Source organism: Pseudomonas sp. PAMC25584 (assembly GCF_058135675.1).
In genome coordinates, this window is the sequence record NZ_CM176870.1 from 5,437,557 (window position 1) to 5,493,371 (window position 55,815).

Below are 55,815 nucleotides of genomic sequence, written 5' to 3' on the forward strand. Positions count from 1 at the left end.
CTTGACCGGGATGCGTGCAACCTTGTCGGCGCCGCGCAGCTTGACGCCGGCTTCCACCTTGGCACGCGGGGCCGGGGCCGGACGCTCGGTGACGTCCAGCGTCGGGATCATGGTTTGCACTGCATCAGTAGTCATAGTCAGTCGATTCCGCCCGTAAGGGTCGTCTGCTCAGCATAGTCGAGGTGTTTGACGAGCTGCGCACGCAGCCGGGCACTTACCTCGGCAAATTTAATCGGTGTGGCGTGGTCGCTCAACTGGGTCATCGCCAACCCGGCATAACCGCACGGGTTGATACGCCGGAACGGCGCCAGGTCCATGTCCACATTCAGCGCCAGGCCATGAAACGAACAACCGTGGCGAATGCGCAGCCCCAGGGAGGCGATTTTCGCGCCATCCACATACACACCGGGCGCATCGGGCTTGGCCGTGGCGCTCACGCCGTAACTGGCCAACAGCTCGATCAGGCAAGCCTCCATGCGGTTCACCAGGTCGCGCACGCCAAACCCCAGCTTGCGCACGTCCAGCAGCAGATACGCCACCAGTTGACCGGGCCCATGGTAAGTCACTTGCCCCCCTCGGTCGACCTGCACCACCGGAATATCACCCGGAAGTAGTAGATGCTCGGCCTTGCCGGCCTGGCCCTGGGTGAACACCGGCGGGTGCTCCACCAGCCAGATTTCATCGGGAGCCGAGCTGCCGCGCTCGTTGGTGAAGCGCTGCATGGCGTGCCAGACGGGCTCGTAGTCCATCCGACCGAGCTCGCGAAAGCCCAGGACCTGTGGCATCACAGCACCATGTGTACGAAGCCGGTGGCCCGCAGTTCGCTGTTGATGTCGTAGAGCTGGTCTTGACCGATCGCAACGATGTGCAATTGGATCGTGGTGTACTTACCGTTGGTGCTCGAACGCTCATCCACACGGTTGTCGTTGATCGTCGCGTGTTTACGCACGATGTCGATAATCTTGTCCTTGTTGCCCACACCGGTATCGCTGATCACCTTGACGGGATAATCCGTCACCGGGAATTCGATCTTTGGCGCCTTTACTTCTTTATCGGTCATGGCGTAACAGCCTCGTAAGCGTAAGCCGTGGCGACGGGCAAAGCCCCGTGTCGGATCAACACGGGGCTTTGCAGGTGCACACTTATCAGTTGAACAAGCTGTAGAAGAATAGACGGATGCTATCCCACACGCGGCGGAAGATACCACCTTCGTCGACGGCGTCCAGGGCGATCAGGTCGGCACTGTGTACCACTTTATCGTCCAGTTTCACTTCGACCTTGCCGATCACGTCGCCCTTGGCGATTGGCGCAACCAGGTGCGGGTTCATGGTCATGCTGGCAGCGAGCTTTTTCAACTGGCCTTTAGGCATGGTCAGGGTCAGGTCTTCAGCCAGGCCGGCCTTGACTTGCGAGGTCGCGCCTTTCCATACCGGCGCGGTCGCCAGTTCAGCACCCTTCTGATAGAAGGTCTGGGTTTCGAAGAAGCGGAAACCGTAGGTCAGCAGTTTTTGCGTCTCGGCCGCACGGGCCTGCTCGCTGTTGGTGCCGAAGACCACGGCGATCAGGCGCTGGCCATCACGCACGGCGGACGACACCATGCAGTAGCCGGCTTCTTCGGTGTGACCGGTTTTCAGACCGTCAACGGTCTTGTCGCGCCACAGCAGCAGGTTGCGGTTAGGCTGCTTGATGTTGTTCCAGAAGAATTCCTTCTGGGAGTAGATCGCGTAGTGGACCGGGTCGACACGAATGATCGCGCGCGCCAGGATCGCCATGTCGTGAGCCGACGAGTAGTGCTCTGGGTTCGGCAGACCGGTCGGGTTCATGAAGTGGCTGTTGGTCATGCCCAGGTCGGCCACGGTTTTGTTCATCATGTCGGCGAACGCGTCTTCGCTGCCGGCGATGTGCTCGGACAGGGCGACGCTGGCGTCGTTACCGGACTGGATGATGATGCCGTGCAGCAGATCGCTGACCGTCACCTGCGAACCGACCTTGATGAACATCCGTGAACCGCCGGTGCGCCAGGCGTTTTCGCTGACAGTCACCGGGTCGTTTTCGCCGATCTGGCCGCGACGGATTTCCAGGGTCGCAATGTAGGCCGTCATCAGCTTGGTCAAGCTGGCGGGTGGCAGGCGCTGGTCACCGTTGTTTTCCACCAGCACGTTGCCACTGGCGGCATCCATGAGGACCCAGGCCTTGGCGGCCAGTTGCGGTGAAGCCGGCACCATTTCAACCGCCCAGGCGGCCGGGGTGATGATCAGCGAGATAAGCAGGCACGTGCGTTTGGCTAAGGTGATGATGTTCATCCGTCTCTCGAAATTACTTATGGAAACTTGCCCTCGCGGGCAAAACTTATTCAGACAGCCCGTTACCAGTCTGTCGCGTGTTCGGTTGCCTGCCCACCCCTTGCCCCTGGGTTTTATTGTTCAACGAGCCAACAACCAGGGCTCAGGCGCGCGCACGAACCTGAACCTTCAATCCTTTACGGTTTATTCGGCGCTGACCACGCTGGGTTGCCCCAGGTTGGCCAAACGCACGCTGTTCTGCACTTGCGCGACCTCGCTCGGCGAACCGATCGGGCCCATGCGCACGCGGTGCAAGGTCTGTTGATTGCGCACGATGGAGCTGATGAAGACCGGCGCATTGACCATGCCGCTCAGCTTGGACCTTAACAGCTCTGCCGCATCCGGGTTGGCGAAAGCGCCCACTTGCAGGTATTGCCCGCCAGCGGCCGAGGCCCCCGGCGCAGCGCGGGGCACGACGACCGTGTCAGGGGCGTGCTGTTGCGCAGGTGGCGTCCACTGCTCGATCTTGCCGGTCGACGCCGTCACTTGGGGTTGCGCGACCTGCGGCTCGTTGAGCATCAAGGGTGCCGGCTTACCACGCTGGGCCCAGTATTGCGCGGGGTCGATCCCTTCGACCTTGACCCGCGCGGTGCCGGTTTCGGCATAACCGAGTTTCTTCGCGGCAGCGTAGGACAAGTCGATGATCCGGTCCGAATAGAACGGCCCGCGATCGTTGACCCGCAGGATCACCGTGCGATTGTTGTCCAGGTTGGTCACGCGCACATAGCTGGGCAGCGGCAGGGTCTTGTGGGCCGCGCTCATGCCGTACAGGTCATAGACCTCGCCATTGGCCGTGTTCTGGCCGTGGAACTTGGTGCCGTACCACGACGCTGTACCCGACTGTACGTAGGTCTTGGAGTCCTGCAGCGGGAAGTAATTCTTGCCCAGCACGGTATAGGGGTTGGCCTTGTACGGGCCGGTGTGCAGGGTTGGCGTGGCATCCGGGATTTTCGACACGTCGACGTCCCACCACGGCGCACCGTCTTTATGCGCGCGGTTGATGTCCAGGCCCGGCTGGGAACGAACGGCGGCCCCCCCGGACTTTTGCGTCGGCGCGCGACTGGTGGAGCAACTGGCAACCAGCAAGGACAACGCGGCAAACGCCACCAGCTTGAGCGGTTTTTTCAACGGCGATGCCCGCATTACTTGTTGCCCCGTGCTTGGACCAGCATGTCAGACAGTTGATGCACGGCCATGGCGTACATCACACTGCGGTTATAACGCGTGATTGCGTAGAAATTCTTCAGGCCCATCCAGTATTCAGGGCCGTTTTCGCCTTCCAGGCGGAAAGCCGTAACCGGCATATCATCGCGCAGCGCATCATGACTTGACCAGCCCAGCGCCCGCAACTCCCCGACCGTCTTGGCCGGCTCGATACCCTGGGTCAGGCCTTCATCGGCGCGCTCACCGCTCACGTCGGCACGGCTGACCACCGGTTCGCCGCCCACCCAGCCATGGCGCTTGAAGTAGCTGGCCACGCTGCCGATGGCATCGTCCGGGTTGCTCCAGATATTGATATGGCCGTCGCCGTCAAAGTCCACCGCGTAGGCGCGAAAGCTGCTCGGCATAAACTGCGGCAAGCCCATCGCACCGGCGTAGGAGCCTTTGAGGGTCAGCGGGTCGACCTGTTCTTCGCGGGCCAGCAGCAGGAATTCGCGCAGTTCCTTACGGAAAAAATCGGCGCGGGGCGGGTAATCGAAGCCCAGGGTCGACAAGGCGTCGATTACCCGATAACTGCCGGTATTGCGCCCGTAGAAGGTTTCAATGCCAATGATCGAGACAATCACCTGGGCGGGCACGCCATATTCCTGCTCGGCGCGGGCCAGCACGGCTTCGTGCTCGCGCCAGAAGTCCACACCCCGTGCCACGCGGGCATCGGTCAGGAACATCGGGCGATAGTCCTTCCACTGCTTCACGCGTTCGGCCGGGCGGGAGATGGCGTCAAGGATCGCCTGCTTGCGCTGCGCCTCGCGGAACACGCCCATCAGCTGTTCACCGGCGAAGCCGTAGTCGCGGGTCATCTCACCGACGAACTCGGCGACTTGGGGCGAACCATCGTAGTCACCGGCCCGCGCCTCGTGCATGGCGCCCAGCAGCCCAATCAGGCTCATCCAGGACGCATGCCGAGTCGCCCAGCAGCGCATTACTTGCATTGACATCTTCACCTTATTCAAACCTGTGCGATCCATTTGCGATGCGTATGAATCGACATCAAAACCCCAAACGCTGACATCAATGTCACCAGCGAAGTTCCGCCGTAGCTAATGAACGGCAACGGCACCCCAACCACCGGCAACAGGCCACTGACCATACCGATGTTGACGAAAACGTAAACAAAAAAAGTCATGGTCAACGAACCCGCCAGCAATTTGCCGAACAACGTCTGCGCCTGCGCGGTGATCACCAGGCCACGACCAATCAACAGTAAATAGATCAACAGCAACGCGCAAATGCCCACCAGGCCGAACTCTTCGCCCATCACCGCAATAATGAAATCGGTGTGGCTCTCAGGCAAAAAGTCCAGGTGCGACTGGGTGCCCATCAGCCAGCCTTTGCCAAAGACACCGCCAGAACCGATGGCCGCCTTCGACTGGATGATGTTCCAGCCAGTACCCAGCGGATCGCTCTCCGGGTCGAGAAACGTGAGAATCCGCTGCTTCTGGTAGTCATGCATAAAGAAGAACCACATGGCCACGGCCACCGGCACGGCGGCGGCGAGCACGCTGAGAATCCAGCGCCAGCGCAAGCCGCCCATGAACAGCACGAACGCGCCGCCCGCCAGGATCAGCAGCGAGGTACCGAGGTCCGGCTGGCGCACGATGAGGATAAACGGCACGCCGATCAGGATCAGGCTGATCCCCACATGCTTGAGTTGCGGCGGCAAGGTGCGCTTGGACAAGTACCAGGCGATGGTCGCCGGCATCAAGATCTTCATGAATTCCGACGGTTGGAAGCGAATCACCCCCGGAATATTGATCCAGCGGGTCGCGCCCATGGCGTTGTGGCCCATCACGTCCACCACCACCAGCAGCAACACGCCGGCGACATACCCCAACGGCACCCAGCGCGCCATGAAACGCGGCTCCAACTGGGCAATCACCACCATCGACAACAGGCCCAGGCCGAACGACGACGCTTGCTTGATCAGCAGGTCCCAGTTCTTGCCGCTGGCCGAATACAGTACGAACAGGCTGCCGGCCGCCAGGGTCAGCAGCAGGATCAGCAACGGGCCATCAATGTGCATGCGCTGCAGCAATGTCGCGCGGCGACGCATCACATCCTCGCTGGAAAGGATGCGGTCAAAATTACTCTTCACTGGCCGTAACCTCGGTGCTTGAAGGGGGGCCGCCATATTCGGGCTTGAGCTTGCCGTCGTCGGTCAACAGCCAGGCATCCATCACTTGACGGACCACTGGCGCCGCGACGCCCGAACCGGACTCGCCGTTCTCGACCATCACGGCGACCACGATCTTAGGGTCGTCCGCCGGGGCGAAGCCGACAAACAAGGCGTGGTCGCGGTGGCGTTCCTGAACTTTGGAACGGTCATATTTTTCGCCTTGCTTGATCGCGACCACCTGGGCCGTACCGCTCTTGCCAGCAATGCGATATTGCGCCCCGATCGCCGCCTTGCGCGCCGTGCCCCGGGCGCCGTGCATCACCTGCTGCATGCCGTGGTTGACCTTGGTCCAGTCCGACGGGTCACGCAGCACAATGTCCGGAATCGGGTTTGCATCCACCGGCTTTTCGCCCTCGATGGTGCGGGCCAGGTGTGGCCGGTTCCAGATGCCTTTGTTGGCGACCAGTGCCGTGGCCTGGGCCAGTTGCAGCGGCGTGGCCTGCATGTAGCCCTGGCCGATGCCGAGGATCAGCGTCTCGCCGGGGAACCACGCCTGACGGCGGGTGGCACGTTTCCATTCGCGCGACGGCATCAGGCCGGGCGACTCTTCGAACATGTCCAGGGAGACTTTCTGACCGAGCCCGAACTTGCCCATGTAGGCCGACAGGCGATCGATCCCCAGCTTGTGGGCCAGGTCATAAAAATAGGTGTCGTTGGAACGCATGATTGCGGTGTCCAGGTCGACATAGCCGTCACCGGTGCGGTTCCAGTTACGGTATTTGTGATCGTAATTAGGCAGCATGTAATAGCCGGGGTCGAACACACGACTCGACGCCGTGACCACGCCCGCGTCCAGGCCGGCAATCGCCACCGCCGGCTTGATCGTCGAACCCGGCGGATACAGGCCGCGCAACACCCGGTTGAACAGCGGCCGGTCGATGGAATCGCGCAGCTCGGCGTAGGCCTTGAAGCTGATCCCCGTCACGAACAGGTTGGGGTCGAAACTGGGCTGGCTGACCATGGCCAGGACTTCGCCCGTATTCGGGTCCAGCGCCACCACAGCACCACGTCGCCCACCCAGGGCCATCTCGGCGGCTTCCTGCAGCTTGATGTCCAGGCTCAGCACAATGTCCTTGCCCGGCACCGGGTCGGTACGCTTGAGCACCCGCAGCACGCGGCCGCGAGCGTTGGTCTCGACCTCTTCGTAACCCACCTGGCCGTGCAGCTCGGGCTCGTAGAAGCGCTCGATGCCGGTCTTGCCGATATGGTGGGTGCCGCTGTAATTGACCGGGTCGAGGCTTTTCAGCTCTTTCTCGTTGATCCGCCCCATATAACCGACGGAGTGCGCGAAGTGCGGCCCTTGCGGGTAATGCCGCACCAGTTGCGCCACCACTTCCACGCCCGGCAGGCGGAACTGGTTCACCGCAATCCGGGCGATCTGCTCTTCGGTCAGCTCAAACAGGATCGGCACCGGCTCGAACGGCCGACGCCCCTGTTTCATGCGCTTTTCGAAGATCGCCCGGTCTTCCGGGGTCAGTTGCAGCACGTCGACGATCACATCGAGGACCTGCTGCCAGTCGCCGGAGCGTTCGCGGGTCATGCTCAGGCTGAAGCTGGGCCGGTTATCCGCGACCACCACGCCGTTGCGGTCGAAAATCAGGCCACGGGTCGGCGGAATCGGCTGCACATGCACCCGGTTGTTTTCCGACAGTGTGGAGTGATACTCGTACTGGATCACCTGCAGGAAATACAGGCGCGCAATCAACACCCCGATCAACGTCACCACCATGATCGCGCCAAAAACCACGCGCGCGCGTACCAGACGTGCGTCTTTCTCGTGGTCCTTGATGCGGATCGGCTGAGTCATCGGGAGGGGCGCAGACTATTTGTGGTAAGGGTGCCCGGACAGAACTGTCCAGGCGCGATACAGCTGTTCACCGATCAGAATCCTTACCAACGGGTGCGGCAACGTCAGCGCCGACAGCGACCAGCGTTGGTCCGCCCGCGCACAGACCTCCGGCGCCAGCCCCTCGGGGCCGCCGACCATGAAGTTGACAGTGCGCGAGTCCAGGCGCCAGCGATCCAGTTCAACCGCCAATTGCTCGGTGCTCCAGGGCTTGCCGTGGACTTCGAGGGTGACGATGCGCTCGTTGGGGCCGACCTTGGCCAGCATGGCTTCGCCTTCCTGACGGATAAAGCGAGCCACATCGGCGTTCTTGCCCCGGGTGTTGAGCGGTATTTCCACCAGCTCAAGCGACAGCTCGGCGGGCAGACGCTTGGCATATTCGTGCCAGCCTTCTTCCACCCACTTGGGCATGCGTGAACCGACAGCGATCAGACGCAGGCGCACAGCCGTTCCTTATTCCTGGTCTTTGTTGAGCTTGTCGAAGTGCGCATGGCCCACTTCAGGGTTGTGGTGCTTGCCATCCGCCGCGCGGCTCTGCTCGGCACCTTTCCACAAACGCTCCAGGTCGTAGAACTGACGGGCGTTGGAGGTCATCATGTGAACGATCACGTCGTCCATGTCCAGCAGCACCCAGTCGCTGTCGCCCTTGCCTTCTTCACCCAGCGGCTTCACGCCTTGGGCTTTGACGGCTTCGCGCACTTTGTCCAGCATCGCGCCGATCTGGCGGTTGGAGGTACCGGTGGCGATGATCATGAAGTCGGTGATGCTCTGCTTGTCGCGCACGTCCAGCACCTGGATGTCCTGGGCCTTGACGTCTTCCAGGGCAGCCACGGCGACTTTCACCAGCTCTTCGCCAGCCAGTTCCGGGCCAACATGGGCTTCAACCGGCAGTGGCGCGCTTTTGAAGGTGCCTTTGCGCTTAACTTTGCTTACGTCTTTGTTCGTCATATAAAACTCGTTTTGCTCGTATGTTCGGGCGCTCGCTGCACGATTGTTCGTGCGTTCAAGCGCGCCTTTTCAGTTCGACGCACGGTAAAGTCCGTGCGCATCGATGTAGGCCAGGACCGCGTCAGGCACCAGGAAACGTACCGACTTCCCGCTGGCCAGCAGTTGACGGATCTGGGTGGCGGACACCGCAAGCGGGGTCTGCCAGACGAATGCAATATTCCCGTTCGGCCCGGTCAGGGCCAAGGGGTCACTTACCGACCGCGCGGCCAGCAGGTTGCGCAAGGCATCCGGCGGTTCGCTGTCGGCATCCGGGCGTTGCAAAACCAGGATGTGGCAATGCTGGAGGAGTTCCTCCCAGCGATGCCAAGAGGGCAGGCCGCAAAATGCGTCCCAGCCCAAAAGCAGAAACAACTGGTCGTCCGCGGCCAACTCGGCACGCATCAGCTCCAGGGTGTCGACAGTGTAGGACGGTTTATCGCGCTTGAGCTCGCGGTCGTCCACCACCAACGGCGGTATGCCAGCGACGGCAAGGCGCACCATTTCCAGGCGCTGCTGCGCTGACACCTGCGGCGTATCGCGGTGCGGCGGCCGGGCATTGGGGATCACACGCAATTCGTCCAGCGCAAGGGCATCCGCGACTTCCAGGGCGCTGCGCAAATGGCCGATATGCACGGGGTCAAAAGTGCCGCCGAGCAACCCGATGCGTTTACCCATCAAGTGCGCACATGACCGTCGCCGAACACTACATACTTCTCGCTGGTCAGGCCTTCCAGGCCAACCGGGCCGCGTGCGTGGAGCTTGTCGGTGGAGATACCGATCTCCGCCCCCAGGCCATACTCGAAGCCGTCGGCAAAGCGCGTCGAGGCGTTGACCATCACCGAAGCGGAGTCCACTTCGGTGAGGAAACGCCGGGCATCGCTGAAATGCTCGGTAACAATGGCGTCGGTGTGCTTGGAGCCGTATTTGTTGATGTGTTCGATGGCCTGGTCAAGGTCGTCGACGATGCGGATCGACAGGATCGGCGCCGTGTACTCGGTGTACCAGTCTTGCTCGGTGGCTTCGATCACGTCCGCGCCGAGCAGCGCACGGGTACGCTCGCAACCACGCAGTTCAACACCCTTGTCGCGGTAGATGGCAGCCAGCGGCGGCAGCACGCGATCGGCAATGCCGGCGTGCACCAGCAGGGTTTCCATGGTGTTGCACGGGGCGTAACGGTGCGTCTTGGCGTTGTCGGCGATGCGGATCGCCTTGTCGATGTCGGCCGCGATGTCGATGTAAACGTGGCAGACGCCGTCCAGATGCTTGATCACCGGCACCTTGGCATCACGGCTGACGCGTTCGATCAGGCTCTTGCCACCGCGCGGCACGATCACGTCGACGAATTCCGGCATGGTGATCAGCGCGCCGACGGCGGCGCGGTCGGTGGTTTCCACCACTTGCACCACTTCGGCCGGCAACTCGGCCACGGCCAGGCCTTGCTGGATGCAGGCGGCAATCGCGCGATTGGAATGAATCGCCTCGGAACCGCCACGCAGGATGGTCGCGTTGCCGGACTTGAGGCACAGGCTCGCCGCATCGATGGTCACGTTCGGGCGCGACTCATAGATGATACCGATCACGCCCAGGGGCACGCGCATCTTGCCGACCTGAATGCCGGACGGCAGGTAACGCATATCGCGGATTTCACCGATGGGGTCAGGCAGCTTGGCGACCTGACGCAGGCCTTCGATCATGTCGTCGATACGCGCAGGGGTCAGCGCCAGGCGGTCGAGCAGCGCCGGCTCCAGGCCATTGGCGCGGCCGTGGGCCAGGTCCAGTTCGTTGGCGGCAGCCAACTCGGAGCGCGAAGCATCCAGAGCATCGGCGGCGGCCAACAAGGCGCGGTTCTTCTGTGCGGTGCTCGCACGGGCGATCAACCGCGAGGCCTGACGGGCAGCGCGACCCAGGCGGGTCATGTAGTCAAGAACGGACTCAGTCATGGTCAGGGAGTCTTGGCAAAGAGGAAAGCGGCAGATTATAGCTGTGACGCCGCCCGACTGACAGCGGTGAGGGGCGGATGGTCGAAATGAACTGTAAAAACCTGGGGTTCAGCCGTAATTAAGGTGGGAGTTGTTATTATTCCGTCACATTTAGCCGTATTTACCCTGAACGCCATGTCGAGTGTTACCTCCCAACTCCCCGCCAGCGCCCTGCCCGACCGCTTCTTCGACCGCGATGCGCAACTCCTTGCGCGGGAATTGCTCGGCAAAGTCATCCGCCATCGTGTCGGAGATATCTGGCTTTCGGCACGGATTATTGAAACCGAAGCGTATTACATGGCCGAAAAAGGCAGCCATGCCTCACTGGGCTACACAGAAAAGCGTAAGGCTTTGTTTCTGGATGGTGGGCATATCTATATGTACTACGCCCGTGGCGGCGATTCGCTGAACTTCAGCGCCCAAGGCCCGGGCAATGCGGTATTGATCAAATCCGCCTATCCCTGGGTCGATGACATCTGCGGCCCGGCGAGTTTGGCGCAGATGCTGCTGAACAACCCGGACGCCAATGGCGGCCCGCGCCCCTCGCAGAAGCTCTGCGCCGGCCAGACCTTGCTGTGCAAGGCGCTGGGCCTGAAAGTACCAATGTGGGATGCCAAGCGCTTCGAACAGGAGCGGCTCTATGTGGAAGACGTCGGCCAGGTGCCGATGCACATTATCCAGACCACTCGCCTGGGCATTCCCAGCGGCAGGGATGAACACTTGATGTACCGCTTCGTCGATGCTGGCTATGCGGCCTATTGCACGCGGAACCCGCTGCGCCGGGGCCAGGTAGAAGGCCGCGACTATTTTTTGCTTTGAAGGCTTGAACCGGTTGTTCCTGCTGGAAATGGCTACCTGCAACGCAACCGATCCTCTGTGGGCGCTGATCGTCGGTGGATTGCCAATTGAAAAAACTGCATAAGTGGAGTGGATTGTATGGGCCAATGGCTCGATAGCATCACCGTCTGGCTGACGCTGAACCCCCAATGGCTGGCGGCGGCGGTATTTATCGTCGCATGCATAGAATGCCTGGCCATTGCCGGGTTGATCGTGCCCGGCACGGTGCTGCTGTTCGCCATTGCCACGCTGGCCGGCAGCGGTGCACTGCCCCTGAGTGAAACCCTGCTGCTGGGTTTTCTCGGCGGCCTGTTAGGCGATGGGGTGTCCTACTTCCTGGGGCGACATTTCCACCAGAACATCCGGCGCCTGCCCGGCCTGCGGCATCACCCTGAATGGATGAACGGCGCAGAGACCTACTTCCACAAGTACGGCATCGCCAGCCTGCTGGTAGGGCGCTTCATCGGCCCATTGCGCCCCATGCTGCCGATGGTGGCCGGCATGTGCGACATGCCGTTCCCGCGCTTTGCTCTCGTCAGCATTGTCGCGGCGGCCAGTTGGACGGTCGCCTACCTGCTGCCGGGCTGGGCGACCGGCGCGGCCTTCCGCCTGCCATTGCCGGCGGGGTTCTGGCCCGAAGCGGGGATTGTCGCGGCATGCCTGGCGGTGTTGCTGGGGTTGAGTTTGAACAGCAGCCTGCGCGGCCATCGCCAGGCCACGTTGTGGACCGGTTGCGCCAGCCTGATCCTGTTGATCGCGCTGTTTATCGGCTACCCGCACCTCAACGACTTCGACCAGGGGCTGAGCACCCTGGTGCAGGAGCATCGTAGCGCCTGGCTGGACGAGACCATGGTGAGGCTCACTCAACTGGGCGAGTTCAAGAAGATGTTTGTCGCCAGCGCCCTGCTCACTGGCCTGTTGTTACTGGCACGACAATGGCGCCACGCATTGTTTGTCGGCGTCACGCTGGGCGGGGCCGCGCTGATCAATACCACCACCAAGCAATTTTTTGCCCGTGGTCGCCCGGAAATCCTCACTGACCCGCTGACCAGCTTCAGCATGCCCAGTGGCCACGCCTCCGGCGCATTCGCGTTTTTCCTGGCCTTGGCGGTACTGGCCGGGCGCGGGCAACCCACGCGCCTGCGCCTGACCTGGCTGCTGCTGGGCTGCATTCCCGCCGCATTCATCGCGCTGTCGCGGGTCTACCTCGGCGCCCACTGGCCCACCGACATCCTGGCCGGAACACTGCTGGCGATGACCGTCTGCGCATTGAGCCTGAGCGCGGTCCAATACCGCAGCCCGCTGCCACCCATGCCGCAGAAAGCCTGGTGGCTGGTATTGCCCGTCGTAGTGGCGGTGCTCGGTTTCATCGCCTTTACCGGCACCCCGCACGCGCTGCTCAGGTACGCCTACTGACCCTTGGCCGGACCGATCCAGTCAATTGGGGCGGTTCGACGCTCGATGCACCTTTCGCGCCGCTCCAGCAGCATTTCGTCGGCAATTTCTGCGCCGCGCTCGGCGATGTATTCCGGACTACGCATTGCATCCTGCGCAAGCAACTGCGAAGTAATGGTGACAAAAAAAACGTCCCAGGCCGCCTGCTCCGATTGCACTAGCCGAATCATGTTCATCCCCTGATCAGTGGTTGTGTGATCGGAAACTATTTCAGCCAGTGCGACGGGAGCAACGCAGGAAAGTCTGAAAGCAGCGCCAGACAATTCCGAAGATCAGGTGAACAGCTCACCTTGCAACTCATCCAGCAGCATCTGGATCGCATCCAGCCGCTGCTGCGGATCATCGAGCTGCAGCAGGTCGATTTTGTCGGCCTCAGTGAACGGCAGCAAATACGCCAATTGATTGCCCAGGGCCTGCTGGCCATCGGCATGGGTGCCCATGTCCAGCGAGGCCACCATCGGGTGTTCGGCCAGGGCCTGGAGCAGGGCCAGCAGGTCGGCGTCCTCCTCTTCCAGCGCGTGGTCCGGCAGTTCCTCCAACCATTGCACCTCGGCCACCAGCAACTGGTCCTTCTGCACCTCGGCGTCGCGGACACGAAAGCGGCGCCCGCCCTCGACGCGAATGCCCAGCAGGCCGTTATCCTGCTGCTTGAAGTCACGTATCAGCGCTTCACAGCCGATCAGCGCGTAGCCATCCGCGGCCGTGCCTACCTCCTTGCCATCGAGGATGCACACCACGCCGAAACTTTCGCCCTTTTTCATGCAGCGGCTGATCATGTCCAGGTAGCGCACCTCGAACAATTGCAGGTCGAGGGTGCAGCCGGGAAATAGCACAGTGTTGAGCGGGAACAGCGCCAGACTCATAAAGGTTTCCTTAACCCCGATTCAAACAATCACCGACACGGCCAGCGGCAGGAACACCGCCGTCGCCACGCCCATGAGGCTCATGGCCAGCGCCGCAAAGGCGCCACATTCTTCGCTTTCCTGCAGGGCCACCGACGTGCCGACGGCGTGGGCGGTCATGCCCAGGGCCATGCCGCGCGCCTCGGGGCTGTGCACGCCCAGGCGCGACAAGTATGCCGGGCCGATCATCGCCCCGATCACCCCGGTGATCAGCACAAACACCGCAGCCAATGCAGCCACGCCGCCGATCTGCTCGGCCACCAGCATGGCAATCGGCGAGGTCACCGACTTGGGCGCCATCGTCATCAACATCCTGTGTTCGGCACCGAACCACCAGCCCAGCAATACACAGAGACCAGTGGCCAACACGCCACCTATCACCAGCGTAGTAAAAATCGGCCAGAACAATTGACGAATCCGTCGCAAGTTCAGATAGAGCGGCACCGCCAGGGCCACGGTCGCCGGGCCCAGCAGAATGCTCATGATCTCGGTGCTCTTGCGGTACTCGGCGTAACTCAGGCCACAGGTGAGCAACACGCCAATCACCAGCAGCATCGACACCAGCACCGGCTGCAGGAAGATCCAGCGGGTTTTCTCGAAGCCCGCGAGTACCAGTTGATAGGCGCCAAGGGTGATGCCGATGCCGAATAGCGGATGATGAATCACCGCTGTCCATGCGCCTTGCCAGTCGAAGGTCATGATTGCTCCTCCCTCTGCGCCTGGCGCTTGACCAGTTTTTGCATCAGCACGCCGACGAACCCCATGGCGATCACCAGCGACAACACCAACGCGCCGACGATGGCCCAGAAGTCGGCGGCAATATCCTTGGCGTACACCATCACTCCCACCGCCGGCGGCACCAGCAGCAACGGCAAGTAACGCAGCAGGCTGCTGGCCGCCAGGCTCAGGGGCTCAGCGACTTCGCCGCGCCACACCAGGTAACCCAGCATCAACAGCAAACCGATGATCGGCCCCGGCAACACCGGCATCAGCAAATGGTTGATCGCCGTGCCGATCAATTGAAACAGCACCAGCCATGTCAGACCGCGTAACAGCATCCGTTCTTCCCCCTCAAGACTCGCCCGCATTATAAACATGCCCACGCTATGCTCAGGCATTCGCAATAAGCATGGTGGATTGACCGGGCTGGTTGCCCATGATGATCTAACCTCGTTCTCGCACATCAATAAAAACCGATGAACCAAGGAGAGACGCAATGCCCTATGTACCTGTAGCGCAGCTCAAAGATTATGTCGGCAAGGAACTGGGACGTTCCGAATGGCTCACCATCGACCAGGCCCGTATCAACCTGTTCGCGGAGGCCACTGGCGATTATCAGTTCATCCACGTCGACCCGGTCAAGGCCGCGCAAACCCCGTTCGGCAGCACGATCGCCCACGGTTTCCTGTCACTGTCGCTGATGCCCAAGTTGATGGAAGACATCCTGATCATGCCCGAAGGCTTGAAGATGGCGATCAACTATGGCTTGGACAGTGTGCGTTTTATCCAGCCGGTGAAGGTCAATTCCAAGGTGCGCCTGAACGTGACGCTCACCGACGTCACCGAGAAAAAACCCGGCCAATGGCTGTTCAAGGCCACCGCCACCCTGGAAATCGAAGGCCAGGAAAAACCCGCTTACGTTGCCGAGTCGCTGTCACTCTGCTTCGTGTAAGCGCCGCCCTGTGGTGAGGCGCTGAAACTCACCACAGGGCACGTAAATTTATGTATGTAAGTCGTAGCTGCGGCATACTCGGCGCTCAATTATCCGGATCCCGCTATGCGCCCACTCGCTCCCCTTGTCCTTGCCCTGTTGCTCACCGCTTGCGGAGACGGCGAATCGCTGTTGCCGCCCGATGCGCGCCTGCCCGATGGCGGCCGTTACCGGGGTGACGTGGTCAATGGCTTGCTGCAGGGCCAGGGGCGCGTGGACTACCCCAACGGCAGCTGGTACACCGGCCAGTTCGACAAAGGCCAGTGGCACGGCCAGGGCGAATGGCACGGCAGCAACGGCGAAGTCTATAAAGGTCAATTCCAGCAAGGCCTGTTCGACGGCCAGGGTAGCCTGACCACTGCGGGCAGCCAGTATGGCGGCGGTTTCAAGCAAGGCCGACGCAACGGCGAAGGCACCCTCAAAGAGGGGCAGATGACCTATCGCGGCGAATTCAAGGACGATCAGTATTCCGGCCTCGGGCGCCTGGAGCTGGCCGACGGCAGCCAATACCAGGGCCAGTTCGCCCACGGCAAGCCCAATGGCGAAGGTCAGCGCAACGATGACAGCGGCAACCAGTTCAGCGGCCACTTCGTCGACGGCCAACTCGAAGGCAACGGCACCTTCAACAGCGCTGACGGCGACATCTACGTCGGCCAGTTCAAACAGAACCAACTGAACGGCAAGGGTCGCTACGAAAACGCCGACGGCGACGTGTGGATCGGCCAGTTCAAGGAAGGCGCCCTCAGCGGCAAGGGCGAGTTGATCGGCGTCGATAGCAGCCACTACGTCGGCCAGTTCAGCGATTGGCGCTTCAGCGGCGAAGGCCGCCTGAACCTCACCGACGGCAGCTTCTATATCGGCGGTTTCGACAGCGACAACTACCAGGGTCGTGGCACCTTGGTGCTCACCGATGGCACCGTGCAAGCGGGCACATGGGTCAACGGCATGCGCGTGCGCGACGCCGACGGCAAGCTGTTGCCCGACCCGTTGGAAATTGGCGTACTGGCCCAGGGCCACTTGCTCGATGCCGCCCTCGCCGCTGTGCCCGCCTCGACCCCCGCCGTGGAGCTGTACACCCTGGTATTGGCTGGCGACGGCAAACAAAGCGTGTTCCTGCGCGAAGCCGATTACGTCAGCAATATGCTCGCCAGCCGCTTCGGGGCGCGCGGACAGATTCGCCTGGTCAACCATCGCGACCATATCACCGACCGCCCCCTGGCCACCCGCGAAAGCCTGCGGCGTGCGGTGCAGACCCTGGCCGAACGTAGCGGGCCGGAGGACTTGGTATTTATCTACCTGACCAGCCACGGCACCCACGAACACGAACTGGTGCTCGACCAACCGCGCATGGAACTGGCCGATCTGCCGGCCGATGAGCTGGCCGCAGTACTCACGCCGCTGAAGAACCGCGACAAGATCGTGGTGATTTCCGCGTGCTACTCCGGCGGCTTCATTCCGGCACTGAAAGACGAGCACACCTTGATCATGACGGCTTCCCGCGCCGACCGCGTGTCATTCGGTTGCTCCGAAGAAGCCGACTTTACCTACTTCGGCGATGCCCTTTTCGCCCAGGCTTTCAACCAGACCGACGACTTGCAGCAAGCCTTCAAGCTGGCGCAACTGCACGTGACCGAACGCGAGCAGGCAGACAACTTCGAAGCCTCCGAACCGCAGATCTGGGCCCCCAAAGGCGTGATCGCCCATTGGCAACTATTACGCAAGCAGCAGGCACGAAAGGCGCTCGAAAGCGTCTCACTAAATAGCAGGGAAGCTAAAGGCAACTAAGCTGTAACGTGTAATAAGGGGGAAACACCATGTACCTGACACCTCAGCATATCTTGCTCGCCGGAGCTTCTGGCCTGACCGGTGAACACCTGCTCGATCGCCTGCTCAATGAACCCACCGTGACCCGCGTGCTGGCGCCCAGCCGCAAGCCGCTGGCCAAACACCCACGCCTGGAAAACCCGGTGGGCGACCCGGCGGTGTTCTTGCCGCAACTGCAGGGCCAGGTGGATATCGCCTTCTGCTGCCTGGGCACCACGATCAAGCAAGCCGGCTCCGAAGAAGCCTTTCGCGCCGTCGACCTGGACATGGTCGTGGGGTTTGCCAAGCGCGCGCGGGACATGGGCGCGCGGCACCTGATCGTCATCAGCGCGATTGGCGCCGACCCTAAATCCTCGATCTTCTACAACCGGGTCAAAGGGCAAATGGAAGAGGCCTTGAAGGCCCAGGGTTGGCCGCAACTGACCATCGTGCGGCCTTCGCTGTTACTGGGGGAACGCCTCGAACCGCGCCTGGCCGAGCAATTGGCCGGGCCGCTGTCACGGCTGATTCCCGGCAAGTACCACGGCATCGAAGTGTGCGAACTGGCCCGCGCCATGTGGCGGCTGGCGCTGGAAGAGCAGGACGGGGTGCGCGTGGTTGAGTCGGATGAGTTGCGCAAGCTTGGTAAGTAATTTTGCGGTGACCGGGCAGCCCTCATCGCGGGCAAGCCCGGCTCCCACATTTGGAACTGCGTGAACCACAATCAAATGTGGGAGCTGGCTTGCCCGCGATGAGGCCAGCACAGGTAATACACTTCTATAGGCCGCCTGTGGCGTTGAATCCTACGCCCACCACCGTCAACACCGACAGCGGCAACAGCAAGGTGTCGAGCAACGCGCTGGCCGGCAGGTCGACGCCGGGATAGCTCGGCGCCTCGGCACCAAAACGGTCCATGGCACAACAGCCGCCATTCATGGCGTACAGATCCAGCCGCGTGCCAGCGTACACCACCGGCGCACCGGGCTTGGCGGCATCCAGCGTGCGCGCGGTGGCGCAGCCCGTCAGTTGCAAGGCCAACAAGACCAGCAGTAGCTTATTCATCGCTGCTCAAATGATGCTCACCCCAACGCGGCAGCATGTCCTGCGGAATGTTCAGCAGATTGAGAATCCGCGCCACCACAAAGTCCACCAGGTCATCGATCGTCTGCGGTTGGTGATAGAACCCGGGCGACGCGGGCAAGATGGTCACACCCATGTTTGACAACTTGAGCATGTGCTCCAGGTGAATGCTCGAATAAGGCGCTTCACGCGGCACCAGAATCAACTGACGACGTTCTTTCAACGTCACATCGGCGGCCCGCTCGATCAAATTGTTGCAGGCGCCGGTGGCAATCGCCGACAACGTACCCGTGGAACACGGCACCACCACCATCGCCGCCGGCGCGCCGGAGCCCGAGGCCACCGGCGACATCCAATCCTCTTTACCGTAGACCCTGATCTGCCCCGCCGCCGCACCGGTGTACTCGGTGAGGAACGCCTGCATCATCTGCACCTTGGGTGGCAGCGCGACATCGGTCTCGGTGGCCATCACCAGTTGCGCGGCCTTGGAGATCAGGAAGTGCACCTCACGCTCCTCGCGCACCAGGCAGTCGAGCAGGCGCAGGCCATAAGGCGCGCCGGATGCGCCGGTCATGGCCAGGGTAACGCGCTCCGGCCCGCTCATTTCAGGGCCTCGGCCAGTTTACCGTGCAGGCCGCCGAAGCCGCCGTTGCTCATCACCACCACGTGGGTGCCGGGCTTGGCCTGTTGCTTGACGAATTCGATGATTCCTTCGATGGAATCGCAGACCTTCGACGGCACGCGACACAGCGCCGCAATGGCGGGCAAGTCCCACCCCAGGTTGGCCGGCGCGTACCAGACCACTTGGTCCGCGTCGTTGACGCTCTCCGGCAAACCATCGCGGTGTGCGCCGAGCTTCATGGAGTTGGAACGCGGTTCGATAATGGCAATGATCGGCGCATCACCGACACGCTTGCGCAGGCCATCAAGGGTGGTGGCAATCGCCGTCGGGTGGTGGGCAAAGTCGTCGTAGATGGTAATCCCATTCACATCGGCGACCTTTTCCATGCGCCGTTTCACGCTTTTGAACGCACTCAATGCCGCGATGCCCATCGAAGGCACCACGCCAACATGCCGTGCGGCCGCCAGAGTGACCAAGGCGTTGGCGACGTTATGCTGGCCGGTCATATCCCAATCGACAATGCCTTGGGCTTCGCCTTCCAACAGCACTTCAAATTTGGAGCCGTCGTCACTGAGCAACCTGACCTGCCACTGCCCGCCCGCGCCGGTGGTTTGCACCGGGGTCCAGCAGCCCATGTCGATGACGCGCTGCAAGGCCGGTTCGGTGGTCGGATGGATCACCAGGCCTTCACTTGGGATGGTGCGCACCAAATGGTGGAACTGCCGCTCGATGGCCGCCAGATCGGGGAAGATATCCGCGTGATCGAACTCCAGATTGTTCAGGATCGCGGTGCGTGGGCGGTAGTGGACAAACTTGGAGCGTTTGTCGAAGAAAGCGCTGTCGTATTCATCGGCTTCGATCACGAAGAACGGCGTATCGCCCAAGCGCGCCGACACCGAGAAGTTCTGCGGCACACCGCCGATCAGGAAACCCGGGCTCATGCCCGCGTGCTCCAACACCCAAGCCAGCATGCTGCTGGTGGTGGTCTTGCCGTGAGTGCCCGCGACCGCCAGCACCCAACGCCCTTGCAGCACATGGTCCGCCAGCCATTGCGGGCCGGACACATAAGGCAAACCTTTGTTCAGTACGTACTCGACCGCCGGGTTGCCACGGGACATGGCGTTACCGATCACCACCAGATCGGGGGCCGGATCGAATTGGGATGGGTCATAGCCCTGGGTCAACTCGATGCCCTGGGCTTGCAGTTGCGTACTCATGGGCGGGTAGACGTTGGCGTCGGAACCCGTCACATGGTGGCCCAACTCTTTGGCCAGAACCGCCATCGAGCCCATGAAAGTACCGCAAATACCGAGAATATGAATGTGCATGGTCGACCTCGTAAAACATCGAGGCAGGTTAGCGCAGGGAGTGGGAAATCGCACTCTTTTAGCGGTACGCGCCGGATCAATCTGCTCGATTCGACCGGCAGCGCCGTCGTTGAGTCCGGTGCCGGCGCACGCCTTTACTGCACCGGACTCATGCGCAGACGAGTGTCACTATGGAGTGCCAGCAATCAACTGCCTACCGGCGCCGACATAACCTGCATCAGACAACCTGCGTTGAGGATGGCAGCCCCTTCGGCTCCAACACCGTATTGATACGGGAGATCTGATTTAAAACAGCCTGATTTCGTCGATCCAATGTTTCAAGACGGCGCACAGGATCTTTCTCGGTGGTGACGGCATCACGCTTAAAAGGCCTGAATATAAAATCGTTTTCCTCAGAAATTAATTTCAAGTTCGACTCGACGGTGGCGTATTGTTTTTCCACCATATCAAGTCGAGCAGTTGTCTCGGTTGGCCAATCAGGGCTTTTATCCAAGGCTTTACCCTCGCTCCCTTCGGTGTATGCCTGGATCGTATTACTGACCAGTACAAGTTTTAACTCCGCATTTTCCAAGCGCAACTCCAGATCTTGCGGCGATGCAAGACTCGACGCCGATCCCGCCACACCGTTCTGTTGACTCGGGGCGGGTTGGTGCGCAGGAGGAAGTAACGGGGTGTTGGCGCTAAACGTCCCCTTGATATGCTCACCACTCCACACGGAGCCTGCGTAAGTAGCAATACTCAATGGCGTACTGACCAAGCCGTTGACCGCGGCATTCACGAAAGCGTCGCGTGTCACGGTTTTCAAATCAGGCCCGGTCTTAAAAACGCCGGCCTTGACCAAGCGATCGGCAGTGACCAGGTTTTGCGCCACCTCTCCAAACGTCCTGGGAACGGGATGGGACCTGGAAGGAAGAGTACCGGCGCCGCTGAACGAATTGGTATTCACTAAAAGATTTCGAATGGGATTGGTTGTTGCAGAAGTGGGAGAGGGTTTGGGGAGAGACGATACCGGAACAGGATTATAGTGACCGGGCGTCCCCGAAGCCGGCAGGCTGGACCCTCTCAATGCTGGCCTGCGGAAAAGGCCTCCGATATTAATCCCTCTTTTACTACGAGCGTGTACGTTCGAGTTTAAACGTTCAGAGTCGTCAGTTTTGTCGCAATGGTCACTTTTCCAAGTAGTTGAACCGCCCTCGCGCGGACTACCCGTCGATCTACCATTATTGGCATCCGGGGTAAAATCAGCTGAAACATCAGCCGAGGGTGCTGCGGCACAAATGGAAATACCTGCAATATCCATATTCATCACCTGAGTTAATCAATAACAAACTTGCATTCACTGGGTGACAAAAAGATCCAACTCAGTTCCACCAACACAACATTACAGGTACTCGCCTACTTGCACCCCCGCTGCCATTGACACACACCACCCCAATAAACCCCCTATAAAAAACAGAAGTAAATCACCCTACAACCAAAAATCAAAAACCGCACTTATGCACTTGATAACAACTTACGCATTACAGCGCCGAACGCAGTTCAATCCCATGTTTTCGTAACTTTCTATATAACGTATTGCGGCTCACCCCCAACCGTTCAGCCACAAGTGTCATATGCCAGCGCTGCTGCGTCAGGACTTTCAACAATGCCAGGCGCTCGGCATCATCGAGCAGCGACAGGGATGGCACATCCGCAGCAGCCGTAGCCAAGGACGCCGGACGAATCGTCGGCGGTAGATCATCGACACGGATTAACGCCCCCTCACACAGCGCAACCATGGTGCGCAACACCGTGCGTAACTGCCGCACATTGCCCGGCCAGGTGAACGCCAGCAATGCCTGTCGCGCGCCAGCATCGAGCGTTATCGTCTGCCCACCGACTTCCTGGGCCAGCAAAAAATCCAGCACTTGCGACTTATCACTACGTTCGCGCAACGGTGGCAAGCCAATTTCGAAACCGTTAAGCCGGTAGTACAAATCTTCACGAAAGCTGCCGTCCTGCACACGTTGCAACAAATCCCGGTGGGTGGCACTGATGACCCTCACGTTGACCGCCTGGGGCTCGCCGCCGATGGGCACCACCAGGCGATCCTCCAGCACCCTTAATAGCCGGGTTTGCAAGGCCAGCGGCATGTCGCCGATTTCGTCCAGGAACAACGTGCCCCCGTCCGCCTGTTGCAGCTTGCCGCGCATGCCTTCCTTGCGGGCGCCAGTGAAGCTGCCGCCGCGATAGCCGAACAGTTCGCTTTCGATCAGGCTTTCCGGGATGGCGGCGCAATTGAGCGCGACAAAAGCCTTGTCCGCACGCTGGCTGGCCTGGTGTACGGCCTTGGCGAAGGCCTCTTTGCCGGAACCGGTTTCACCGTTTACCAGCAGCGGCACGTCACGCTCGAATACGCGTAGCGCCTTGCGAAAATCGCTTTGCAACGCGGGATCGCCCAGGCAGATACCGGGCCGCCGCTCGGGCTTGGCGGCAGCCACCGACGCTGGCGCCGGCACACTGCGCGGCTGGCCGCGCAACGCCGCAAACAGATGCCGACCGTCCCGCGTAAGCAACGGCCAACTTGCCGTGGCATTGGCGCTGGCGCGGCCCAGCAGTTGATCCAGGGAGCATTCGAAAAGCGCCTCCACCGGCTGCCCCAGCAGGCCACCGCGCACCTGCCCCAGCAGGTTCAGGGCACTTTGGTTGACCGCACAAATGCGCCCTTCCCCGTCGAACGCCAGCAGCCCTTCACTGAACAAGCCCACGGACTCCGCCTGCAGGTGAAAACGCAGTAGCCAGTGGTGCTCAAAGTGACGCAGGAAGTAACAACTCTCGATCATCTTCGCCGACAGGTTAACCAGCGCCATGGTGTGGAACTGACTCTGGCGCGACACCGCTTCCCGCGCCGATGACACGTCCAGCACCGCCAGCAATTCACCCTGGTGATCGAACACCGGGCTCGCCGAACAGGTCAGCCCGGTGTGGCGACCGCGAAAATGTTCATCGCGGTGAATGGTCAACGACTGACGCTCCACCAGGCAGGTGCCGATGCCATTGGTGCCCTCGCAGGCCTCGCTCCAGTCGGCGCCGAGCCACAGCCCGGCGCCTTCGAAAATCTTGCGTTCGGACGGCGCGGTGACACAGTTGAGGATCACCCCGTGCGCATCGGTGAGCAACACGGCGTGGCCGGCGCCCGACAGTTGCTGATGCAGGCTGTTCATCTCGCTGCCGGCAATGTGCAACACCTGCTGCAGGCGCTCGCGGCTTTCCAGCAGACGGCCATGTTCGAGCACCGTAGGAGCGATGGTCAGTGCTGGGTCAAGGTGATAATCCTCCAGGCAACGCAGCCAGGAGCGGGCGATGGACGGGTCGCTGCCGGGGCCCTGGGAAAGGTCTTGCCCACGAGTGACGGTCAAGACTTGCTGGGCATGGCGACTGAAATGATCGTGACGCATGTTCTTATTATTCTCCCTGCGTGAGAACACCCAGCATCCCCCAGCCACCCGGGCATTGCAATCCCGCGCCGGCCCACCGGTCACAGGCTGTACCGTTGATGGGACAAACTGTCACACCGACTGTACCAAGGCTGGCACAGCAGCGCTTTTCAGCACTCGCCAACCCCCTGATTTAACTGGCTTGCAAGGCAGTGGCCCGACCTTTGCTCTACGCTTTATCAAGCGCTTGCCGCGCTGCACTCCAATAAACATAAAAAGCCAGGAGATACCCACCATGCGTTACGCACACCCCGGTACTGAAGGCGCGATCGTTTCGTTCAAGGCCAAGTACGGCAACTACATCGGCGGCGAGTTCGTGGCGCCGGTCGATGGCAACTATTTCACCAATACCTCGCCGGTCAACGGCAAGCCAATCGCCGAATTCCCACGCTCCACCGCCAAAGACATCGACAAAGCGCTGGACGCCGCCCATGCCGCCGCTGACGCCTGGGGCAAAACCTCTGCCCAGGACCGTTCGCTGGTGCTGCTGAAGATCGCCGACCGTATCGAACAGAACCTCGAACTGCTGGCCATCACCGAAACCTGGGACAACGGCAAGGCCGTGCGTGAAACCCTCAACGCCGACATCCCGCTGGCTGCCGACCACTTCCGCTACTTCGCCGGTTGCATCCGCGCCCAGGAAGGCAGCAGCGCCGAAATCAACGAACACACCGCCGCCTATCACTTCCATGAGCCCCTGGGCGTGGTCGGCCAGATCATCCCGTGGAACTTCCCGCTGCTGATGGCCGCCTGGAAACTCGCCCCGGCCCTGGCCGCCGGCAACTGCGTGGTGCTCAAGCCAGCCGAGCAAACTCCGCTGGGCATCAGCGTGCTGATGGAAGTCATCGGCGACCTGCTGCCGCCGGGCGTGCTGAACGTGGTACACGGTTTCGGCAAAGAAGCTGGCGAAGCCCTGGCCACCAGCAAGCGCATCGCCAAGATTGCCTTCACCGGCTCCACTCCGGTGGGCGCGCACATCATGCATTGCGCGGCCGAGAACATTATTCCGTCCACCGTTGAACTGGGCGGCAAGTCGCCGAACATCTTCTTCGCCGACATCATGAACGCCGAACCGCAATTCATCGAGAAAGCCGCCGAAGGCCTGGTGCTGGCGTTCTTCAACCAGGGCGAAGTGTGCACCTGCCCATCCCGTGCGCTGGTGGAAGAATCGATCTACGACGACTTCATGAAAGTGGTGATGAAGAAGGTCGAGGCGATCAAGCGTGGCGATCCGCTGGACACCGACACCATGGTCGGCGCCCAGGCGTCCGAGCAGCAGTTCGACAAGATCCTGTCGTACCTGGAAATCGCCAAGGGCGAAGGCGCCGAGTTGCTGGCTGGCGGCAAGGTCGAGAAGCTGACCGGCGATCTGGCCACCGGTTATTACATCCAGCCGACCCTGCTCAAGGGCACCAACAAGATGCGGGTGTTCCAGGAAGAAATCTTCGGCCCAGTGGTGAGCATCACCACCTTCAAGGATGAAGCCGAAGCCCTGGCGATCGCCAACGACACCGAGTTCGGCCTCGGCGCCGGCCTGTGGACCCGCGACATCAACCGTGCCTACCGCATGGGCCGGGCGATCAAGGCCGGCCGCGTGTGGACCAACTGCTACCACCTATACCCGGCACATGCCGCGTTTGGCGGTTACAAAAAGTCCGGCGTGGGCCGCGAGACGCACAAGATGATGTTGGATCACTACCAGCAGACCAAGAACTTGCTGGTGAGCTACGACATTAATCCACTGGGCTTCTTCTAACTGACAACTCCCTCCCACATTTTAAATGCACTAAAAAATGTGGGAGGGGCGGTGCGACGATTCGACTTGCCCCCGATGGCGGTGCGTCAGTCACTTAATTGTTGGTTGATCCACTGCTATCGGGGACAAGTCGAATCGTCGCACCGCCCCTCCCACATTTAGATATTCATAAGTACTTGCCAATTGCATCCGGCACACAGAGTCCGAATTAAAAACAATAACAATCAAAGGTACTTCCCCATGCCTAGCGAACCCACTAGTTCTACCGTCGACTTCGAAAAAGTCGGCACCGACTACTTCCAACAACGCGAACTGAAAAAAGGCGCCGCCGGCTGGGTGCTGTTAGTCGGCCTTGGCGTTGCCTACGTAATCTCCGGCGACTACGCCGGCTGGAACTTCGGCCTGGCCCAAGGCGGCTGGGGCGGCATGTTCCTCGCCACATTGCTGATGGCCACCATGTACCTGTGCATGTGCTTTTCCCTGGCCGAACTGTCTTCCATGATCCCCACCGCCGGCGGTGGCTACGGTTTTGCCCGCAGCGCCTTTGGCCCTTGGGGCGGGTTCCTGACCGGCACCGCGATCCTGATCGAATACGCCATCGCCCCCGCCGCCATTGCGGTGTTCATCGGCGCCTATTGCGAGTCGCTGTTCGGCATTGGCGGCTGGATGATCTACCTGGCGTTCTACATCATCTTCATCGGCATCCATATCTTTGGCGTGGGCGAAGCCTTGAAGCTGATGTTTGTGATTACCGCCGTCGCCGCCATTGCGCTGGGTGTGTTTCTGGTGGCGATGGTGCCGCACTTCAACGTCGCCAACCTACTCGACATTCCAGTGACCGAAGCCAAGGGCGCCAGCACCTTCCTGCCATTTGGCTACGTCGGCGTGTGGGCGGCGATTCCGTATGCGATCTGGTTCTTCCTGGCGGTAGAAGGCGTTCCGTTGGCTGCCGAAGAAACCAAGAACCCGAAGCGCGATCTGCCCCGCGGCCTGATCGGCGCCATTGTGGTGCTGACCAGTTTTGCCCTGTTGATCCTGGTGATTGCACCGGGCGGCGCCGGCACCTATGCGCTGATCAAGTCCGGCAACCCACTGGTTGAAGCGTTGGCGCTGTCGTATGGCGGCTCGACCTGGATGGGCAGCTTCGTCAACCTGGTCGGCCTGGCGGGCTTGATTGCCAGTTTTTTCTCGATCATCTACGCCTATTCGCGGCAGATCTTCGCGCTGTCCCGCGCCGGCTACCTGCCGCGCAAACTGTCCCAGACCAATAAAAGCAAGGCGCCGGTCCTGGCGTTGGTGATCCCCGGCATTATCGGTTTCGGCCTGTCGCTGACCGGCCAGGGTGACCTGCTGATCCTGGTGGCGGTGTTTGGCGCGACCATTTCCTACGTGCTGATGATGGCCGCGCACATCACGCTGCGCATCCGTCGCCCCAAAATGGATCGTCCGTACCGCACGCCGGGCGGCATCTTCACCTCCGGCGTGGCGCTGGTATTGGCCTGCGTGGCCGTGGTAGCGGGCTTTCTGGTCGACCCACGGGTGGTGATTGGCGCTGCGATCATCTATGGAGTATTAATTGCTTACTTTGCTTTCTACAGCCGGCATCACTTAGTAGCAGGCACGCCGGAAGAAGAATTCGCGGCGATCCAGGCCGCAGAGGCCGCCTTGCACTAAATGCCGTAAACCTCGACGCGGGCGCCTTACCCACATTTGCCCGCGTCATCCAGGAGACACTGTATGGCAAGTTTTTCCCACGCGGTGGGTGCATCGACCTACCGCTTCGACAGCCTCAAGGACGTGATGGCCAAGGCCAGCCCCGCCCGTTCAGGGGATTTCCTCGCCGGCGTCGCCGCACAGAACGACGGCGAGCGGGTGGCGGCGCAAATGGCGCTGGCCAATATTCCGCTGAAGCACTTTCTGCAAGAGGCGCTGATCCCTTATGAAAGCGACGAAGTCACCCGTCTGATCATCGACACCCACGATAAACAGGCGTTTACCGCCGTCAGCCACCTGACCGTCGGCGGCCTGCGCGACTGGCTGCTCAGTGATGCGGCCGATGAACAATCCCTACGTGCACTAGCGCCAGGGCTGACACCGGAAATGGCCGCCGCCGTGTCGAAGATCATGCGCGTGCAAGACCTGGTGCTGGTCGCGCAGAAGATCCGCGTGGTCACCCGGTTTCGCGGCACCATGGGCCTGCGTGGCCGCTTGTCGACCCGCCTGCAACCCAACCACCCCACTGACGAACCGGCGGGCATCGCCGCGAGCATTCTCGACGGACTGCTCTACGGCAACGGCGACGCCATGATCGGCATCAACCCGGCCACCGACAGCATCGCCTCGATCTGCGCCATGCTGGAGATGCTCGACGCGATCATCCAGCGCTACGAAATCCCCACCCAGGCCTGCGTGCTGACCCACGTCACCACCTCCATCGAAGCCATCAACCGTGGCGTGCCGCTGGATCTGGTGTTCCAGTCGATCGCCGGCACCGAAGCGGCCAACGCCAGTTTCGGCATCAGCCTGAGCCTGCTGCAGGAAGGCTACGAAGCGGGCCTGAGCCTGAACCGTGGCACCCTGGGGCAGAACCTGATGTATTTCGAAACCGGCCAGGGCAGCGCCTTGTCGGCCAACGCGCACTTCGGCGTCGACCAGCAAACCTGCGAAACCCGCGCCTACGCCGTGGCCCGGCATTTCAAGCCGTTTTTGGTGAACACCGTGGTCGGTTTTATCGGCCCCGAGTATCTGTACAACGGCAAACAGATCATCCGCGCCGGCCTCGAGGACCACTTCTGCGGCAAGCTGCTGGGAGTGCCTATGGGGTGCGACATCTGCTACACCAACCATGCCGAGGCCGACCAGGACGACATGGACACCCTGCTGACCCTGCTGGGTGTGGCCGGGATCAACTTCATCATGGGCATTCCCGGTTCCGACGACATCATGCTCAACTACCAGACCACCTCGTTCCACGACGCCCTGTACGCCCGGCAAACATTGGGTTTAAAGCCGGCGCCGGAGTTTGAACAGTGGCTGGCGAAAATGGGCATCTTCACGCAAGCCGACGGCAAAGTGCGCTTCGGCAACAGCCTGCCACCGGCGTTTCGCCACGCCTTGGCGCAATTGGGATGAAGGAGCCGCCCGTGCAACCAGACTTACCCGAAAACCCGTGGTTGGAACTGCGTCGCCTGACCCCGGCGCGCATTGCCCTGGGCCGGACCGGCACCAGCATCCCGACCAACGCACAGCTAGACTTCCAATTCGCCCACGCCCAGGCGCGCGACGCGGTCCACCTGCCCTTCGACCACGCTGGCCTCAGCACTCAGCTTGCCGAGCGCGGGCGTGACAGCCTGTTACTGCACAGCGCCGCCCTCGACCGCCACAGCTACCTGCAACGCCCGGACCTGGGGCGGCGCCTGAGCGACGCATCGGCCCAGGCCCTGCGCGACCATGCGGCGGCCAACCCCGGCGGCGTCGACCTGGCCGTAGTGGTGGCCGATGGTCTGTCGGCGTTGGCGGTGCATAAACATACGTTGCCGTTTCTCACGCGCATGGAAGAACAGACCCACGCCGAAGGCTGGTCCCTGTCGCCGGTGATCCTGGTGGAACAGGGCCGCGTCGCAGTGGCCGATGAGATTGGCCAGTTACTCGGCGCCAAGATGGTGGTGATCCTCATCGGTGAACGGCCGGGGCTGAGTTCGCCGGACAGCCTGGGCCTGTATTTCACCTACAACCCCAAGGTCGGCCTCACCGATGCGTACCGCAACTGCATCTCCAACGTGCGCCTGGAAGGCTTGAGTTATGGCATGGCAGCCCACCGCCTGCTGTATTTGATGCGCGAGGCCTGCCGTCGACAGTTGTCGGGGGTCAATCTCAAGGATGAGGCGCAGCTTCAGACCATCGAGTCAGATGACCCGGACTTGGTGAAAGGCAATTTCCTGCTCAGTCCACCCACGGACTGATCCCCACACGATTGCGCTTTTTCGCGTCTTTAGGCAGCATCAAGTCACGGCCCCTCGCGGGGTCGTACCCCATTTGGAAGTTGAGGCCTGGCATGCGGATCACTCAAGCGACCCCGGAACACCTGGACCTGTTGACCCCGTTGTTCGTCAAATACCGCGAGTTCTACGGGGCCCTGCCGTTCCCGGACTCCTCGCGGGCCTTCCTGGAAAAGCGCCTGCGCCGCAAGGAGTCGGTGATCTACCTGGCCCTGGCCGATGACGACGACAAACGCTTGCTCGGGTTCTGTCAGCTGTATCCGAGCTTTTCTTCGTTGTCGCTCAAACGTGTGTGGATTCTCAACGACATCTACGTCGCCGAAGACGCGCGCCGGCAACTGGTGGCGGATAACCTGATGCGCACGGCGAAGAAGATGGCCAAGGAGACCCATGCCGTGAGGCTGCGGGTGTCGACCAGCAGCAACAATGACGTGGCGCAGAAGACATATGAGTCGATGGGGTTTCGCGAAGACACCGAGTTCAAAAACTACGTGCTGCCGATCAGCGAAGACTAAACTCAACGCCTCCAGACACCAAAAACCCCCTGTGGGAGGGGGCTTGCTCCCGAAAGCGGTGGATCATTCAGACTCTTTATAACTGACACGACTCCATCGAGGGCAAGCCCCCTCCCACATTTGGTTCTGTGGTGCTCGGGAGCCGAGTGCCATGACATCCCCCGCTACAAAACCCACACGCTTTTCACTTCTCAATCCGTATAATGCCGACCTTTCAGGGTTGTAAGAAGCGCGACAAATACTTGTAGCCTTATTACCCGAGCCTCCGCACAGGCCTGCCGAGCCGGGCCATTCACACAGGTGCCATCCATGGATTTCAACCCGCTTGACCTTATCCTGCATCTCGACGTTTACCTCGACCTGCTGGTAAAAAATTACGGTCTGTGGATCTACGCCATTCTGTTCCTTGTAATCTTTTGCGAAACCGGCCTGGTGGTCATGCCTTTCCTGCCGGGTGATTCATTACTGTTCATTGCCGGCGCGGTGGCGGCGGGCGGTGGCATGGACCCGGTCTTGCTCGCGGGCCTCTTGATGTTGGCGGCGATCCTCGGCGACAGCACCAACTACGTAATCGGGCGAACGGCCGGCGAACGCTTGTTCAGCAACCCGAATTCGAAAATCTTCCGCCGCGACTACCTGCAAAAAACCCACGACTTCTACGACAAGCACGGCGGCAAAACCGTGACCCTGGCGCGCTTCCTGCCGATCCTGCGGACCTTTGCACCGTTCGTCGCCGGCATCGCGAAAATGCCCTACCCGCGCTTTTTCGGTTTCAGCGTGCTGGGCACCGTCTTCTGGGTCGGCGGCCTGGTGACCCTCGGCTACTTCTTCGGCAACGTACCGTTTATCAAGAAAAACCTCTCGCTGCTGGTGGTGTTCATCATCCTGCTGTCGCTGGTGCCGATGATCATTAGCGTGTTCCGCAGCCGCTTTGGCCGCGCGTCTTCCGAAGCCAAGCCGCAGTAACCTGCGATGTGGTCCCTCAGCGCCTGGCGTCGCCGGCGCCTGCTGGCCAAGCACCCGATTGCCGATGACACCTGGCAGCGGGTGCGCGAGCACCTGACCTTCCTCGACGGCATCAGCGCCGAGCAAGACCAGTGGCTGCGCGAAGCCTGCGTGGTGTTTCTCGCCGAAAAACACCTCACCGCCCTGCCCGGCGTCGAGCTGCACCAGGAACAACGCCTGCTGCTCGCCGCCCAGGCACAACTGCCCCTGATGAACCTCGGCGACCTCGATTGGTATCAGGGCTTCCACGAGATCGTGCTGTACCCCGACGACTTCCTCAGCCCGCAACGCCATCGCGATGCCAGCGGCGTCGAGCACGAGTGGGACGGCGAGCACAGCGGCGAAGCCTGGCAACAAGGCCCGGTGATCCTCGCCTGGCCCGGCGTGCTGGCCAGCGGCAATTGGGAAGGCTACAACCTGGTGATCCACGAGCTGGCGCACAAGCTCGACATGCTCAACGGCGACGCCAACGGCCTGCCGCCCCTGCACCACGACATGCGTGTGCAAGAGTGGGCCAGCGTGATGCAAGGCGCCTACGACGAGCTTAATCGCCAGTTGGACGCCAACCCCGACGCCGAAACCGCCATCGACCCCTACGCCGCCGAAAACCCGGCGGAATTTTTCGCCGTCACCAGCGAATATTTTTTCAGCGCGCCCGATTTACTGATCAACAGTTATCCACAGGTGTACGCGCAACTGAGCCGCTTTTACCGCCAGGACCCTCTAGCCCGCCTCACCCAGCTGCAAGCGCACGACCCACGTTATCAGCCACAAGGCGAATGACTGTACGACGTCTGGTGAATGGCATCGGCGTCAGAATATGCCTATAATCGCCGCCACTTTTAGGCCAATCCGGCCATGTCCATGGCCAACTACGGGGGCAACGCCCAATGAGCTACAGCAAGATTCCGGCTGGCAAAGACCTGCCGAACGACATCTACGTCGCCATCGAGATTCCGGCCAACCACGCGCCGATCAAATACGAAATCGACAAAGACAGCGACTGCCTGTTCGTTGACCGGTTCATGGCCACCCCGATGTTCTACCCGGCCAACTACGGTTTCATCCCCAACACCCTGGCTGACGACGGCGACCCCCTCGACGTGCTGGTCGTAACCCCTTACCCGGTTACCCCAGGCTCGGTTATCCGCGCGCGTCCAGTCGGCATCCTGAACATGACCGACGACGGCGGCGGCGATGCCAAAGTCATCGCAGTCCCCCACGACAAGCTGTCCCAGCTGTACGTGGACGTGAAGGAATACACCGACCTGCCGCCACTGCTGCTGGAACAGATCAAGCACTTCTTCGAGAACTACAAAGACCTCGAAAAAGGCAAATGGGTGAAGATCGAAGGTTGGGGCAACGCAGACGCCGCCCGCGCCGAGATCATGAAGTCGGTCGCAGCCTACAAAGGCTGATACCTGCTCCTCATTGCTGCGACAATCAAAAAAGCCCCGATCATTCGGGGCTTTTTTTGTCGGAAAAACTAAACATCAAGTTCAACACTTAACACTCTATGTTGAACTAACAAGCAACAAAGAAAGATCAGGCTACAACTAAGCAAAAACCTACACCGGCAATTGAACGCATGGTTTATTTGATCTATTTTCCCGGCCAGTAAACTCTGCGTTTATGAATACATCAGGTGATCGCTTAAAAGCGTTATTACGGGAAGTTCATCTTTCCGCTTCCGACTTCGCCAAGAACCGCGGTGTCACGCCTCAACACGTGAACAACTGGTTCAAACGCGGCGTCCCCATGGGCCGACTCAACGAAATCGCAGAACTGCTGTGCGTCTCCAGCCGCTGGCTGCACGCCGGCGTAGGCCCTAAACACCCACCGGCCAACTTCCTGTTGGAAGGTCACGATGCAAGGAAAGCATTGCCCACCCGCGAAGAAAGCGGCAAATACCTCACAGGCCCCGTCCGTCACCCGGAAACCATCGACGTGGAGATCACCCTCCATCCGTCCTTCACCTCAACCGAACACATCCGCCTCTCGCGTCACACCCTCGACACCTTAAACGTAAACCCCGACCGCGCCCTCGGCGCCTACATGGTCGACAACAGCATGATCGACATCATCCAACAAGGCGCCACCCTCGCCATCGACCGCGGCCGCACCCAAATCGTCGACGGCGAAATCTACGCCGTCGAACACGACGACATGCTGCGCATCAAATACCTCTACAACCGCCCCGGCGGCGGCCTGCGCATGCGCAGCCACAACGCCGGCGAACACCCCGACGAATACCTGACCTTCGATCAACGCTTCGAACAGAACTTCCAGATCGTCGGCTGGGTATTCTGGTGGTCCACCCTCAACAACCGCCGCCCACCCGTGCCACTGGATGAACACCTACTGGGCTGGGAAGGCTCTAAATCCGATCCGGAGGTGGGCAACTGAGGGGAATGTGGGTATCATGCGCCGCACATTTGGCAGGGGTTGGTTTTAGGCCATTCACCCTGCCAGGCGATGCGGAAAACTCCCGCGGATGCCCCGACTATTCAGCCAGACGCGATGTTGGCTGAGCGATTTGAAGGCTGCTGAGGTTTGTCAAAAACAAGCTGAGGCAGTCCCCGAGAAGCCGGCCACAAGCCGGCTTTTTAATGCCTGCAGTCATCGAAATCCAAATACCCAACGCCAACCAAACATTCAGCCAATAGCGGGCCGCATATCGCCCTGCCCGCCTCTCAAGTCGCGTCACCTAGGCTGCAAACACTCCACCGCCCGATCCGCCACCAGCTTCGCCATCTCCACCAAATGCATCACCGCCCTCTGCGGCGCGGCCAGCGGCTCCCCGAGCACCTGCGATGTCGCCACCGCACATTGCAGCAACTCAGCCACACGCACCCAGGCATCCTCGAAGCTCAGTTCTTCATTGACAGTAAAGGGGTTGGCCGCAGGCGATGACGGTGAATCCGAAACAACGTTATCCATAGCAAAACTCCAATCGATAGTTTGGAGCTGCCACTCCCCGCGACTAAACGAAAGGCGGCAGCTGTACGCAGGTTAGTCGACCGGTCGATTGGAACCCGGCGCACCCGAAGGTGCCCTGCGTACAGCCACCATAAGAGGCAGGCGAAGGGGGGCCTGACTCATGAGTTGCTCATACGCCAATCGAATTCGGGCGACTAAACCCGATCACTGAATTTGCAGTGACGGACCGCAGCCTAGTCACGGAATTTCGCTGGCGCAAGCGGCTGGGATTCTCTAGGAAACGTCCTGCAAATGAAAGGGATCGATACTGCTGGCCGTTCAACCAATTGTCTCTTTTAAGTTGACAGTAAGACGCCTACCAGCCGATTTATCCCCCACGTCCCACCCATTAATCTGTGCCCATGTTGAACGCAACGCCCAACCCACTTAAACAAAAAAGGATTCAACCATGAGCACGCCAACCTACAACCGCTTGAACAAAGACGACGCCGTAGTCCTGCTGGTCGACCACCAGACTGGCCTGATCTCCCTGGTGCAGGACTTTTCGCCCAACGAGTTCAAGAACAACGTGCTGGCCCTGGCGGATCTGGCCAAGTTCTTCAACCTGCCGACGATCCTCACCACCAGCTTCGAGCAAGGCCCGAACGGCCCGCTGGTGCCGGAGTTGAAGGAGATGTTCCCGGACGCGCCGTACATCGCCCGTCCTGGTCAGATCAACGCGTGGGACAACGAAGACCTCGTCAAGGCGATCAAGGCCACCGGGCGTAAGCAGATCATCATTGCCGGTGTGGTGACGGATGTGTGCGTGGCGTTCCCGACGTTGTCGGCGCTGGCGGAGGGGTTTGAGGTGTTTGTGGTGACGGATGCGTCGGGCACGTTCAATACCACGGTGCAGCAGGCGGCGTGGAGCCGGATGACGCAGGCCGGTGCGCAGTTGATGAACTGGTTTTCGGTGGCGTGTGAGTTGCATCGCGACTGGCGCAACGATATCGAAGGCCTGGGCAATCTGTTGTCCCAGCGTATTCCGAACTATCGCAACTTGATGAATGATTATGCGGCGCTGACGGCGCAGCAGAAGTAAGAGAACCGCCGTCAACGATAGGCCTGCTTGAAAAAGCAGGCTTGCTTCGTTAAATACCGCTATGGACGTTGCGGCGCCCGCGCTTTACTCAGTAGAAATAGTTGGACTCCGCTTTTTTATCGAGCCCCACCAAAACACTCTGAGCAATTCGGCAGGCCGTCGGCGCGGCGTTGGGCCCCCAGTGCTGGCAGTAGTAACGACCTTCGTTGACTGATTTACCTTCCTCGGTGAAGACTTCGATCACCGCATTCCAGAGTGACACCCGTGGGGCGTCGCTGGTGGGGTCGAGGCACAGCAGGTGGGTGATTTGTAATTCATCATCATCGTTTGCCTGGTAGCCCTGATAGCCGATAACCAGCAGCCAATGCCCCGCCAGGCCACCGTCCCAATCGACACCAACGATCGGGATTTTGCGGTTGTCGACGGCATCGGCAATATTGCGGATGGTCGTTTGTCGTCGCGGAGCCGCATCCAGCACTTCGGTCACAACCCCGGCGCGCTTGAACACGTCGACCAGCCAGCTCACATCGAAATCGTCGGTGCCTTCCGACACCAGAGCGCCGAAGGCCAGCAGGCTTTCGCGAAAGCGACCCAGTCGAGTTCGGCCATCATAGGTGTCGAGTGATTGAGCCTGCTCGCGAGACATGACGCCCAGCGCGATCAAGGTCATCGCCACGCAATAGGGTCCACAGGCGCCATCCATTTCGCCTTGGCGCAAATGCACATAATCATGTGCCTGGGGGTGGGCACAGGTCACCGGGCCGTTGGGGGATACCGACAACCACGGGCTTACAAACATTCGATTCATACAGTGTCATTCCTTTGCAAAAAAAGCAGCCGCCCTGTATGGGCGGCGTCACGATGAAAAGGCTGATTCAACTCAGGCGTTCAAGCTGGGAACTCCAGCGCCTGCAATGTGCGCGTCAGTTCACGCCAGTCGCTGCAGTCTTTTTCACGTTGGCTGGCGGCGCCTTGCAAGGCGGTACGGCTCTCTTCGTAAGGTGTTCTCTGCTCGCGGAAGAGTTGGTCAATCAACTCACAGACGCTTTGGACCAAGGCGCTCTCCACCTCGGCGCTTGTTTCTTCAATCCACTGTATCCGTTGAAGGGCACGGCTGTGGTTGCGCTCGTTCTCCTTGTCTTCGCTGCGAGCGGCCATAAAAATTTCTGCAATGGCGAATACCAGTTGAACCACCGGCGCTGCACGCCCCGCCCATTTCTGCAAGGTCGAGAGCCAACGGCCTTTCAACATCGGTATCTTCAGTTTGCGGCCCAGTACCAGCAACGAGGTCAGGTGATCCTGGTTGATGCCCTTGAGCTGAGCGAAGATCGGTCCGGACAACTTGTCCAGCAGTTCGCTTTCTTCGATGTTCGAATACAGCTTGGGGTCGATCCCGGCGCCCGATAGCAACTCGTTGATTTGCGCCTTGCGCATGCTCTGCAACTCGCCTTCCAGCCATTGCTGCAGTTTCTCGGCAATGCCCTGCGCCTGAACCTCCAATGCACGGGTCAACGACGCGGGATCGGTACACTGATCGAGCGCGGCCTCGATGGCCGGCCGTGCCGCGAGAATCTCACGGCGCACCAAATGCCTGGCGCTGTTTTTCAGCTGTTGCTGCTGACGAGCCATATGCTCCAACTGAGCATCGATCGCGCCTAACTGCTGGGCGTGTGGTGTTTCGCCGTCGATGCAGTTGGCCACTGGCGCCAGCAATGCCCTTTCGATAATTCCGAAGGTTTGCTTGAGCAGTTGTTGCTCACTGTCGAAATGCTGCAGCCATTGTTTGAATCGAACGATGAAGGCTTCAAAACCCGAGTGCTCAAGCAGTTTCGCCTTGCCCTCGAGGCGTCCACGACTTGCCGTTCTGATATTCATCAATATCACGGGCAACTGTTGAACCAGGCGCTCATCGATAGCATTTTTGCGCGCATGGTTGAGCAGTGTCAGAGAGAAGCTGGACTGGATGCGATCGATAGCGGCAGGGTCGCTGTCTTCATAGTTCAGCACGACGAACAGCGGGCGACGCTGGGCAATCAAGGCAAAAATACGCTCGATTATGTTTTGCGCGTCCTGATCTTCCTGGCGCAACACGAACAGAATCAGGTTGGCCCGTTTCAACTGCTCTGTGCTGACTTCTTCGTGTGCAATGGGTGCATTGATGCCCGGAGTATCGAGCAAGACATGCCCATCCCAATCGTAGCGATGTACCGCATCGGTGGTTGGAATATCGCCAACCACAGCGCGCTCTTCACCCAGCAAAGTATTGATCAACGTACTTTTGCCGGCGTTGTAGGCACCGAACAACATCACGTGTACTTTGCGTTCATCAATCTGTTCGACTAATTGTTCGATACGCTGGGACGCATCTGGCAGGTAGCGCGAAGCAATGCCACAGGCGCTGGCGAGTAGGGTTTTGTAGTGTTCAAAAGGGTTCATCGCGCAATACGCTCCTTCAACTGCTTCAGGTCCTGTTCGCTGGTCGCGATGATGTCGAACAGGCGCATGGCCTCGACTTCCACCAGGTTGATCGACTCGATGCAGGTGTCTACCGCCACGTTAACGGCCTTGGGCAAGCGAGCACGCAGGTCGCTCTCAAGCTTGGCATGCAGGCGTGCATAACTGACGCCGACGACTTGCCGGACCATCTCCGTTTCAACCATGTACTTGCCAACGGCGCCGCCGATCATCCCACCCAGCAGGCCACCGGCAAGGGCACCGAGCGGGCCGCCAAATGCGGTGCCGATTGCGGTTCCGATAGCACTTGCGCTCGCCGCCGCCGCCGCTTGTTTGCCTCGGCCGGTCACCCGTTCAATGTCAACGCCAAGGTCCTCGAAGCTGCCGATGTCATCACTGGACATATCGACCAGCGCACCCTTGAGCTCATTGACATAGTCTTTCAACTCCCGCGTCAGGTGATGTTCGATCGTGGCCTGGCACAGCGCGTTAACATCCTGGGTCAGCGCCTTAACATCCTGCGTAGCCTTGTGGGCCTCCAGCAGGTCGCCCAGTTTGAGCAGCACATCGGCGAGCACCGCTGAGGCGATCTGATCGTTACGCACCTTGAGGCCATGAACCGCAGCGCGCGTCGCATTGCGCAGTTCATCCAACTGGGGGAGCACCGTGCTGCGCAAACTGTGCAGTACGTTGTTCTCCAGATGGCTGATCATCAACTGCGTCGCCTTGCCTTCTTTGTAGGTTCGAGCCTCTTGCGCAGTCAGCTGCAATTGCTGGAACAGGCGCTCGAAACCTGCGGCGTCCAAGGCATCCGCCTGCGATGCGTGCACGCGGGCAAAACGCACGGAAACAGCGACAACCGGCTTAAGCAGTGCCGCGTCGAGGTGGGATTTGGTGAGCTGCTCGCCAGCCCTTTTATGCACATCCTCTTCTTGCATCTTGCGGTTTGCCGCAGTCTTGTTGCGCAGCACCTTGACCAGTTCGTCCTGACCCGGCACCTCGTCCTCGTCGAAGAAGTCGCTTTTGGTGATGATGGGCAGCAGTGGCTTGTTACGCTTGAGTTCACCTTCGAGTTCAGCCAACTCCTGCACCTGCCCGGGCGCCGTGGAGCTGCTCAACCACAGCACCGCATCGGCGCTGTCGGTGTAGCGTTTGGTCAGTTCGCCATTGACCCCCGTCACCGACAACAGGCCGGGCGTATCGATGAGAATCAACTTCTGACCCAGGCGAATGCCCTGGATCTGCGACGTGGTTTCCGTCTCGCCTTCGGCGAACGGCTCATCACGGTCGACAATCGAATCGTTCGCCAGATGAAAGTACTGAACGGCTTCGCCCTGAGCGGCAAAGCGCTCGGCGATGAAGTTACAGAACGAACTCTTGCCGGCATTGACCTTGCCGAACACCAGAATCACAGCTTTGTCGCCAAAGGTTTCGGCAAGCTGGGCAGACGGCTGATTGCGCGCCCATGACTTACCCCAATCGTTAATGCACACCTGCACCACTTCGCGCACACCTTGCGCTTGGCGTGCGAGGTGGCCATCGCGGTTCAGCTTGCCCAGCGATGGCTGAACGCTCAGCGCGCGCGTCAATGCAGCCTGCCAATCGCGTAATTCACTTTCTTCGGCTTCCACGCGCTGGGTCAGGTATTCAAACCCTTTGAGCGCGTCGATAAATGCTTTTTCCTGCATACACAATCCTGTGCCTGTTAACGCCACTCGAAGTCGCGAACAGAGAGTCCAAAAAGGGGCGGTGCGAGCGCAAATACGCGTCACACCGGTATCAAGAGGCAGTCAGCCAATCGGCAAACTGTCAAGGAAGGTCTTGGCTTGGCTGCGCTGTGCAATCTGCTGCTCCAATGCGCTGACTTGCGCATCGATGGCGCGCATGGAGGCGGTGCGCTGGAAGGCTTTTTTCAGCGTCTCGCTGGGGTATCTATCCGGCTGACTGATCATCGACTTAATCAATGCCGCAAACTGCACGGCCGTCACTTCAATGCCTTTGCTCTGAAGGAAAGCCTTGAGCTGACGCTCCGCCGCGTCGGTGTTGGCTTGAAGTTTTACTTTGTGCGCTTTTTCAGCCGCTTCACGTTCATAGTCGCGGGAAGGCCCCGAAGAAGAGGAAGAGGACGAAGACGAAGACGAACTGCTGGACACCGCAGCAGCGACGGCAGCGATTGCAGCACCGGCCAACAAAAATAGTGGAAGCATTGCTCAGGTCCCTTTGAGTTGTTGATGGAGTTTGCTGTGCAGTTGCCTGTAGTCATCCATAAACCCAGTCAATTGCGCTTGCTGAGTGGATTGCCGATGTTCAAGCTGCGCCTGCAGGTTGCTCAGGCCCTGGTCGATGAGGCCACCGAGGGTTTCTCCCAGCGCCGACACTTCATCGAGACGGGTTTGCGACACATCGTCCAATGCCGTTTGCAAAGCCTGGCGCAACGCTTTGACGCCACTCTTCTTCACCTTCAACGCACTACCGCTTTGTAAGCCCTGAAGGTAACGATGGGCAGAGACGGGGATGATCGACAGCGTTGGCGCCTGTTTTCTGATGCTCGCCTGAACATTGGCCAGGGCCTGTTCTTCGACTTGCTCGATCTGGGTCAGTACGATCAAGGTTTGACGCCCACTGTCTGACGCGTCCCGTTGCAACGCATCAATCATCTCGCTTTCGCTTTGGTCGAACTCGCCCTCTCGAACGCAATGCACGAACAGCCGAATATCCGATTGCTGCCATGCGCCATTCATCGCCTCGCGGTCGTCTTCGCGCGCCACGTCAGCATCCAACCCCGGTGTGTCCAACCACCTCACGCCTTCATGCTCGAAGTAGCTCAATACAGTTGTTTCACGAGCATCGGACACGGCGAACTGCTCGCGCTCCACGAGGGCGTTGAGCAAGGAGCTCTTGCCATGGTTGTATTTGCCGATCACCGACACAACCGGCAACCGTGCTTCAGCCAACAGGTACTGCAAGCGGCTTATTTCGGCCACCTGATCCGGCAGCACCGCATAAATCGTATCGAACCCCATGGTTACTGCTCTCCCTTAAATAGCGCTGATGCAGTCCGTGCTTAGAAAATGCCGAACAGTTTGGGGCGAATGAAGACGCGTCCCGTTAGATGGCTGGCGAAGAAGTTGTCGTCCTCGGCATATTTGATGAAAAGCTGATCGAGTGCTGTGTGGACGCGGCCAAAACCTTCATCCAGCCATTCGATCATGGTCGACTTCAGGGTCAGGATGATCTTTGCCGCTTCGTAGAGCGCGCCCACCTTGCGCAGGAGGCTATCGGACTCGAACCCGTCTTCGATCTCTTTGAAACGGCTCTCCATCTCGCCCTGGAAGTCATCAAACACACGGGTTACTGCGTTTTCCAGCTCATCGCTGGTCTCCCAGTCCCCCACGAAACCAAAGGATGAGAGGTAGTCATCGAAACCTTTCAGATCGGAAAACACTTCATCGAAATCGGGCAACTCGATTTCCGTATCCAGATCGAGGTCCGCGATTCTAAAAATGCTGAGGTCGGCCTGTTCTATCTTGGCAACCACCGTATTGCGCATTTCGCGAAGTACACCCTTGAAGTTCAAGCAGCTCATCGCTGCCAGACGCTTGCTGAGAAAGGCGTGCGACTGTTCCAGGTAGAGCGAAAGCACTTCATCGCGGCCAAAGGCTTGCGTCGACTGGCCACCGCGCCTGCGTACCGATACCGAACACAGCGGCGTCACCGATACACCCGGGCATAGGTGGTGAATTTCTCGCTGGAGGGCCTCGACCTTATCGCCCGCAACGTCGGCATTGGTCAGGATGACTTGCAGGGGAATCCTGGCATCCTGCCCGAGCCGTTTGATCAGGTTCACATCCACCGGTTCCAGGCGTGCCGAGCTGGCGTTGATCACATAAAAGGCGCCATGAATCCAGGTTTCCGGCTCCATCGGGCGGGCGCGACGTTGCTGCATGAAACTGTCGAACTGTTTGAGCCATCGCTCATAGTTGTCAGCTTCCAGGCCAACGCTGTCGAACACATTCAACAGGTGCCCCTGATGCTCGAAGGTGTGCGACTGGAAGTTTTTCTCCCAGGAGGTGACGGGCTTGCCGCTGCCCGTCTCAAACAAACCCGCCTGGTCGAAAAGATAGTTGCAGAAGCTGCTTTTGCCGACGCCGCTTTTACCCAGCACGATGATGTTGATCGCAAACTGATCCATGTCTCTCTAAACCCTGAACCGCGGAAAGGGGATGAAGACCTGCACAGAAACAGCGTGATCTGTCTCTCGCCACGGCCTTCAAAGTGCGACAAGTGGCTTCAAGCTTTTTGATTGCCCCATTTTCCCAGCGCAATCTTGAACGCCTGCATGAACTGCTCGTTAGAAAAGAGGCGGGCCCAGTCCGGCGACTTGCCTGTCTTAAGGTAGCCGTCCACGGCTCGTTCATAGACCTCGACCAGGGCCAAGCCAAGCGCTCCGGTGATAGCCCCGGCGACAGCGGCGTTAATGATCTGCCCAAGCACGGGGATCATCTTGGTCAGGCTGGCTGCCAACTGGCGCCCCACCAGGCTGAGGATCTGGCCCTTGAGCATGCTGACGGCCATTTCACCCATCGAGCCAAACCCGTAGAGCTTGGCCAGGGATGCGGCCATCGCCATCTGCTGAGGCACAATGAGTAACGCGTCCGACATCGGCACCGGGTTAAGCCCGGCGCTGGCGGCGGTGGTGGCGCTGTAGGTCATGATGATCGTCATCGCTTCGCTGCGTTTGGCCGGTAGCGAGGCGATCTGGGCAGCCACAAAGGACTGGCGCAACGCATCGTCCTTGAGCGATGCGCTCGACCAGGCGATCAACTTTTCAAGGTCCAGTTTCAGCTCTGGGTCATGGTTGGGGTTATTTGCACAGGTCTCAAAAACCTCACAATGAACACCATGCTCGCGCAGGACTTTGCGAAACGCCTGGGAAGTCTCACCGCGACCTTCGTCGTCGACGGGCTCGGCATCGCACTGGGTGAGTACCACAGCCACCGGGATATCCAGTTCGCCGGTAATGAGTCGCAAGTTTTCCAGGTCAAAATCGGTAACGCGGTGGTTGGCCACGCTCAGGCAGTACCAAATGAGATGGATGTGCTCATCCAGCACTTTGGATTTGCGCTGAATGATCTCGGGAATGATTTTTTCCCGAAAATTGCCTGCCGAAGGCCCGCCTTCAGTCACCTCGTAACCTTCGGTATCAAAGATGACCAGAGGGATGTTGGCATCTTCGTACCGATGACAACCCCGAGTGACAGGCTGCCCGGTACCGACCTCGGCAATCGTTTTGCCGAAGATATAATTGATCAGGCTGCTCTTTCCAACACCGGTGCCGCCGACAATCATCAGGTTCGGGCGTTTGACCGCAGCCATTTCCTTATCGAACTGCTCTTCCAATTGAGCTTCCATACTTGCCATCGTTCTTTTCTCCGTCACTGCGCGACGCTCGCAAACGTGCGCGCTAAAAAAGGTTTTCGCCCTGGATCCAAAATTCTTAAGCCTCAATCGCATTTTGCCACTATCCGTGTCAAGCGTAGGCTCCTACGGGTATCGGGGTTCAAGACGCCTGCTCTCGTCTGAATATCAATGAGCAAGACATCCCGCCCCTACTCTCCTTGCGCAATCACCCCCTGCAAAATCCCCACCTTCCTCTGCAACTGCTTGATATGCGCCTTCTCAGCGCGCAGCGCAGAACGCAGCTCCCGGTTCTCAGCCTCCCAGATCCGCCCCCAGCGTGCGTCTCTGCGGCAGTTAAGCGCCATTTTCCAGAGTTCACGCAGCCGCAAGTATTGCAGCAGGAGGACCAGCAAGATGCTCCCCAGCACTACCAGCGCCCCTGTCGACACTGCTTCTGCCATAGTCATGTGTACTTCCTTGGGTGTGTTCGATTTGTTTAAACGACAGCCACACGATATGTAGTGATAGACGACAGGTCTAGAATGTAGACTTATACAGGTAAAGTATTCGCGCACATGGAGAGGGTATGAAACGCAAGCAATCCGTCGAACAGGTTCGCTGGGACCTGGCACTTCGCTATCGTTTGATCGAAACCGTTGTCTGGTGGGAGGGCCGGCTGACCACGGGCCACTTGATCCAGAGCTTTGGTATCAGCCGTCAGCAGGCCTCCAAAGACATCAATACGTACATCACCGAACATGCGCCTAAAAACCTTACATATGACAAAAAAATAAAAGGTTATGTGCCAAGCAAAACGTTCAAGCCGCTGTTCATCGACGACAGCGCGAGCGCCTATTTGCACCTGCTTTATCAAAACCACGAACGCGCGCCCCACATTGATGGCTTGGCGTTGGCCTACGCGCATACCAAGGTTCTGGATGTTCCGGATCGGCCCATCCGCCCGGAAATTCTGCGCCCTCTGTTGAAGGCTTGCCGCGATGGCCTGCGCCTGGAGACCGAGTATGTGTCGCTGAATTCGCCCCAGGTCGATATCCGCCTGATCGCACCACACACCCTGGTCTACACCGGCATGCGCTGGCACGTGCGCGCGTACTGTGAGAAGAATCGAGAGTACCGGGACTTTGTGTTGAGCCGGCTGCGGGGCGAGCCTGGTTTGCTGGACGTATCAGAGAACACCCAGGCGCTGGACGATGACTGGAACACCGAAACACCCGTGATCATCGCGCCCGACGGGCGTTTGAGCGCGGCACAAAAGGCGATCATCGAAACCGACTTTGGCATGGTTGACGGCCAGCTCGTTGTGCCCAGCCGCAGGGCGCTGGTGAAGTATGTCCTGCAGCGTTATCAGATTGATGCACGCAACCTGGACCCGAACCCTGAAGCACAACAGATTGTGGTGACGAACCTCAAGGACTTGAGACCGTGGCTCTATGACTAACGGATGCTGCAGCGCCGCCGCTTGACTCTCCCCTATACGGCAGCCCCTACTCTGCAAGCCCCTTTTCAGGACTCGCCCCCATGGCTCAGCGCATTCTGGTCATCCTCGGTCACCCCTGCGGCTCCAGCTTCTGTTCGGCGCTGGCAGACACCTACATCCAATCGGCAACAAACGCTGACCATGAAGTACGCGTCCTACGGCTGGGCGCGCTGGCTTTCGACCCTGTCCTGCATAACGGCTACAACGACATTCAAGCCCTGGAGCCGGATTTACTCGGCGCCCGGGAAGATATCCTTTGGGCCACCCATTTGGCGTTTGTCTTCCCGATTTGGTGGGGCGGTATTCCGGCCTTGATGAAGGGCTTCATCGACAGAGTTTTCCTACCCGGCTTTGCCTTCAAGTACCGTGCAGGCAAGGCATTTCCTGACAAACTGCTGCATGGCCGAACCGCGCACTTACTGGTGACCATGGACACGCCGCCGTGGTATTACCGCTGGTTCTACCGCATGCCGGGCATCCATCAGATGCGCAAGACGACGCTGAAGTTTTGCGGCATCACGGTGACCAAGACCTTGTTGCTCGGCCCGGTGCTGGGCTCCACGTCCGCGCAGCGCAATCGCTGGCTGACGCGGGCCGGCGGATTATTTGAAAAAGGGCGTTTTCATGTTCATCGGCAAAGCCGCGCAACTGTCGGGCACGACCATCAAGGCGATTCGTCACTATGAGGCGATCGGCCTGCTGCCCACCCCGCAGAGAGAGGGGCGCTATCGGGTCTATTCGACGCAGAGTGTCGAGCGGCTGATGGTGATCAAATGTGCTCAGCAGTTGGGTTTCAAGCTCAAGGAGCTGCAGGCCATTTTGCAGGGGCACCAGGGCGACGCGCTGCCTTGGGAGCGCGCGAGCCAGGCGATTGCTCGCAAGCAAGAGGAGCTGGCGCGGCAAATGACGGCACTGCAGAAGATGCAGGCGGGGCTGGCCGAGTTTGACGCAATGCTTAAACACTCAAACGATAATTACACAGAAAATACAAATTAGACAAAAAATATAAATCAGGCTAGTGTCGCGCTTTCGCCCCGCTGATCGTCAGGAACGCGCCATGGCCACACCCTCGGATTTCAATCTCAAAACCTGCTTTTCCACGTGGGAGCGTGCCTGATGAGCGCGGCACCACTGGCGGTTTACGGGCTCAGTGCGTTACGCGCCACGCTATCGCGCCAAGACATGCTGTACGCGGTGGAACAGGCATTGATCAGCCACGCCGACGGCCGCATCGTGGCCCCGCCGCCGGGGGTGTTACTGTTTGAAAACCCGCCGGGGGACTGTCATATCAAGTCCGGCTATGCGAAAGACGGTTCGGTGTTTGTGGTCAAGCTGGCCATGGGCTTTTACGAGAATCCTTCCCGCGGCCTGGAGACCAATAATGGCCTGGTATTGGTGTTCGATTCTCACACCGGCAAGACCCGCGCCGTCCTCAATGACGAAGGCTGGCTGACCAGTTGCCGCACTGCCGCCGCCGGCGCCCTGGCTGCGCGGGCCGGGGCACCTCGGCGGGTGAGCGCGTTAGGGATAATCGGCAGCGGGCATCAGGCGCAACTGCAGGCACGCTGGACCTGCGAACTGCTGGGAATCGAACGTGTAGTGATCTGGGCGCGCGCCCCTGACAAGGCACAACATCTCGCCAGGACGCTGACTCAAGAGGGGCTCAAGGCCCAAGCAGCCGACAACGTTGAGGCTGTTTTCGCACAGTGCAATCTGGTGATTACCTGCACGCCGTCGACCCAGGCAATCGTGCCGGCCGCCGTGGTCCGTAAAGGCACGCATATTGTCGCCCTGGGTGCAGACAGCCCTGGCAAACAGGAACTGGACCCGCTACTGCTGCAACGGGCACGCGTGCTCATGACGGATGACCGCAGCCAATGCGTCGACCATGGCGAAATGAGCCACGCAGTACGGGCCCATTTGATCAGCGACCACGCCGACGTTTCCCTCGGCCATGTGCTGGCCGGCAAGGCGTGCGGACGTTTCAGCGACGACGACCTGACCATTGCCGACTTGACCGGCCTGGCCGCTCAGGACATCGCACTGGCCACCCTCGCGGTGCAGCGCATGCAGGCCGTGAACTGACAACTGTTCGGACGCCTGCGTACAATCACCGTTCCTTTCCCTGTGCCCGGTTAACCCATGGTCGATATCGCGTTCATCAAGGCAACCGCCGACGGCATCGCCGCCCTGCTCTATCCGGACCTGGAAGCCGTGGTACACGACCTGAGCAGCGGGCGCATTGCCCACATCGCCAATGGATTTTCCCGACGTAAGGTCGGGGATGAATCGCTGATCACCGATTTGGCTGAGTTGGATGCCGGACCCGACGTAGTCGGGCCGTATGAAAAGACCGGCCTCAACAGCCGTCAGTTGCGTTCAATCTCCCTCGTCGCCCGCGCGGCAAACGGGGAGCCCAACGCCTTGCTGTGCCTGAACTTCGATGTAACCGCACTGGCCCACGTGCAAAAACTGCTCAGCGGCTTTGCCGTAGGCCAGCAGTCCCAAGTGCGCCCAGAATCGCTGTTCAGTGGCGATTGGCGGGAAAAACTCAATGAGATCATCGAAACCCTCGCCGCCGCGAATCATTTGAAACCCGCCGATTTCGGTCGAGGGGAAATCATCCAGGTGCTGGTACAGGCACGGGAGCACGGCTTGCTGGACGTGCGTAATTTTGTCGAATACGTCGGCGATTACTTCAAGATTTCCCGGGCCAGTGTGTATAACTATTTGCGTGCCGCTGCGGCGCAGTGATAGGCGAGCGCACAATCGGCTCACCCCTGTTGCACAGCCTACAGCAGGCGATGACCGGGTCGTCTGCCCCCCCCGCTCATTTGCCCCCATCCCCCATGTCTGCTAGTGTCGCGCCGGTTTACCGTCTACCGGAATAGCCGCCATGGCCCGCAAAAAAGTTGCACTCGATTTCGAACAATCCCTCGCCGACCTGCAAACCCTGGTCGAGCGTCTGGAGAACGGCGAGTTGTCGCTGGAAGACTCGCTGACCGCGTTTGAGCAAGGCATCGGCCTGACCCGTGACTGCCAGAGCGCGTTGGCGCAGGCGGAGCAGAAGGTCCAGGTGTTGCTGGAACGCGACGGGGAGTTGGCCGAAGAACCTTTCGATGCGGAACAGCCGGAATGATCGACGCGTATCAGGCCAGTAGCCAAGCCCGGGTCAATGCGGCGCTGGAGCCCTTGTTTGTTGCGCCAAGCCCCGAAATCAAACGTCTCTATGAGGCCATGCGCTACAGCGTAATGAATGGCGGCAAGCGTGTGCGCCCGTTGCTGGCGTATGCGGCGTGCGAAGCCCTCGGCGCGCCCGCCGAACAAGCCAATGGCGCGGCCTGTGCGGTGGAGTTGATTCACGCCTATTCGCTGGTGCATGACGATTTGCCGGCGATGGACGACGATGACCTGCGTCGCGGTCAGCCGACCACCCATAAAGCCTTTGACGAAGCCTGCGCGATTCTCGCTGGCGATGGCCTGCAAAGCCTGGCGTTCAGCGCGCTGCTGGACCCGAGCTTGAGCAGCGTGAACGCCGAGATCCGCTTGCGCATGGTCACTGCCCTGGCGGTGGCCGCAGGCCCCGCCGGTATGGTTGGCGGGCAGGCCATCGATCTTGGTTCGGTGGGCCAGAAGCTCGATCAACCGGCACTCGAACACATGCACCGGCACAAGACCGGCGCCCTGATCGAAGCCGCCGTCCACTTGGGCGCCCTGGCCAGTGGTCGTGCCGACGCCGCGCAATTGGCGGCCTTGCAGGTCTACTCCCGGGCCATCGGCCTGGCGTTCCAGGTGCAGGACGACATTCTCGACGTAGAAAGTGACACCGCCACCCTGGGCAAACGCCAGGGTGCCGATATCGCACGGGACAAACCGACTTATCCTGCGCTGCTCGGGCTGGATGCCGCCAAGGCCTACGCCCTGGAACTGCGCGACCAGGCCCTGGCCGCCCTGCGACCTTTCGACGCGGCGGCCGAGCCCCTGCGTGACCTGGCGCGGTACATCGTCGAACGTCGCTACTGATAACAGCGGCCATTACGGCCGCATATCAGTCAAGTTCGGCGCTCCGCGTGGGCAGTTTGCGATGCTTGAGGTAAACTGCCGCCTCTTCTATACCTATAACGATTCGCCTGATGCCCACGACGTTTCAAGAGATTCCCCGCAAACGCCCGTCCACGCCCCTGCTCGACCGTGCTGCCACGCCGGACGGCCTGCGGCGTCTGGGTGAAACCGAGCTGGTAACCCTGGCCGATGAATTGCGCCTGGAATTGCTCTACACGGTCGGCCAGACCGGTGGGCATTTCGGTGCCGGCCTGGGCGTCATCGAGCTGACCATCGCGCTGCACTACGTGTTCGACACCCCGGACGACCGGCTGGTGTGGGACGTGGGCCATCAGGCGTATCCGCATAAAATCCTCACCGGCCGTCGCGAGCGCATGAGCACCCTGCGCCAGAAGGACGGCATCGCTGCCTTCCCGCGCCGCTCCGAGAGCGAGTACGACACCTTTGGCGTCGGCCACTCCAGCACCTCCATCAGTGCCGCACTGGGCATGGCGATTGCTTCGCGCCTGCAAAACAGTGATCGCAAGGCGATTGCGGTGATCGGTGACGGCGCGCTGACCGCCGGCATGGCTTTCGAAGCGCTGAACCATGCGCCAGAAGTGGACGCCAACATGCTGGTGATCCTCAACGACAACGACATGTCGATCTCGCGCAATGTCGGCGGGCTGTCCAACTACCTGGCGAAGATCCTGTCCAGCCGGACCTACGCCAGCATGCGCGAAGGCAGTAAGAAAGTGCTGTCGCGCCTGCCCGGCGCGTGGGAAATCGCCCGCCGCACCGAAGAATATGCCAAGGGCATGCTGGTGCCCGGCACGCTGTTCGAAGAGCTGGGCTGGAACTACATCGGCCCCATCGACGGCCACGACCTGCCGACCCTGATCGCCACGCTGCGCAACATGCGTGACCTCAAAGGCCCGCAGTTCCTGCACATCGTCACCAAAAAAGGTAAAGGCTTCGCGCCGGCGGAAGTCGACCCGATCGGTTACCACGCGATCACCAAGCTCGACCCCCTGGACGCCCCCGCCGCGCCGAAAAAGGCCAGCGGGCCGAAGTATTCCGGGGTGTTCGGCGAGTGGCTGTGCGACATGGCCGCCGCCGACCCGCGCCTGGTGGGGATTACCCCGGCGATGAAGGAAGGTTCCGACCTGGTGGCATTCAGCGAGCGTTTCCCGCTGCGCTACTTCGACGTCGCCATCGCCGAGCAACACGCGGTGACGTTCGCCGCCGGCATGGCCTGCGAAGGCGCCAAGCCGGTGGTGGCGATCTACTCCACCTTCCTGCAGCGCGCTTACGACCAACTGGTGCATGACGTCGCGGTGCAGAACCTCGACGTGCTGTTCGCCATCGACCGCGCCGGCCTGGTGGGCGAAGATGGCCCGACCCACGCCGGCAGCTTCGACCTGTCCTACCTGCGCTGCATCCCCGGCATGCTGGTGATGACGCCGAGCGACGAAAACGAACTGCGCAAGATGCTCAGCACCGGCTACCTGTACAACGGCCCGGCCGCCGTGCGTTACCCACGTGGCAACGGCCCGAATGCAGTGATCGAAAAAGACCTGGCACCGATCGAAATCGGCAAAGGCATCGTGCGACGCCAAGGCAGCAAGACCGCCTTCCTGGTGTTCGGCGTGCAACTGGCCGAAGCCCTGAAAGTGGCCGAGAACATCGACGCCACCGTGGTCGACATGCGCTTCGTTAAACCCTTGGATGAAGCCCTGGTGCGCGAGATCGCCGCGAGCCATCAATTGCTGGTGACGGTCGAAGAAAACGCCATCATGGGCGGTGCCGGTGCGGCGGTCAGCGAGTTCCTGGCACGCGAGAACATCCTCAAGTCGGTGCTGCACCTGGGCTTGCCGGACATGTACGTCGAACACGCCAAGCCGGCGCAGATGTTGGCCGAGTGCGGCCTGGATGAAGCCGGGATCGAGGCTTCGGTACGCAAACGTATGGCGCTGCTGGGCCTGTAGAAACCGGATCAAAATGTGGGAGGGGGCTTGCCCCCGATGGCGGCAGTTCAGTCATAGATAAGGTGACTGACCCACCGCTATCGGGGGCAAGCCCCCTCCCACATTGGTTTTGTGCCAACTTTCAAAGCTGCGGACAGCCCATGAATCATCTTCGCCTTGCCCTGCCCTTGCTGCTTCTGCCAGCCCACGACCTGCTCGCCGACTCCCGCGACGACGCGCTCAAACTCCCCGACGTGGTCATCAGCGCCAACCGCCAGGTCCAGGCGCGCAACGACAGCAGCGCCGCCAACACCGTCTTCACCCGCGACGACATCGACCGCCTGCAACCCACCAGCCTGACCGACCTGCTCAGCCGCGTGCCCGGCGTGCAAGTGGCGCCCACCGGCGGCCGTGGCAGTTTGCCGGGCATCTATATACGCGGCACCAAGTCCGCGCAAAGCCTGGTGCTGGTGGACGGCCAGCGCATCGCCAATACCACCTCCGGCGACAGCGGCCTGCAGTACCTCAACGTCGATCAGATCGAGCGGGTCGAAGTGCTGCGCGGCTCGCGCTCGGTGATCTACGGCAGCGATGCGATTGGCGGGGTGATCCAGGTGTTTACCCGGCGCAACGCCGAACAGGGCCTGCAGCCGCGCCTGAAACTGGGCTTCGGCAGCCACCAGAGCTGGGAACGCAGCCTCGGGCTGTCCGGCGGCGACGAACACACACGCTTCAACCTGGGCGCGAGCCTGGATGAAACCGCCGGCATCAATTCGACACGCACCTCGTTTCCCAGCGATGGCGACCATGATGCCTACCGCAACCAGTCCGTCAGCCTTAACCTCAGCCACAGCTTCAGTGACGAGCTCGAAGCCGGTTTCAATCTGTTGGACAGCCGCGGCAAGTCGGAGTACGACAACAGTTTCGGCCGCTATGACGTCGCCACCAAGCAGACCGTCGGCCAGAAACCCTACACCGACTACGCCGTGAGCAGCGCCAGCGGCTATCTCGACGCCAGCCTCACCGAGCGCTGGCAATCGCGCCTGGAACTGGGCCACAGCGAGAACCGCGATACCAAGCGCGACACCCTCAGCGATGACTTCAGCGTGTTCAACACCTACCGCGACTCGCTCAACTGGCAGAACGACCTGACGCTGAATGACCGCAACAACCTGATCCTCGGCGGCGACTGGTACGAAGACCGCTTCCACGGTTCCACCACCTTCACCGAAAACAGCCGCTGGAACCGCGCGGCGTTTGTGCAGCATCGTTTCCACAGCGACTGGTTTTCCACCGAACTGGGCCTGCGCCATGACCAGAACCAACAGTTCGGCAGCCAGAACAGCTGGAGCGGCACCCTCACCGTGCCGATCAATCCCGACAACGATGTGCTGCTGAGCTACAGCGAAGGCTTCCGTGCGCCGACCTTCAATGACCTCTATTACCCGGACACGCAGTACAGCAACCCCAATCTTCAGCCCGAGACGTCGAAGAGTTACGAGCTGCAATGGCGCAGCCAACTCGGCGACCACACGCGCCTGGAAGCCTCGCTGTACCGCACCGACTTGAGCGACGCGATCATCCTCGACCGCGACAAACCGCAAAACGTCGCAGCGGCGCGGATCAATGGCTTTGAAGGCGCACTCAAGCACGAGCTGTTTGGCTGGAAGGGCAACCTGGGCGTCTCGTTCATCGACCCGCGCGACCGCGACAGCGGCCACACCCTGGCCCGCCGCGCGCGACGCACCCTAAGCCTGGACCTGGATCGGCAATTCGATCAACTCGGCGTGGGCGCGAGCTGGCAGGCGATCAGCAGCAGCTACGACGACGAAGCCAATCGCAATCGCCTGAGCGGTTATGCCCTGCTCGGGCTGCGCAGCAGTTGGGCGGTGAGTCGGGAGGTGGCGCTGTCGCTGAACGTCGATAACCTGCTGGACAAGACTTACGCACGGGCGCGTTACAGCTACGACGATCCGGCGTTTCTGAATAATCAGGATTACCGGGAAGAAGGCCGGGTATGGAAGGTTGGGGTGACCTGGACGCCGGCGCTCTGATTGGAACGTCGGTTTGCCCTGGCCTCATCGCAGGCCTCAGAGGTTTGGCGCAATCACCTGACACAACCGCGCCAACGCCTCCAACATCTGCCCACTCGGCCGCTCCAGGCCTTTATCCGGCACCAACAGCAATCGCCCCTGCGCCACCGCCGCCACCTGCGGCCAGGCTTTCCAGGCATCCAACTGCGGCTGATCCGCTGCCAGAATCACCTTGGGATTGCGCTGCAACACCGACTCGATGCTGACCTGCGGCGCGGGCAGCGTGAGGTCGTCGAACACATTGCGTGCGCCGCACACACTCAGCGCATCGCTGATGATCTGCTCACCGCCCACGGTGTACAGCGGCGGGCTCCACACTTGGTAAAACACCCGCAAGGGCTCGGCACGCTGATAGCGCTGGCGCAACTCGGCCAGGCGCTGGCGCAACTGCGCAGACAATTGCCGGCCGGCGTCGGCGCGCCCCAGTTGCTCGGCGATGGCCTGGACCTGGCGGGTCAGTTGTTCGAGGTTATGGGGTTCGGCGACATAGACCGGGATATTCAGGCGCTGCAACTGTTCGCGCTGGGCCGGGCCGACACTGCCGGGCCAGAGCAGGATCAAGTCGGGCTTGAGGCTGAGCAAACGCTCGATGTTCAATTGCCCATAGCGACCTACCGACGCCACCTTCGCCAGCGCCACCGGCCGATCGCCGCCGTCGAGCACGCCCACCAGCAGGTCGGCAGCGCCCAGTTCAACCACGATTTCCGACAGCGACGGCGCCAGGCTGACCACCCGCTCGACCGCCAGCGCATGGGCACCGAACGCCAACAGCAGGACCGCCAGCCAGCGAAGCCTCATCCCAACTGACGCGGGATGCGGTAGAGGTAAAACAACACCAGGGTCGACAGCACGAGCAGAAACAACGGCACCGCTTCCAGGCCGACAAACACTGCCAGCGCGCCAATCCAGGCCGGCACGGCTGCAATCAGCAAGGCCATGCGGCGACGGGCGGCAAGGGTGAGCCAGGCTGCCGGCTCCTCGGCGGTATCGAGGGCTTTGGACGTGGCGATCAACGCATGTTTATAGCCATGGAAATACCGCAGACTGAGAAACATCGAGGCCACGCCGGCAATGAAGAACGGCATGGCCAGCACCGGCAACAGCGGCTCGGCCCGACCGAACACCAGGTTGATCACGAACAAAGGCAGCAACGCGAGCGCCAGGTATTGCCACCAATTGAAGGTCAATCGCCTTTTCACCTGGCCTCGGGTCACGCGCGGTCGACCTCGCCCTGATGCTCGTTGCCCATCATGTGGTCGAGCTTGCTGGCTTTGGTGGCCAGGTAGAGTTTGTTGTGCGGGTTATGCCCGGTGTGCAGCGGCACGCGCTCGGCGACGGTGATGCCCATCTCGGTCAAGGCTTTGACCTTGCGCGGGTTGTTGGTCATCAGGCGCAGGGATTTCACGCCCAGGTGCTGCAGCATCGGCAGGCAGATGCCGTAGTCACGCTGGTCAGCGGCAAAGCCCAGGCGCTCGTTGGCTTCGACGGTGTCGGCGCCGCCATCCTGCAACTCGTAGGCGCGGATTTTGTTCAGCAGACCAATGCCACGACCTTCCTGGCGCAAGTACAGCAAGACGCCACGGCCTTCATGGGCGATGGCGCGCATCGCGGCTTCCAGTTGCGAGCCACAGTCGCAGCGCTGGCTGAACAGCGCGTCACCGGTGAGGCACTCGGAGTGGACGCGGCCAAGCACCGGCGCGCCATCGGCGATATCGCCCAGGCTGAGCACAACGTGCTCGCGCCCGTTGGCTTCTTCGAGGAAGCCATGCATGGTGAACGAGGCAAAAGGGGTAGGCAGCTTGGAAGCAGCGACGAAAACGACGGGCACCGTGTGCTCCTGATTTCAGATTTCACAGAGGCACGCATTGTAACAGCACGTTCCTACAGACGCTTAAGCTGAATTATCGCTGATAAAGATCAATCGGTTCGATTGGCCTTCGTCACGGTTCTATGCAAGCCAGAACGCTGGCTCAGAGCGTCTCGCGAAAATGCTGATAGCCGCGAATGGCCGGGGTGATGTCGTGCCCGTTCACGTCGAGCAGTGTCACACCCTGCCCCACCTCGACCCGGCCGATCACATGCACCGGCCAGCCGTCCGCCAGCAACGGCGCGAGTTCGGCCGGCGGCAGGGTGAACACCAACACGTAGTCGTCGCCCCCACTCAAGGCCGCCACCCGCGCCGCGTCATCGCCGACAAACGCGAGCAAGGCCTGGGACAACGGCAGCGTCTGGCGCTCGATAAGCAGGCTGACAGCCGATGCCTTGGCGATATGCCCACAATCGGCCAATAACCCGTCGGAGATATCCATCGCAGACGTCGCCTTGCCCCGAAGGGCCACCCCCAAGGCCAACTGCGGTTGCGGCGACCAGTAATGAGCCAGCAGCGGATCGGCGATGCTGGCATCGGCGCTGCGCTGGCCCAGTACCAACGGCAGGGCGCCCGCCGCGTTGCCCAATTCACCGCCCACGCACAGCAAGTCACCCGGCCGCGCACCGCTGCGGGTCAGCGCCTGGCCGGCCGGTACGCGGCCGAACACGGTCATGGTCAAGCTCAGCGGCCCGCGCGTGGTATCGCCGCCGACCAGGCCCACGCCGCAGTTCTGCGCCATGGCGTTCAAACCCTGGGCATAGCGTTGCAGCCAGTCGGCATCGACGGTGGGGGTGGTGAGGGCCAGGGTAAATGCAACGGGGTGGGCGCCCATGGCGGCCAGATCGCTCACTGCCACGGCCAGCGAGCGCTGGCCGAGCAGGAACGGATCACAGGGGTCGGCGAAATGCACGCCGGCCACTAAGGTATCGGTGGAGATTGCCAACTGCTCCCCGGCGGGGAGCGCCAGCAAGGCGCAGTCATCGCCGATCCCCAGGGCAATGCCCTCGCCGCCCTGCGCACAGGGCGCGGCGGCGAAGTATTTGCGGATCAGCTCAAACTCGCCCATTCAGGACTCAAGCGCAGGTTAGCGCTTGTACGCCTTCACTTCGGCTTCACGCAGGCGCGGGGCCAGCTTGTCGAGCACGCCGTTGACGAACTTGTGACCGTCGGTCGAACCGTAGACTTTCGCCAGTTCGATACCTTCGTTGATCACCACGCGGTACGGCACGTCGACGCGCTTGAGCAGTTCCCAGGTGGACAGGCGCAGTACAGCCAGTTCAACCGGGTCCAGCTCATCGATAGTCAGGTCCAGACACGGGGTCAATGCAGCATCGATCTCGGTCAGGTTGGCCGGAACACCGTGCAGGATGTCGTGGAAGTAACTCTGGTCGGCGAAGGCGAAGTCATTGTCGACGCGAAATTGCGCTTCGAT

Annotated in this window: 59 protein-coding genes (2 of these 59 running past the window's edge); 24 read left to right on the top strand and 35 right to left on the bottom strand. The window is 60.5% G+C overall.

Annotation, left to right across the window (positions count from 1 at the left end; translation table 11 throughout):
• The 12 genes from lipA to ACS5Q8_RS25420 form a co-directional block, all read right to left on the bottom strand.
• Positions 1–111: the beginning of a lipoyl synthase gene (gene lipA, locus ACS5Q8_RS25365; protein WP_276198000.1), read on the bottom strand. Its footprint begins 891 nt before the window's first position; the window shows 111 of its 1,002 coding nt (coding positions 1–111); the start codon lies at positions 109–111; its stop codon lies off the left edge, out of view.
• Positions 112–137: 26 nt separating this feature from the next.
• Positions 138–785: a lipoyl(octanoyl) transferase LipB gene (lipB, locus tag ACS5Q8_RS25370; RefSeq protein ID WP_247398643.1), complete on the bottom strand. Its 648-nt coding sequence runs from the start codon at positions 783–785 to the stop codon at positions 138–140.
• On the bottom strand, positions 785–1,060 hold the full coding sequence (locus ACS5Q8_RS25375; RefSeq protein ID WP_276195013.1) for a DUF493 domain-containing protein: 276 nt from the start codon (positions 1,058–1,060) through the stop codon (positions 785–787). The genes lipB and ACS5Q8_RS25375 overlap by 1 nt, the downstream gene beginning before the upstream one ends.
• Before the next feature lie 85 nt (positions 1,061–1,145).
• The gene (locus ACS5Q8_RS25380; RefSeq protein ID WP_046381929.1) at positions 1,146–2,303 is read right to left on the bottom strand and encodes a D-alanyl-D-alanine carboxypeptidase family protein; all 1,158 of its coding nucleotides are present in this window, start codon (positions 2,301–2,303) and stop codon (positions 1,146–1,148) included.
• Positions 2,304–2,486: 183 nt separating this feature from the next.
• The gene (locus tag ACS5Q8_RS25385; protein ID WP_276195014.1) at positions 2,487–3,485 is read right to left on the bottom strand and encodes a septal ring lytic transglycosylase RlpA family protein; all 999 of its coding nucleotides are present in this window, start codon (positions 3,483–3,485) and stop codon (positions 2,487–2,489) included.
• Positions 3,485–4,495 (bottom strand): lytic murein transglycosylase B, encoded by a 1,011-nt coding sequence (mltB, locus tag ACS5Q8_RS25390; RefSeq protein ID WP_276195015.1) that lies wholly within the window; start codon positions 4,493–4,495, stop codon positions 3,485–3,487. Before mltB ends, ACS5Q8_RS25385 begins: the two co-directional genes overlap by 1 nt.
• A gap of 17 nt (positions 4,496–4,512) precedes the next feature.
• Positions 4,513–5,616: a rod shape-determining protein RodA gene (rodA, locus tag ACS5Q8_RS25395; RefSeq protein ID WP_017848344.1), complete on the bottom strand. Its 1,104-nt coding sequence runs from the start codon at positions 5,614–5,616 to the stop codon at positions 4,513–4,515.
• A 31-nt stretch (positions 5,617–5,647) separates the two neighbouring features.
• Positions 5,648–7,546, bottom strand: coding sequence for a penicillin-binding protein 2 (gene mrdA / locus ACS5Q8_RS25400; protein ID WP_276195016.1), 1,899 nt, complete (start codon positions 7,544–7,546; stop codon positions 5,648–5,650).
• A gap of 15 nt (positions 7,547–7,561) precedes the next feature.
• Positions 7,562–8,029 (bottom strand): 23S rRNA (pseudouridine(1915)-N(3))-methyltransferase RlmH, encoded by a 468-nt coding sequence (gene rlmH, locus ACS5Q8_RS25405; protein WP_003176297.1) that lies wholly within the window; start codon positions 8,027–8,029, stop codon positions 7,562–7,564.
• A gap of 9 nt (positions 8,030–8,038) precedes the next feature.
• Positions 8,039–8,533, bottom strand: coding sequence for a ribosome silencing factor (rsfS, locus tag ACS5Q8_RS25410; protein WP_058412893.1), 495 nt, complete (start codon positions 8,531–8,533; stop codon positions 8,039–8,041).
• Between the two features lie 69 nt (positions 8,534–8,602).
• The gene (nadD, locus tag ACS5Q8_RS25415; RefSeq protein ID WP_253399436.1) at positions 8,603–9,247 is read right to left on the bottom strand and encodes a nicotinate-nucleotide adenylyltransferase; all 645 of its coding nucleotides are present in this window, start codon (positions 9,245–9,247) and stop codon (positions 8,603–8,605) included.
• Positions 9,247–10,512 (bottom strand): glutamate-5-semialdehyde dehydrogenase, encoded by a 1,266-nt coding sequence (locus ACS5Q8_RS25420; protein WP_276195017.1) that lies wholly within the window; start codon positions 10,510–10,512, stop codon positions 9,247–9,249. The genes nadD and ACS5Q8_RS25420 overlap by 1 nt, the downstream gene beginning before the upstream one ends.
• A gap of 174 nt (positions 10,513–10,686) precedes the next feature.
• Here ACS5Q8_RS25420 and ACS5Q8_RS25425 point away from each other — a divergent pair, with 174 nt between their 5' ends.
• Positions 10,687–11,370, top strand: coding sequence for a DNA-3-methyladenine glycosylase (locus ACS5Q8_RS25425; RefSeq protein ID WP_276195018.1), 684 nt, complete (start codon positions 10,687–10,689; stop codon positions 11,368–11,370).
• Positions 11,371–11,487: 117 nt separating this feature from the next.
• The gene (locus tag ACS5Q8_RS25430) at positions 11,488–12,804 is read left to right on the top strand and encodes a bifunctional DedA family/phosphatase PAP2 family protein (RefSeq protein ID WP_426100550.1); all 1,317 of its coding nucleotides are present in this window, start codon (positions 11,488–11,490) and stop codon (positions 12,802–12,804) included.
• Here ACS5Q8_RS25430 and ACS5Q8_RS25435 read toward each other — a convergent pair.
• From ACS5Q8_RS25435 to ACS5Q8_RS25450, 4 genes are all read right to left on the bottom strand, one after another.
• Complete coding sequence (locus ACS5Q8_RS25435) at positions 12,798–13,013, bottom strand: hypothetical protein (protein WP_443694049.1); 216 nt, start codon at positions 13,011–13,013, stop codon at positions 12,798–12,800. The two genes, ACS5Q8_RS25430 and ACS5Q8_RS25435, sit on opposite strands and share 7 nt — an antisense overlap.
• Before the next feature lie 102 nt (positions 13,014–13,115).
• Positions 13,116–13,706, bottom strand: a complete 591-nt coding sequence (locus ACS5Q8_RS25440; RefSeq protein ID WP_276195020.1) for an LON peptidase substrate-binding domain-containing protein — start codon at positions 13,704–13,706, stop codon at positions 13,116–13,118.
• A 21-nt stretch (positions 13,707–13,727) separates the two neighbouring features.
• On the bottom strand, positions 13,728–14,444 hold the full coding sequence (locus tag ACS5Q8_RS25445; protein ID WP_253399451.1) for an LrgB family protein: 717 nt from the start codon (positions 14,442–14,444) through the stop codon (positions 13,728–13,730).
• Positions 14,441–14,803: a CidA/LrgA family protein gene (locus ACS5Q8_RS25450; RefSeq protein ID WP_276195021.1), complete on the bottom strand. Its 363-nt coding sequence runs from the start codon at positions 14,801–14,803 to the stop codon at positions 14,441–14,443. The genes ACS5Q8_RS25445 and ACS5Q8_RS25450 overlap by 4 nt, the downstream gene beginning before the upstream one ends.
• Positions 14,804–14,961: 158 nt before the next feature.
• Between ACS5Q8_RS25450 and ACS5Q8_RS25455 the strand changes: the two genes are divergently transcribed.
• The 3 genes from ACS5Q8_RS25455 to ACS5Q8_RS25465 all read left to right on the top strand — a co-directional run bounded on the left by ACS5Q8_RS25455 (position 14,962) and on the right by ACS5Q8_RS25465 (position 17,912).
• Positions 14,962–15,417: a MaoC family dehydratase gene (locus ACS5Q8_RS25455; RefSeq protein WP_276195022.1), complete on the top strand. Its 456-nt coding sequence runs from the start codon at positions 14,962–14,964 to the stop codon at positions 15,415–15,417.
• A 105-nt stretch (positions 15,418–15,522) separates the two neighbouring features.
• Entirely contained in the window at positions 15,523–17,241 is a 1,719-nt protein-coding gene (locus tag ACS5Q8_RS25460; RefSeq protein WP_443694040.1) for a C13 family peptidase, read from the top strand.
• Positions 17,242–17,270: 29 nt separating this feature from the next.
• Positions 17,271–17,912 (top strand): oxidoreductase, encoded by a 642-nt coding sequence (locus ACS5Q8_RS25465; RefSeq protein WP_276195024.1) that lies wholly within the window; start codon positions 17,271–17,273, stop codon positions 17,910–17,912.
• 124 nt (positions 17,913–18,036) lie between these two features.
• Here ACS5Q8_RS25465 and ACS5Q8_RS25470 read toward each other — a convergent pair whose 3' ends face one another.
• The 5 genes from ACS5Q8_RS25470 to ACS5Q8_RS25490 form a co-directional block, all read right to left on the bottom strand.
• Positions 18,037–18,321, bottom strand: coding sequence for a YceK/YidQ family lipoprotein (locus tag ACS5Q8_RS25470; protein WP_276195025.1), 285 nt, complete (start codon positions 18,319–18,321; stop codon positions 18,037–18,039).
• The gene (gene ubiX / locus ACS5Q8_RS25475; RefSeq protein ID WP_276195026.1) at positions 18,314–18,943 is read right to left on the bottom strand and encodes a flavin prenyltransferase UbiX; all 630 of its coding nucleotides are present in this window, start codon (positions 18,941–18,943) and stop codon (positions 18,314–18,316) included. Before ubiX ends, ACS5Q8_RS25470 begins: the two co-directional genes overlap by 8 nt.
• Positions 18,940–20,289, bottom strand: coding sequence for a UDP-N-acetylmuramate:L-alanyl-gamma-D-glutamyl-meso-diaminopimelate ligase (gene mpl / locus ACS5Q8_RS25480; RefSeq protein ID WP_276195027.1), 1,350 nt, complete (start codon positions 20,287–20,289; stop codon positions 18,940–18,942). Before mpl ends, ubiX begins: the two co-directional genes overlap by 4 nt.
• Before the next feature lie 217 nt (positions 20,290–20,506).
• On the bottom strand, positions 20,507–21,589 hold the full coding sequence (locus ACS5Q8_RS25485) for a hypothetical protein (protein WP_465159547.1): 1,083 nt from the start codon (positions 21,587–21,589) through the stop codon (positions 20,507–20,509).
• Between the two features lie 220 nt (positions 21,590–21,809).
• Entirely contained in the window at positions 21,810–23,726 is a 1,917-nt protein-coding gene (locus tag ACS5Q8_RS25490; RefSeq protein WP_465159548.1) for a sigma-54-dependent Fis family transcriptional regulator, read from the bottom strand.
• A gap of 274 nt (positions 23,727–24,000) precedes the next feature.
• Here ACS5Q8_RS25490 and exaC point away from each other — a divergent pair, with 274 nt between their 5' ends.
• The 9 genes from exaC to ACS5Q8_RS25535 all read left to right on the top strand — a co-directional run bounded on the left by exaC (position 24,001) and on the right by ACS5Q8_RS25535 (position 33,445).
• Positions 24,001–25,521 (top strand): acetaldehyde dehydrogenase ExaC, encoded by a 1,521-nt coding sequence (gene exaC, locus ACS5Q8_RS25495; protein WP_253399469.1) that lies wholly within the window; start codon positions 24,001–24,003, stop codon positions 25,519–25,521.
• A gap of 240 nt (positions 25,522–25,761) precedes the next feature.
• On the top strand, positions 25,762–27,195 hold the full coding sequence (gene eat, locus ACS5Q8_RS25500; RefSeq protein WP_276195030.1) for an ethanolamine permease: 1,434 nt from the start codon (positions 25,762–25,764) through the stop codon (positions 27,193–27,195).
• A gap of 63 nt (positions 27,196–27,258) precedes the next feature.
• On the top strand, positions 27,259–28,653 hold the full coding sequence (locus ACS5Q8_RS25505) for an ethanolamine ammonia-lyase subunit EutB (protein WP_247401420.1): 1,395 nt from the start codon (positions 27,259–27,261) through the stop codon (positions 28,651–28,653).
• A complete protein-coding gene (eutC, locus tag ACS5Q8_RS25510) occupies positions 28,650–29,483 on the top strand; it encodes an ethanolamine ammonia-lyase subunit EutC (protein ID WP_426100542.1) in 834 nt (277 codons plus the stop codon). Before ACS5Q8_RS25505 ends, eutC begins: the two co-directional genes overlap by 4 nt.
• Positions 29,484–29,575: 92 nt before the next feature.
• Entirely contained in the window at positions 29,576–30,034 is a 459-nt protein-coding gene (locus ACS5Q8_RS25515; protein WP_276195032.1) for a GNAT family N-acetyltransferase, read from the top strand.
• 309 nt (positions 30,035–30,343) lie between these two features.
• A complete protein-coding gene (locus ACS5Q8_RS25520; protein ID WP_057005938.1) occupies positions 30,344–31,000 on the top strand; it encodes a DedA family protein in 657 nt (218 codons plus the stop codon).
• Between the two features lie 6 nt (positions 31,001–31,006).
• A complete protein-coding gene (locus ACS5Q8_RS25525; protein WP_276195033.1) occupies positions 31,007–31,822 on the top strand; it encodes a M90 family metallopeptidase in 816 nt (271 codons plus the stop codon).
• Positions 31,823–31,929: 107 nt separating this feature from the next.
• Positions 31,930–32,457, top strand: coding sequence for an inorganic diphosphatase (gene ppa / locus ACS5Q8_RS25530; RefSeq protein ID WP_003237090.1), 528 nt, complete (start codon positions 31,930–31,932; stop codon positions 32,455–32,457).
• A 214-nt stretch (positions 32,458–32,671) separates the two neighbouring features.
• Positions 32,672–33,445: a LexA family transcriptional regulator gene (locus tag ACS5Q8_RS25535; protein WP_276195034.1), complete on the top strand. Its 774-nt coding sequence runs from the start codon at positions 32,672–32,674 to the stop codon at positions 33,443–33,445.
• 297 nt (positions 33,446–33,742) lie between these two features.
• Here the strand turns inward: ACS5Q8_RS25535 and ACS5Q8_RS25540 are convergent, their stop codons facing one another.
• Entirely contained in the window at positions 33,743–33,979 is a 237-nt protein-coding gene (locus ACS5Q8_RS25540) for a DUF6124 family protein (RefSeq protein WP_465159549.1), read from the bottom strand.
• Between the two features lie 448 nt (positions 33,980–34,427).
• Between ACS5Q8_RS25540 and ycaC the strand changes: the two genes are divergently transcribed.
• On the top strand, positions 34,428–35,060 hold the full coding sequence (gene ycaC / locus ACS5Q8_RS25545; RefSeq protein WP_465159550.1) for an isochorismate family cysteine hydrolase YcaC: 633 nt from the start codon (positions 34,428–34,430) through the stop codon (positions 35,058–35,060).
• 88 nt (positions 35,061–35,148) lie between these two features.
• Here ycaC and ACS5Q8_RS25550 read toward each other — a convergent pair whose 3' ends face one another.
• The 8 genes from ACS5Q8_RS25550 to ACS5Q8_RS25585 all read right to left on the bottom strand — a co-directional run bounded on the left by ACS5Q8_RS25550 (position 35,149) and on the right by ACS5Q8_RS25585 (position 43,381).
• Complete coding sequence (locus ACS5Q8_RS25550) at positions 35,149–35,868, bottom strand: hypothetical protein (RefSeq protein WP_276195036.1); 720 nt, start codon at positions 35,866–35,868, stop codon at positions 35,149–35,151.
• Between the two features lie 80 nt (positions 35,869–35,948).
• On the bottom strand, positions 35,949–37,496 hold the full coding sequence (locus tag ACS5Q8_RS25555; RefSeq protein ID WP_443699506.1) for a GTPase: 1,548 nt from the start codon (positions 37,494–37,496) through the stop codon (positions 35,949–35,951).
• The gene (locus ACS5Q8_RS25560) at positions 37,493–39,202 is read right to left on the bottom strand and encodes a GTPase (protein ID WP_465159551.1); all 1,710 of its coding nucleotides are present in this window, start codon (positions 39,200–39,202) and stop codon (positions 37,493–37,495) included. Before ACS5Q8_RS25560 ends, ACS5Q8_RS25555 begins: the two co-directional genes overlap by 4 nt.
• 102 nt (positions 39,203–39,304) lie before the next feature.
• Positions 39,305–39,721 carry a hypothetical protein gene (locus ACS5Q8_RS25565; RefSeq protein WP_276195039.1) on the bottom strand — a complete coding sequence of 139 codons (417 nt, stop codon included), beginning with the start codon at positions 39,719–39,721 and terminating at the stop codon, positions 39,305–39,307.
• 3 nt (positions 39,722–39,724) lie between these two features.
• Positions 39,725–40,537 carry a GTPase gene (locus ACS5Q8_RS25570; protein ID WP_426100534.1) on the bottom strand — a complete coding sequence of 271 codons (813 nt, stop codon included), beginning with the start codon at positions 40,535–40,537 and terminating at the stop codon, positions 39,725–39,727.
• Positions 40,538–40,578: 41 nt separating this feature from the next.
• On the bottom strand, positions 40,579–41,706 hold the full coding sequence (locus ACS5Q8_RS25575) for a GTPase (protein ID WP_465159552.1): 1,128 nt from the start codon (positions 41,704–41,706) through the stop codon (positions 40,579–40,581).
• A 98-nt stretch (positions 41,707–41,804) separates the two neighbouring features.
• A complete protein-coding gene (locus ACS5Q8_RS25580) occupies positions 41,805–42,935 on the bottom strand; it encodes a YcjF family protein (RefSeq protein WP_276195043.1) in 1,131 nt (376 codons plus the stop codon).
• A 188-nt stretch (positions 42,936–43,123) separates the two neighbouring features.
• Entirely contained in the window at positions 43,124–43,381 is a 258-nt protein-coding gene (locus ACS5Q8_RS25585) for a hypothetical protein (protein WP_276195044.1), read from the bottom strand.
• Between the two features lie 119 nt (positions 43,382–43,500).
• Here ACS5Q8_RS25585 and ACS5Q8_RS25590 point away from each other — a divergent pair, with 119 nt between their 5' ends.
• From ACS5Q8_RS25590 to ACS5Q8_RS25630, 9 genes are all read left to right on the top strand, one after another.
• Complete coding sequence (locus ACS5Q8_RS25590; protein ID WP_443696708.1) at positions 43,501–44,373, top strand: BrxR family helix-turn-helix transcriptional regulator; 873 nt, start codon at positions 43,501–43,503, stop codon at positions 44,371–44,373.
• An 80-nt stretch (positions 44,374–44,453) separates the two neighbouring features.
• A complete protein-coding gene (locus ACS5Q8_RS25595) occupies positions 44,454–45,098 on the top strand; it encodes an NAD(P)H-dependent oxidoreductase (RefSeq protein WP_465159553.1) in 645 nt (214 codons plus the stop codon).
• Entirely contained in the window at positions 45,037–45,408 is a 372-nt protein-coding gene (locus ACS5Q8_RS25600) for a MerR family transcriptional regulator (RefSeq protein ID WP_276195046.1), read from the top strand. The genes ACS5Q8_RS25595 and ACS5Q8_RS25600 overlap by 62 nt, the downstream gene beginning before the upstream one ends.
• A gap of 120 nt (positions 45,409–45,528) precedes the next feature.
• Positions 45,529–46,497 carry a Rossmann-fold NAD(P)-binding domain-containing protein gene (locus ACS5Q8_RS25605; protein WP_276195047.1) on the top strand — a complete coding sequence of 323 codons (969 nt, stop codon included), beginning with the start codon at positions 45,529–45,531 and terminating at the stop codon, positions 46,495–46,497.
• Positions 46,498–46,554: 57 nt separating this feature from the next.
• Positions 46,555–47,166 (top strand): helix-turn-helix transcriptional regulator, encoded by a 612-nt coding sequence (locus ACS5Q8_RS25610; RefSeq protein WP_443696711.1) that lies wholly within the window; start codon positions 46,555–46,557, stop codon positions 47,164–47,166.
• A gap of 142 nt (positions 47,167–47,308) precedes the next feature.
• Positions 47,309–47,551 (top strand): exodeoxyribonuclease VII small subunit, encoded by a 243-nt coding sequence (locus ACS5Q8_RS25615; protein ID WP_003176346.1) that lies wholly within the window; start codon positions 47,309–47,311, stop codon positions 47,549–47,551.
• Positions 47,548–48,435 carry a (2E,6E)-farnesyl diphosphate synthase gene (ispA, locus tag ACS5Q8_RS25620; protein ID WP_276195049.1) on the top strand — a complete coding sequence of 296 codons (888 nt, stop codon included), beginning with the start codon at positions 47,548–47,550 and terminating at the stop codon, positions 48,433–48,435. The genes ACS5Q8_RS25615 and ispA overlap by 4 nt, the downstream gene beginning before the upstream one ends.
• Positions 48,436–48,545: 110 nt before the next feature.
• The gene (gene dxs, locus ACS5Q8_RS25625) at positions 48,546–50,441 is read left to right on the top strand and encodes a 1-deoxy-D-xylulose-5-phosphate synthase (protein WP_443699089.1); all 1,896 of its coding nucleotides are present in this window, start codon (positions 48,546–48,548) and stop codon (positions 50,439–50,441) included.
• 140 nt (positions 50,442–50,581) lie between these two features.
• The gene (locus ACS5Q8_RS25630; RefSeq protein WP_465159554.1) at positions 50,582–52,474 is read left to right on the top strand and encodes a TonB-dependent receptor domain-containing protein; all 1,893 of its coding nucleotides are present in this window, start codon (positions 50,582–50,584) and stop codon (positions 52,472–52,474) included.
• Positions 52,475–52,510: 36 nt separating this feature from the next.
• Here the strand turns inward: ACS5Q8_RS25630 and ACS5Q8_RS25635 are convergent, their stop codons facing one another.
• The 5 genes from ACS5Q8_RS25635 to nusB all read right to left on the bottom strand — a co-directional run.
• Positions 52,511–53,311, bottom strand: coding sequence for a cobalamin-binding protein (locus ACS5Q8_RS25635; protein WP_465159555.1), 801 nt, complete (start codon positions 53,309–53,311; stop codon positions 52,511–52,513).
• Positions 53,308–53,727, bottom strand: coding sequence for an MFS transporter (locus ACS5Q8_RS25640; protein WP_276195053.1), 420 nt, complete (start codon positions 53,725–53,727; stop codon positions 53,308–53,310). Before ACS5Q8_RS25640 ends, ACS5Q8_RS25635 begins: the two co-directional genes overlap by 4 nt.
• Positions 53,724–54,341 (bottom strand): GTP cyclohydrolase II, encoded by a 618-nt coding sequence (gene ribA / locus ACS5Q8_RS25645; RefSeq protein ID WP_276195054.1) that lies wholly within the window; start codon positions 54,339–54,341, stop codon positions 53,724–53,726. The genes ACS5Q8_RS25640 and ribA overlap by 4 nt, the downstream gene beginning before the upstream one ends.
• Positions 54,342–54,483: 142 nt before the next feature.
• Positions 54,484–55,449, bottom strand: a complete 966-nt coding sequence (gene thiL / locus ACS5Q8_RS25650) for a thiamine-phosphate kinase (protein WP_465159556.1) — start codon at positions 55,447–55,449, stop codon at positions 54,484–54,486.
• 18 nt (positions 55,450–55,467) lie between these two features.
• Positions 55,468–55,815 carry the 3' portion of a transcription antitermination factor NusB gene (gene nusB, locus ACS5Q8_RS25655; protein WP_276195056.1) on the bottom strand. The gene runs 153 nt beyond the window's last position, so the window shows 348 of its 501 coding nt (coding positions 154–501); its start codon lies off the right edge, out of view; it ends in the stop codon at positions 55,468–55,470.

Coding starts and splice junctions, on each gene's coding strand:
- lipB (WP_247398643.1), bottom strand. CDS start 785: ATGCCACAGGTCCTGGGCTTTCGCGAGCTCGGTCGGATGGACTACGAG.
- ACS5Q8_RS25375 (WP_276195013.1), bottom strand. CDS start 1,060: ATGACCGATAAAGAAGTAAAGGCGCCAAAGATCGAATTCCCGGTGACG.
- ACS5Q8_RS25380 (WP_046381929.1), bottom strand. CDS start 2,303: ATGAACATCATCACCTTAGCCAAACGCACGTGCCTGCTTATCTCGCTG.
- ACS5Q8_RS25385 (WP_276195014.1), bottom strand. CDS start 3,485: ATGCGGGCATCGCCGTTGAAAAAACCGCTCAAGCTGGTGGCGTTTGCC.
- mltB (WP_276195015.1), bottom strand. CDS start 4,495: ATGCAAGTAATGCGCTGCTGGGCGACTCGGCATGCGTCCTGGATGAGC.
- rodA (WP_017848344.1), bottom strand. CDS start 5,616: ATGCGTCGCCGCGCGACATTGCTGCAGCGCATGCACATTGATGGCCCG.
- mrdA (WP_276195016.1), bottom strand. CDS start 7,546: ATGACTCAGCCGATCCGCATCAAGGACCACGAGAAAGACGCACGTCTG.
- rsfS (WP_058412893.1), bottom strand. CDS start 8,533: ATGACGAACAAAGACGTAAGCAAAGTTAAGCGCAAAGGCACCTTCAAA.
- nadD (WP_253399436.1), bottom strand. CDS start 9,247: ATGGGTAAACGCATCGGGTTGCTCGGCGGCACTTTTGACCCCGTGCAT.
- ACS5Q8_RS25420 (WP_276195017.1), bottom strand. CDS start 10,512: ATGACTGAGTCCGTTCTTGACTACATGACCCGCCTGGGTCGCGCTGCC.
- ACS5Q8_RS25425 (WP_276195018.1), top strand. CDS start 10,687: ATGTCGAGTGTTACCTCCCAACTCCCCGCCAGCGCCCTGCCCGACCGC.
- ACS5Q8_RS25430 (WP_426100550.1), top strand. CDS start 11,488: ATGGGCCAATGGCTCGATAGCATCACCGTCTGGCTGACGCTGAACCCC.
- ACS5Q8_RS25435 (WP_443694049.1), bottom strand. CDS start 13,013: ATGATTCGGCTAGTGCAATCGGAGCAGGCGGCCTGGGACGTTTTTTTT.
- ACS5Q8_RS25440 (WP_276195020.1), bottom strand. CDS start 13,706: ATGAGTCTGGCGCTGTTCCCGCTCAACACTGTGCTATTTCCCGGCTGC.
- ACS5Q8_RS25445 (WP_253399451.1), bottom strand. CDS start 14,444: ATGACCTTCGACTGGCAAGGCGCATGGACAGCGGTGATTCATCATCCG.
- ACS5Q8_RS25450 (WP_276195021.1), bottom strand. CDS start 14,803: ATGCTGTTACGCGGTCTGACATGGCTGGTGCTGTTTCAATTGATCGGC.
- ACS5Q8_RS25455 (WP_276195022.1), top strand. CDS start 14,962: ATGCCCTATGTACCTGTAGCGCAGCTCAAAGATTATGTCGGCAAGGAA.
- ACS5Q8_RS25460 (WP_443694040.1), top strand. CDS start 15,523: ATGCGCCCACTCGCTCCCCTTGTCCTTGCCCTGTTGCTCACCGCTTGC.
- ACS5Q8_RS25465 (WP_276195024.1), top strand. CDS start 17,271: ATGTACCTGACACCTCAGCATATCTTGCTCGCCGGAGCTTCTGGCCTG.
- ACS5Q8_RS25470 (WP_276195025.1), bottom strand. CDS start 18,321: ATGAATAAGCTACTGCTGGTCTTGTTGGCCTTGCAACTGACGGGCTGC.
- ubiX (WP_276195026.1), bottom strand. CDS start 18,943: ATGAGCGGGCCGGAGCGCGTTACCCTGGCCATGACCGGCGCATCCGGC.
- mpl (WP_276195027.1), bottom strand. CDS start 20,289: ATGCACATTCATATTCTCGGTATTTGCGGTACTTTCATGGGCTCGATG.
- ACS5Q8_RS25485 (WP_465159547.1), bottom strand. CDS start 21,589: ATGGATATTGCAGGTATTTCCATTTGTGCCGCAGCACCCTCGGCTGAT.
- ACS5Q8_RS25490 (WP_465159548.1), bottom strand. CDS start 23,726: ATGCGTCACGATCATTTCAGTCGCCATGCCCAGCAAGTCTTGACCGTC.
- exaC (WP_253399469.1), top strand. CDS start 24,001: ATGCGTTACGCACACCCCGGTACTGAAGGCGCGATCGTTTCGTTCAAG.
- eat (WP_276195030.1), top strand. CDS start 25,762: ATGCCTAGCGAACCCACTAGTTCTACCGTCGACTTCGAAAAAGTCGGC.
- ACS5Q8_RS25505 (WP_247401420.1), top strand. CDS start 27,259: ATGGCAAGTTTTTCCCACGCGGTGGGTGCATCGACCTACCGCTTCGAC.
- eutC (WP_426100542.1), top strand. CDS start 28,650: ATGAAGGAGCCGCCCGTGCAACCAGACTTACCCGAAAACCCGTGGTTG.
- ACS5Q8_RS25515 (WP_276195032.1), top strand. CDS start 29,576: ATGCGGATCACTCAAGCGACCCCGGAACACCTGGACCTGTTGACCCCG.
- ACS5Q8_RS25520 (WP_057005938.1), top strand. CDS start 30,344: ATGGATTTCAACCCGCTTGACCTTATCCTGCATCTCGACGTTTACCTC.
- ACS5Q8_RS25525 (WP_276195033.1), top strand. CDS start 31,007: ATGTGGTCCCTCAGCGCCTGGCGTCGCCGGCGCCTGCTGGCCAAGCAC.
- ppa (WP_003237090.1), top strand. CDS start 31,930: ATGAGCTACAGCAAGATTCCGGCTGGCAAAGACCTGCCGAACGACATC.
- ACS5Q8_RS25535 (WP_276195034.1), top strand. CDS start 32,672: ATGAATACATCAGGTGATCGCTTAAAAGCGTTATTACGGGAAGTTCAT.
- ACS5Q8_RS25540 (WP_465159549.1), bottom strand. CDS start 33,979: ATGGATAACGTTGTTTCGGATTCACCGTCATCGCCTGCGGCCAACCCC.
- ycaC (WP_465159550.1), top strand. CDS start 34,428: ATGAGCACGCCAACCTACAACCGCTTGAACAAAGACGACGCCGTAGTC.
- ACS5Q8_RS25550 (WP_276195036.1), bottom strand. CDS start 35,868: ATGAATCGAATGTTTGTAAGCCCGTGGTTGTCGGTATCCCCCAACGGC.
- ACS5Q8_RS25555 (WP_443699506.1), bottom strand. CDS start 37,496: ATGAACCCTTTTGAACACTACAAAACCCTACTCGCCAGCGCCTGTGGC.
- ACS5Q8_RS25560 (WP_465159551.1), bottom strand. CDS start 39,202: ATGCAGGAAAAAGCATTTATCGACGCGCTCAAAGGGTTTGAATACCTG.
- ACS5Q8_RS25565 (WP_276195039.1), bottom strand. CDS start 39,721: ATGCTTCCACTATTTTTGTTGGCCGGTGCTGCAATCGCTGCCGTCGCT.
- ACS5Q8_RS25570 (WP_426100534.1), bottom strand. CDS start 40,537: ATGGGGTTCGATACGATTTATGCGGTGCTGCCGGATCAGGTGGCCGAA.
- ACS5Q8_RS25575 (WP_465159552.1), bottom strand. CDS start 41,706: ATGGATCAGTTTGCGATCAACATCATCGTGCTGGGTAAAAGCGGCGTC.
- ACS5Q8_RS25580 (WP_276195043.1), bottom strand. CDS start 42,935: ATGGCAAGTATGGAAGCTCAATTGGAAGAGCAGTTCGATAAGGAAATG.
- ACS5Q8_RS25585 (WP_276195044.1), bottom strand. CDS start 43,381: ATGACTATGGCAGAAGCAGTGTCGACAGGGGCGCTGGTAGTGCTGGGG.
- ACS5Q8_RS25590 (WP_443696708.1), top strand. CDS start 43,501: ATGAAACGCAAGCAATCCGTCGAACAGGTTCGCTGGGACCTGGCACTT.
- ACS5Q8_RS25595 (WP_465159553.1), top strand. CDS start 44,454: ATGGCTCAGCGCATTCTGGTCATCCTCGGTCACCCCTGCGGCTCCAGC.
- ACS5Q8_RS25600 (WP_276195046.1), top strand. CDS start 45,037: ATGTTCATCGGCAAAGCCGCGCAACTGTCGGGCACGACCATCAAGGCG.
- ACS5Q8_RS25605 (WP_276195047.1), top strand. CDS start 45,529: ATGAGCGCGGCACCACTGGCGGTTTACGGGCTCAGTGCGTTACGCGCC.
- ACS5Q8_RS25610 (WP_443696711.1), top strand. CDS start 46,555: ATGGTCGATATCGCGTTCATCAAGGCAACCGCCGACGGCATCGCCGCC.
- ACS5Q8_RS25615 (WP_003176346.1), top strand. CDS start 47,309: ATGGCCCGCAAAAAAGTTGCACTCGATTTCGAACAATCCCTCGCCGAC.
- ispA (WP_276195049.1), top strand. CDS start 47,548: ATGATCGACGCGTATCAGGCCAGTAGCCAAGCCCGGGTCAATGCGGCG.
- dxs (WP_443699089.1), top strand. CDS start 48,546: ATGCCCACGACGTTTCAAGAGATTCCCCGCAAACGCCCGTCCACGCCC.
- ACS5Q8_RS25630 (WP_465159554.1), top strand. CDS start 50,582: ATGAATCATCTTCGCCTTGCCCTGCCCTTGCTGCTTCTGCCAGCCCAC.
- ACS5Q8_RS25635 (WP_465159555.1), bottom strand. CDS start 53,311: ATGAGGCTTCGCTGGCTGGCGGTCCTGCTGTTGGCGTTCGGTGCCCAT.
- thiL (WP_465159556.1), bottom strand. CDS start 55,449: ATGGGCGAGTTTGAGCTGATCCGCAAATACTTCGCCGCCGCGCCCTGT.